Source organism: Campylobacter sp. 2018MI34 (genome assembly GCF_016598975.1).
Classification (GTDB): Bacteria; Campylobacterota; Campylobacteria; order Campylobacterales; family Campylobacteraceae; genus Campylobacter_D.
Map to the genome: position 1 here is coordinate 1 of NZ_JAENKS010000005.1, position 57,671 is coordinate 57,671.

The 57,671-nt window shown below is 26.0% G+C and carries 57 protein-coding genes and 4 tRNA genes (1 of these 61 running past the window's edge); 31 read left to right on the forward strand and 30 right to left on the reverse strand.

What is annotated here, in order from left to right; genetic code table 11:
* Positions 1-141: 141 nt before the first annotated feature.
* The 3 genes from JG676_RS02355 to JG676_RS02365 are packed head-to-tail and all read right to left on the reverse strand — an operon-like array spanning position 142 to position 2,806.
* Positions 142-699 carry a DedA family protein gene (locus JG676_RS02355; RefSeq protein ID WP_200169528.1) on the reverse strand — a complete coding sequence of 186 codons (558 nt, stop codon included), beginning with the start codon at positions 697-699 and terminating at the stop codon, positions 142-144.
* A 6-nt stretch (positions 700-705) separates the two neighbouring features.
* On the reverse strand, positions 706-2,256 hold the full coding sequence (gene rny, locus JG676_RS02360) for a ribonuclease Y (RefSeq protein ID WP_200169527.1): 1,551 nt from the start codon (positions 2,254-2,256) through the stop codon (positions 706-708).
* Entirely contained in the window at positions 2,192-2,806 is a 615-nt protein-coding gene (locus tag JG676_RS02365) for a 5-formyltetrahydrofolate cyclo-ligase (RefSeq protein ID WP_200217197.1), read from the reverse strand. The genes rny and JG676_RS02365 overlap by 65 nt, the downstream gene beginning before the upstream one ends.
* 72 nt (positions 2,807-2,878) lie before the next feature.
* Here JG676_RS02365 and JG676_RS02370 point away from each other — a divergent pair, with 72 nt between their 5' ends.
* The 10 genes from JG676_RS02370 to JG676_RS02415 all read left to right on the forward strand — a co-directional run bounded on the left by JG676_RS02370 (position 2,879) and on the right by JG676_RS02415 (position 12,103).
* A complete protein-coding gene (locus JG676_RS02370) occupies positions 2,879-3,445 on the forward strand; it encodes a TlpA disulfide reductase family protein (protein ID WP_200217198.1) in 567 nt (188 codons plus the stop codon).
* Positions 3,445-4,311 carry a signal recognition particle-docking protein FtsY gene (ftsY, locus tag JG676_RS02375; RefSeq protein WP_200217199.1) on the forward strand — a complete coding sequence of 289 codons (867 nt, stop codon included), beginning with the start codon at positions 3,445-3,447 and terminating at the stop codon, positions 4,309-4,311. Before JG676_RS02370 ends, ftsY begins: the two co-directional genes overlap by 1 nt.
* Positions 4,312-4,601: 290 nt before the next feature.
* On the forward strand, positions 4,602-6,011 hold the full coding sequence (locus JG676_RS02380) for a motility associated factor glycosyltransferase family protein (protein WP_200217200.1): 1,410 nt from the start codon (positions 4,602-4,604) through the stop codon (positions 6,009-6,011).
* Positions 6,011-6,160 (forward strand): hypothetical protein, encoded by a 150-nt coding sequence (locus JG676_RS02385; protein ID WP_200217201.1) that lies wholly within the window; start codon positions 6,011-6,013, stop codon positions 6,158-6,160. The genes JG676_RS02380 and JG676_RS02385 overlap by 1 nt, the downstream gene beginning before the upstream one ends.
* 104 nt (positions 6,161-6,264) lie before the next feature.
* Entirely contained in the window at positions 6,265-7,605 is a 1,341-nt protein-coding gene (gene radA / locus JG676_RS02390; protein WP_200217202.1) for a DNA repair protein RadA, read from the forward strand.
* A 63-nt stretch (positions 7,606-7,668) separates the two neighbouring features.
* Entirely contained in the window at positions 7,669-8,349 is a 681-nt protein-coding gene (locus tag JG676_RS02395; protein WP_200169520.1) for a F0F1 ATP synthase subunit A, read from the forward strand.
* Positions 8,346-8,525 (forward strand): hypothetical protein, encoded by a 180-nt coding sequence (locus JG676_RS02400; protein ID WP_200217203.1) that lies wholly within the window; start codon positions 8,346-8,348, stop codon positions 8,523-8,525. Before JG676_RS02395 ends, JG676_RS02400 begins: the two co-directional genes overlap by 4 nt.
* Positions 8,526-8,604: 79 nt before the next feature.
* Positions 8,605-10,023, forward strand: coding sequence for an Asp-tRNA(Asn)/Glu-tRNA(Gln) amidotransferase subunit GatB (gatB, locus tag JG676_RS02405; protein ID WP_200217204.1), 1,419 nt, complete (start codon positions 8,605-8,607; stop codon positions 10,021-10,023).
* On the forward strand, positions 10,023-10,931 hold the full coding sequence (locus JG676_RS02410; protein ID WP_200217205.1) for an NAD(P)H-dependent glycerol-3-phosphate dehydrogenase: 909 nt from the start codon (positions 10,023-10,025) through the stop codon (positions 10,929-10,931). Before gatB ends, JG676_RS02410 begins: the two co-directional genes overlap by 1 nt.
* Complete coding sequence (locus JG676_RS02415; protein WP_200217206.1) at positions 10,931-12,103, forward strand: amidohydrolase family protein; 1,173 nt, start codon at positions 10,931-10,933, stop codon at positions 12,101-12,103. Before JG676_RS02410 ends, JG676_RS02415 begins: the two co-directional genes overlap by 1 nt.
* On the opposite strand, the gene JG676_RS02420 is transcribed toward JG676_RS02415, so the two are convergent.
* The 10 genes from JG676_RS02420 to JG676_RS02465 all read right to left on the reverse strand — a co-directional run bounded on the left by JG676_RS02420 (position 12,100) and on the right by JG676_RS02465 (position 20,064).
* Entirely contained in the window at positions 12,100-12,537 is a 438-nt protein-coding gene (locus tag JG676_RS02420) for a hypothetical protein (RefSeq protein ID WP_200217207.1), read from the reverse strand. The two genes, JG676_RS02415 and JG676_RS02420, sit on opposite strands and share 4 nt — an antisense overlap.
* 1 nt (position 12,538) lies before the next feature.
* A complete protein-coding gene (locus tag JG676_RS02425; protein WP_200217208.1) occupies positions 12,539-12,847 on the reverse strand; it encodes a rhodanese-like domain-containing protein in 309 nt (102 codons plus the stop codon).
* Positions 12,844-14,673, reverse strand: coding sequence for a molecular chaperone HtpG (gene htpG, locus JG676_RS02430; RefSeq protein WP_200217209.1), 1,830 nt, complete (start codon positions 14,671-14,673; stop codon positions 12,844-12,846). The genes JG676_RS02425 and htpG overlap by 4 nt, the downstream gene beginning before the upstream one ends.
* Before the next feature lie 244 nt (positions 14,674-14,917).
* Positions 14,918-15,286: a fluoride efflux transporter CrcB gene (gene crcB / locus JG676_RS02435; RefSeq protein WP_200217210.1), complete on the reverse strand. Its 369-nt coding sequence runs from the start codon at positions 15,284-15,286 to the stop codon at positions 14,918-14,920.
* The gene (locus JG676_RS02440; protein WP_200217211.1) at positions 15,280-15,981 is read right to left on the reverse strand and encodes a lysophospholipid acyltransferase family protein; all 702 of its coding nucleotides are present in this window, start codon (positions 15,979-15,981) and stop codon (positions 15,280-15,282) included. Before JG676_RS02440 ends, crcB begins: the two co-directional genes overlap by 7 nt.
* Complete coding sequence (locus JG676_RS02445; RefSeq protein WP_325099505.1) at positions 15,959-17,119, reverse strand: SH3 domain-containing protein; 1,161 nt, start codon at positions 17,117-17,119, stop codon at positions 15,959-15,961. Before JG676_RS02445 ends, JG676_RS02440 begins: the two co-directional genes overlap by 23 nt.
* Before the next feature lie 26 nt (positions 17,120-17,145).
* A complete protein-coding gene (purQ, locus tag JG676_RS02450) occupies positions 17,146-17,793 on the reverse strand; it encodes a phosphoribosylformylglycinamidine synthase subunit PurQ (RefSeq protein WP_200217212.1) in 648 nt (215 codons plus the stop codon).
* The gene (gene purS / locus JG676_RS02455) at positions 17,790-18,026 is read right to left on the reverse strand and encodes a phosphoribosylformylglycinamidine synthase subunit PurS (protein ID WP_200217213.1); all 237 of its coding nucleotides are present in this window, start codon (positions 18,024-18,026) and stop codon (positions 17,790-17,792) included. Before purS ends, purQ begins: the two co-directional genes overlap by 4 nt.
* Positions 18,027-18,028: 2 nt before the next feature.
* The gene (gene purC / locus JG676_RS02460) at positions 18,029-18,736 is read right to left on the reverse strand and encodes a phosphoribosylaminoimidazolesuccinocarboxamide synthase (protein WP_200169508.1); all 708 of its coding nucleotides are present in this window, start codon (positions 18,734-18,736) and stop codon (positions 18,029-18,031) included.
* The gene (locus JG676_RS02465) at positions 18,733-20,064 is read right to left on the reverse strand and encodes a S41 family peptidase (protein WP_200217246.1); all 1,332 of its coding nucleotides are present in this window, start codon (positions 20,062-20,064) and stop codon (positions 18,733-18,735) included. Before JG676_RS02465 ends, purC begins: the two co-directional genes overlap by 4 nt.
* A 204-nt stretch (positions 20,065-20,268) precedes the next feature.
* Between JG676_RS02465 and JG676_RS02470 the strand changes: the two genes are divergently transcribed.
* Entirely contained in the window at positions 20,269-22,842 is a 2,574-nt protein-coding gene (locus tag JG676_RS02470; RefSeq protein WP_200217214.1) for an ATP-dependent Clp protease ATP-binding subunit, read from the forward strand.
* A gap of 99 nt (positions 22,843-22,941) precedes the next feature.
* Here the strand turns inward: JG676_RS02470 and JG676_RS02475 are convergent, their stop codons facing one another.
* The gene (locus JG676_RS02475) at positions 22,942-23,469 is read right to left on the reverse strand and encodes an adenylyl-sulfate kinase (RefSeq protein ID WP_200217215.1); all 528 of its coding nucleotides are present in this window, start codon (positions 23,467-23,469) and stop codon (positions 22,942-22,944) included.
* 106 nt (positions 23,470-23,575) lie between these two features.
* On the opposite strand from JG676_RS02475, the gene ispG reads away from it, so the two are divergent.
* Entirely contained in the window at positions 23,576-24,640 is a 1,065-nt protein-coding gene (gene ispG / locus JG676_RS02480; protein ID WP_200217247.1) for a flavodoxin-dependent (E)-4-hydroxy-3-methylbut-2-enyl-diphosphate synthase, read from the forward strand.
* A 918-nt stretch (positions 24,641-25,558) separates the two neighbouring features.
* Here the strand turns inward: ispG and JG676_RS02485 are convergent.
* The 6 genes from JG676_RS02485 to JG676_RS02510 form a co-directional block, all read right to left on the reverse strand.
* Positions 25,559-26,188 (reverse strand): hypothetical protein, encoded by a 630-nt coding sequence (locus JG676_RS02485; RefSeq protein ID WP_200217216.1) that lies wholly within the window; start codon positions 26,186-26,188, stop codon positions 25,559-25,561.
* A 68-nt stretch (positions 26,189-26,256) separates the two neighbouring features.
* Positions 26,257-26,787, reverse strand: a complete 531-nt coding sequence (locus JG676_RS02490) for a GNAT family N-acetyltransferase (protein ID WP_200217217.1) — start codon at positions 26,785-26,787, stop codon at positions 26,257-26,259.
* 361 nt (positions 26,788-27,148) lie between these two features.
* Positions 27,149-27,224 (reverse strand) — tRNA-Val (locus tag JG676_RS02495).
* 3 nt (positions 27,225-27,227) lie between these two features.
* Positions 27,228-27,303, reverse strand: a tRNA-Ala gene (locus JG676_RS02500).
* 421 nt (positions 27,304-27,724) lie between these two features.
* Positions 27,725-28,456 carry a lipopolysaccharide biosynthesis protein gene (locus JG676_RS02505; protein ID WP_246801787.1) on the reverse strand — a complete coding sequence of 244 codons (732 nt, stop codon included), beginning with the start codon at positions 28,454-28,456 and terminating at the stop codon, positions 27,725-27,727.
* A gap of 103 nt (positions 28,457-28,559) precedes the next feature.
* A tRNA-Ser gene (locus tag JG676_RS02510) sits at positions 28,560-28,648 on the reverse strand.
* 104 nt (positions 28,649-28,752) lie between these two features.
* Here JG676_RS02510 and JG676_RS02515 point away from each other — a divergent pair.
* Both JG676_RS02515 and JG676_RS02520 read left to right on the forward strand, forming a co-directional pair.
* Positions 28,753-28,829 (forward strand) — tRNA-Met (locus tag JG676_RS02515).
* A 297-nt stretch (positions 28,830-29,126) separates the two neighbouring features.
* On the forward strand, positions 29,127-30,407 hold the full coding sequence (locus JG676_RS02520; protein WP_200217218.1) for an adenosylmethionine--8-amino-7-oxononanoate transaminase: 1,281 nt from the start codon (positions 29,127-29,129) through the stop codon (positions 30,405-30,407).
* Here JG676_RS02520 and JG676_RS02525 read toward each other — a convergent pair.
* From JG676_RS02525 to carB, 7 genes are read right to left on the reverse strand one after another with little or no spacing between them, the layout of a single operon-like run.
* Positions 30,394-30,993, reverse strand: a complete 600-nt coding sequence (locus JG676_RS02525) for a dethiobiotin synthase (protein WP_200217219.1) — start codon at positions 30,991-30,993, stop codon at positions 30,394-30,396. The genes JG676_RS02520 and JG676_RS02525 overlap by 14 nt on opposite strands.
* Positions 30,993-31,310, reverse strand: coding sequence for a multidrug efflux SMR transporter (locus JG676_RS02530; protein ID WP_200217220.1), 318 nt, complete (start codon positions 31,308-31,310; stop codon positions 30,993-30,995). Before JG676_RS02530 ends, JG676_RS02525 begins: the two co-directional genes overlap by 1 nt.
* 8 nt (positions 31,311-31,318) lie before the next feature.
* Entirely contained in the window at positions 31,319-31,663 is a 345-nt protein-coding gene (locus tag JG676_RS02535) for a multidrug efflux SMR transporter (protein WP_200217221.1), read from the reverse strand.
* A gap of 50 nt (positions 31,664-31,713) precedes the next feature.
* Positions 31,714-32,136, reverse strand: a complete 423-nt coding sequence (locus tag JG676_RS02540) for a Sua5 YciO YrdC YwlC family protein (protein ID WP_200217222.1) — start codon at positions 32,134-32,136, stop codon at positions 31,714-31,716.
* A 2-nt stretch (positions 32,137-32,138) separates the two neighbouring features.
* On the reverse strand, positions 32,139-32,660 hold the full coding sequence (locus tag JG676_RS02545; protein ID WP_200217223.1) for a PD-(D/E)XK nuclease superfamily protein: 522 nt from the start codon (positions 32,658-32,660) through the stop codon (positions 32,139-32,141).
* Positions 32,661-32,669: 9 nt separating this feature from the next.
* Positions 32,670-33,500, reverse strand: a complete 831-nt coding sequence (locus JG676_RS02550) for a site-specific DNA-methyltransferase (protein ID WP_200217224.1) — start codon at positions 33,498-33,500, stop codon at positions 32,670-32,672.
* Complete coding sequence (carB, locus tag JG676_RS02555; protein WP_200217225.1) at positions 33,490-36,759, reverse strand: carbamoyl-phosphate synthase large subunit; 3,270 nt, start codon at positions 36,757-36,759, stop codon at positions 33,490-33,492. The genes JG676_RS02550 and carB overlap by 11 nt, the downstream gene beginning before the upstream one ends.
* A 141-nt stretch (positions 36,760-36,900) precedes the next feature.
* Between carB and JG676_RS02560 the strand changes: the two genes are divergently transcribed.
* From JG676_RS02560 to JG676_RS02580, 5 genes are all read left to right on the forward strand, one after another.
* Positions 36,901-38,112, forward strand: a complete 1,212-nt coding sequence (locus JG676_RS02560) for an alpha-2,3-sialyltransferase (RefSeq protein WP_200217226.1) — start codon at positions 36,901-36,903, stop codon at positions 38,110-38,112.
* Positions 38,112-39,149, forward strand: coding sequence for an N-acetylneuraminate synthase family protein (locus JG676_RS02565; protein ID WP_200169493.1), 1,038 nt, complete (start codon positions 38,112-38,114; stop codon positions 39,147-39,149). The genes JG676_RS02560 and JG676_RS02565 overlap by 1 nt, the downstream gene beginning before the upstream one ends.
* Positions 39,146-40,264, forward strand: coding sequence for a UDP-N-acetylglucosamine 2-epimerase (neuC, locus tag JG676_RS02570; protein ID WP_200217227.1), 1,119 nt, complete (start codon positions 39,146-39,148; stop codon positions 40,262-40,264). The genes JG676_RS02565 and neuC overlap by 4 nt, the downstream gene beginning before the upstream one ends.
* Positions 40,265-40,340: 76 nt before the next feature.
* Positions 40,341-41,027, forward strand: a complete 687-nt coding sequence (locus JG676_RS02575; protein ID WP_200217228.1) for a cytidylyltransferase domain-containing protein — start codon at positions 40,341-40,343, stop codon at positions 41,025-41,027.
* Between the two features lie 51 nt (positions 41,028-41,078).
* Positions 41,079-41,891 carry a glycosyltransferase family 2 protein gene (locus JG676_RS02580; RefSeq protein WP_200169490.1) on the forward strand — a complete coding sequence of 271 codons (813 nt, stop codon included), beginning with the start codon at positions 41,079-41,081 and terminating at the stop codon, positions 41,889-41,891.
* On the opposite strand, the gene waaF is transcribed toward JG676_RS02580, so the two are convergent.
* Genes waaF through waaC form a run of 3 tightly spaced genes read right to left on the reverse strand, consistent with a single transcriptional unit; the run spans position 41,874 to position 44,728 of the window.
* Entirely contained in the window at positions 41,874-42,827 is a 954-nt protein-coding gene (gene waaF / locus JG676_RS02585; protein WP_200217229.1) for a lipopolysaccharide heptosyltransferase II, read from the reverse strand. The two genes, JG676_RS02580 and waaF, sit on opposite strands and share 18 nt — an antisense overlap.
* Before the next feature lies 1 nt (position 42,828).
* Positions 42,829-43,716: a lipid A biosynthesis lauroyl acyltransferase gene (locus tag JG676_RS02590; RefSeq protein WP_200169488.1), complete on the reverse strand. Its 888-nt coding sequence runs from the start codon at positions 43,714-43,716 to the stop codon at positions 42,829-42,831.
* Complete coding sequence (gene waaC, locus JG676_RS02595; protein ID WP_200217230.1) at positions 43,706-44,728, reverse strand: lipopolysaccharide heptosyltransferase I; 1,023 nt, start codon at positions 44,726-44,728, stop codon at positions 43,706-43,708. Before waaC ends, JG676_RS02590 begins: the two co-directional genes overlap by 11 nt.
* Positions 44,729-44,791: 63 nt before the next feature.
* On the opposite strand from waaC, the gene JG676_RS02600 reads away from it, so the two are divergent.
* The 12 genes in view from JG676_RS02600 to pglF are tightly spaced (at most 46 nt apart) and all read left to right on the forward strand, a layout consistent with a single transcriptional unit that may run on beyond the window.
* The gene (locus tag JG676_RS02600) at positions 44,792-45,586 is read left to right on the forward strand and encodes a 3'-5' exonuclease (protein ID WP_200217231.1); all 795 of its coding nucleotides are present in this window, start codon (positions 44,792-44,794) and stop codon (positions 45,584-45,586) included.
* Positions 45,587-45,632: 46 nt separating this feature from the next.
* On the forward strand, positions 45,633-46,619 hold the full coding sequence (gene galE, locus JG676_RS02605) for a UDP-glucose 4-epimerase GalE (protein ID WP_200217232.1): 987 nt from the start codon (positions 45,633-45,635) through the stop codon (positions 46,617-46,619).
* Positions 46,613-48,313 carry an ATP-binding cassette domain-containing protein gene (locus tag JG676_RS02610; protein WP_200217233.1) on the forward strand — a complete coding sequence of 567 codons (1,701 nt, stop codon included), beginning with the start codon at positions 46,613-46,615 and terminating at the stop codon, positions 48,311-48,313. The genes galE and JG676_RS02610 overlap by 7 nt, the downstream gene beginning before the upstream one ends.
* Positions 48,310-49,377, forward strand: a complete 1,068-nt coding sequence (locus JG676_RS02615; protein ID WP_200217234.1) for a glycosyltransferase — start codon at positions 48,310-48,312, stop codon at positions 49,375-49,377. Before JG676_RS02610 ends, JG676_RS02615 begins: the two co-directional genes overlap by 4 nt.
* Complete coding sequence (locus JG676_RS02620; protein WP_200169482.1) at positions 49,358-50,299, forward strand: glycosyltransferase family 2 protein; 942 nt, start codon at positions 49,358-49,360, stop codon at positions 50,297-50,299. Before JG676_RS02615 ends, JG676_RS02620 begins: the two co-directional genes overlap by 20 nt.
* A complete protein-coding gene (locus tag JG676_RS02625) occupies positions 50,287-51,384 on the forward strand; it encodes a glycosyltransferase (RefSeq protein WP_200217235.1) in 1,098 nt (365 codons plus the stop codon). Before JG676_RS02620 ends, JG676_RS02625 begins: the two co-directional genes overlap by 13 nt.
* 3 nt (positions 51,385-51,387) lie before the next feature.
* Entirely contained in the window at positions 51,388-53,706 is a 2,319-nt protein-coding gene (locus JG676_RS02630; protein WP_200217236.1) for an STT3 domain-containing protein, read from the forward strand.
* Positions 53,703-54,833, forward strand: coding sequence for a glycosyltransferase family 4 protein (locus tag JG676_RS02635; protein ID WP_200217237.1), 1,131 nt, complete (start codon positions 53,703-53,705; stop codon positions 54,831-54,833). The genes JG676_RS02630 and JG676_RS02635 overlap by 4 nt, the downstream gene beginning before the upstream one ends.
* Positions 54,826-55,428: an undecaprenyl phosphate N,N'-diacetylbacillosamine 1-phosphate transferase gene (gene pglC, locus JG676_RS02640; RefSeq protein ID WP_200169478.1), complete on the forward strand. Its 603-nt coding sequence runs from the start codon at positions 54,826-54,828 to the stop codon at positions 55,426-55,428. The genes JG676_RS02635 and pglC overlap by 8 nt, the downstream gene beginning before the upstream one ends.
* A complete protein-coding gene (locus JG676_RS02645; protein WP_200217238.1) occupies positions 55,415-56,011 on the forward strand; it encodes an acetyltransferase in 597 nt (198 codons plus the stop codon). Before pglC ends, JG676_RS02645 begins: the two co-directional genes overlap by 14 nt.
* Positions 56,008-57,168: a UDP-N-acetylbacillosamine transaminase gene (gene pglE / locus JG676_RS02650; protein WP_200217239.1), complete on the forward strand. Its 1,161-nt coding sequence runs from the start codon at positions 56,008-56,010 to the stop codon at positions 57,166-57,168. Before JG676_RS02645 ends, pglE begins: the two co-directional genes overlap by 4 nt.
* A 1-nt stretch (position 57,169) precedes the next feature.
* Positions 57,170-57,671, forward strand: partial view of a UDP-N-acetylglucosamine 4,6-dehydratase (configuration-retaining) gene (gene pglF / locus JG676_RS02655; protein ID WP_200217240.1) — the beginning only. It continues 1,274 nt past the right edge of the window; only the first 502 of its 1,776 coding nucleotides appear in the window; its start codon is at positions 57,170-57,172; the stop codon falls past the right edge of the window.

Genomic DNA, 57,671 nt, shown 5'->3' on the forward strand with positions numbered 1-57,671 from the left:
GAATTAAAGGATGTTTATTTTCTTTAAAATTTAAATAATTTTTATATTCTAATAAAATATTAAATAAAAAAATACTAAGAAAAATTAAAAATATGATAAATAATTCTTTATTTTTTTGTAATAAAGAATTATAAAAAAGCATTATTTTTTGGAAAAATTATGAAGATAAAGCCAAATTACTCCAACTAAACAAAGCAAAAATAAAGGTGCTAAATAAGGATAATTGCTAAGATTATTAAAAATAAAAGTAATGCTTTGTCCAAAAATATAAGCTAAATATCCAAGCAATAATGCCCAAATAAAACTTGAAATTGTATTGATTATGAGAAATTTAAGAAAACCATATCTAGCTATACCTGCTGCTATAGGAATGAAGGTTTTGATCCCATAAATATATTTTTGTATAAAAAGTAAAAATATCCCATATTGTTTTACTTTAATCATAGCTAAAGCCAGTTTTCGTTTATGATTTTTAAAATAAGGCAAAATATCTTTTTTGTAATATTTTCCTAAAATAAAAAGCAAAGTAGAGCCTAGTGTATTGCCAATAAAAGCAATACTTATGCACAAATATAAATCAAGCTTGCCTTGAGAACACAAAACTCCAGCAGCAAGAATTCCAACCATCCCTCCACCTAAAGAATAAAAGAATAAAACAATATAACCATAACGAAGTAAAGTATCAATCATATCTTGCATAAAATCTTACCTTGCATATTCAATTGCTCTTAATTCGCGTATTACATTAACCTTAACCTCGCCAGGGTATTGAAGCTTATCTTCAATTTCATTAGCAATTTCTTTGGCTAAAAGTACAGCTTGATCATCATTGATTAGCTTTGCATTGGCTATTACTCTAATTTCTCTTCCTGCATTAATCGCATAAGCATTTTTAATCCCTTCTTTATTTTTGGCTATTTCTTCAAGTTCGTTTACTCTTTTTAGAAAAGCTTCTAGGACTTCTCTTCTTGCACCAGGTCTTGCAGCACTTAAAGTATCAGCAGTACAAACTGCTGCTGCTTCTATACTTGTAGCTTCTTCGTGACCGTGGTGTGCATAAATGGCATTAATTACAACAGGATGCTCTTTATAGCGTTTGCAAAGTTCAGCTCCTAAATCAACGTGAGAACCTTCAAAGTCGTGTGTGAGTGCTTTTCCTATATCGTGTAAAATTCCAGCACGTTTGGCTAGTTTTTCATCCCCGCCACATTCAGCTGCGATAATTCCTGCAAGATGTGCAACTTCTAAAGAATGGGCTAATGCATTTTGACCATAACTAGCACGATATTTTAATTTTCCAATAAGTTTTAAAATTTCAGGATGTAGTTTATCAAGACCTAAATCCATGGCTATAATTTGTCCTTCTTCTAAAATGGAATTTTCAAATTCTTTACAAACTTTTTCATAGATTTCTTCAATACGTGCAGGCTGAATTCTCCCATCTTCAACTAAAAGTTCTATTACTTTTGTAGCAATGGCACGGCGATAAAGATTAAAACAGCTAATTATAATAGCACCTGGTGTATCATCTATAATAATATCAACTCCTAAAACCATTTCTAAACTTTTAACATTGCGTCCTTCTTTGCCTATGATGCGTCCTTTGAGTTCATCATTTTTAATATTTACTACATTAATAAGTCTCTCTGCAGCAAATTCTCCAGCAAAACGTGAAGTGGCTTGAGCTATGATATAGTTTGCTTTTCTTTTAGCCTCATTTTTAGCTTCTTCTTCATATTTTCTTACTATATGAGCTATTTCATTGCGAGATTTTTCTTCAACTTTTTCTAGAATAATTTTTTTAGCCTCATCTTTTGTAAGACCTGATGAGTGTTCTAAAATGTTGATTACTTCATCAATTTTATTTTGGTATTGATTTTTTAATTTTAAATTATCACAATGAAGATCTTCTATGATTTTTTGATTTTTATTCAATTCTTCTTCGTCCTTTTTTATTTTTTCCATTTCGATTTTAATTTGTTGTTCTTTTTTATGAATTTCTTCAAATTTGCATTGTAGTTCTTGTTGTAATTTATGAGCTTTATCATCATATTTTTTCTTAATTTCTAATTCAGCATTAAGTATAGAATTTTTAGCATCTTTTAGTATAAGTTCAGCTTCATATTCAATAGCTTTTGCCTTTGCCTTTGCTTGTTCGATAAAAATTTCGTGTTTGGCTTCATTGATTTTTTTAGCAACTAAATATCCTAATCCAAGTCCTATTAAGGTTGTAAAAACTGCAATTATTGTTATCATTTATTATTTCTTTCCTATAGTATTTTTTATAAGGATTTATATAAAAATCTCCTTGTATGTCATAGAAATCAGTAATGTTTTTATTATTAAACATATTAACACTTTGAACAAAAATAGTTAAAGGTTTATAGTTTAAATCATAAAAAAATCTATCATAAAAACCTTTTCCATGACCAATTCTTTTTAAATTTTTATCCACAGCTATAACAGGAATGATAGCTAGATCAATTTTTTTTACTTTAAAAAAGGAATCATTTGGTTCAAAAACTTCATATTTTTTCTTTTTTAAAGGTAGTCTAAATTTTACTATTTTCAAGCTTTTATCTTGCATAAATGGGACAAAAAGTTCGCAATTTTTACTCAATAATCTCCTAAATTTGAATAAATTGGGTTCATATTTTAAAGGGATAAAGAGCAAAATTTTTTTTGCTTTATTTTTTTTAATTATTTTTAAACATTCTTTAAAGACTTGAAAATCTCTTTTAAATTTAAATTTTATGTGTTCTTTTAAAAGTTTTTTTGATTTTTCTCTAAAATTATTTTTCAACATAAAACTTACCTTGAGATATTAATTTATGTTATAATTTTATCTTTTATTTTTAATTTAACAAGGAAAAATTGAATGGTTTTTAAAAAATTTTTTTTTCTTTTTTTAATTTTTTCTTTATTTTTTACAGCTTGTGATAAAAATTCAAAAAAAGAAGGCGAGCAAGAATCAACACAAAAAAATATATCATCAAATAAGTCCGAAAGTAAAGTAAATTCTTTTAATCTAAAAATGATCAATGGAAATTTATTATCAGTTAAAACTCAAGATGATAAAATTATCTTTAATAATGGCGATAAAATTAGTTTGTTTATATTTTTTACAACTTGGTGTCAGCCTTGTATTGCTCAAATTGTAGATCTTAATAGATTTGAAGAAAAATACAAACAAAATTTGCAAATTGTAGGTGTTTTACTTGAAGAGCAAGATAAGCAAAGCGTAGAAACTTTTATACGTAAAAATAAAATAAAATTTGATATTGCTATGGGGGATAGCAACTATCTTTTAGCTAAGAGTTTAGGAGGTATTAATGGAATGCCAACTTTATTTTTGTTTGATAAAGATAACAATCTTATAAGACAATATTTAGGCTTAATTCCTGCAGAAATGTTAGAAATTGATATACAAAAGGCTATAGATTAATGTTTGATTTTTTAAAAAAGGGATTAAAAAAGACTCTTGAAAATATCGTTCAAATTAAATCAGGGCATAAAAAAATTACCAAGGATCTTTTAGAGGAAATTTTATTAGAAGCAGATGTAAGTTATGAAATAGTAGAGGAAATCATTTATTATCTACCTCCTTCTGATGAAGTTAGAAAAGAAGATTTAAAACGTGTAATGAAAACATATTTTTTATACGATCAAAAAGAATTATTTCATCATAAACCTTTTGTTGAACTTGTTTTAGGTGTTAATGGTGCAGGAAAAACAACAAGTATTGCAAAATTGGCATATTTATATAAACAGCAAAATAAAAAAACTATTTTAGGAGCTTGCGATACTTTCAGAGCTGGAGCCATAGAACAACTTAAACTTTGGGCACAAAAATTGGATATTGAGATTGTGGCAAGCTCGCAAGGACATGATCCTTCAGCTGTTGCTTTTGATACTATTTCTAAAGCTAGAGCTAAAGATTTTGATCAAGTGATTATTGATACAGCAGGAAGGCTTCAAAATCAAAAAAATTTAGCATTAGAGCTTGAAAAGATTATACGTATTTGTAATAAAGCATATGATGGAGCTCCACATAGGAAAATTTTAGTTTTAGATGGGACTCAAGGAAATGCTGGTATTTTGCAAGCAAAAGCATTTAACGAATTTGTGAAGCTTGATGGAGTTATTATAACAAAACTAGATGGCACAGCTAAAGGTGGAGGATTATTTAGTATAGCAAGAGAGCTTGAACTTCCTATATTATATATTGGTGTAGGAGAAAGTATGCAAGATTTATATGAATTTGATATTGATAAATATCTTGATACGCTTTTAGATCCTATTTATGATTAAAACAATGTATAGTAAAGAACAAAAAGATCTTTTTTTAAAAATATATCTTCTTTAAAAAACATTTCTCTTTATGAAAAACTAAATAATAATATTTTGCATAATTTTAGAATTTTAGCAACGGGCGGGGGGATCTACTTTCTCTAAATCTAATCAATACTTGTAACAAATTACAAATTTATCAAGATGCAAAAAAAGAATTAGAAGAAAAATTAAAACTTTTTCAAACAAAGTATTTATTTTATCCTGTTCTTTATTTTTATGGTTTTGGAAATGGTATTTTATATAAAGTTTTGCTTAAAAATATCCATTTAAAACATATTGTTGTATTTGAGGATGATATTTCTTTGCTTTATGAAATTTTTCATCTGATTGATTTTAGCGAAGAGTTAAAAAATAACAAGCTTATTGTTTTGCGAAGTGATATTTTGACAAAAGATTTAGAAAATATTTTTACCACCCCACCTTTTTTTAATTTTTTAAGAGTTTATTCTTTGTATTTGCATAGTACTTATTATGAAAGTTTTCAGAATGATATTATAAAACTTAATCAAAGAATTTCTCAAATTATTAAATCAACAATACTTTATCAAGGCAATGATATTGAAGATACTTTGCAAGGTTTTACTCAATTTATTTTTAATAGTCCTAAAATGATTTTAAACCCTTCGCTTAGTTTTTTATATGAAATTCGTAAAGAAAAATTAAAAACAGCCATTATTGTTTCTACTGGGCCTTCTTTAGATAAACAACTTCCTTTACTTAAAGAATATCAAAACAAAGCTACCATATTTTGTGCTGATAGTGCTTATTCAATTCTTGCAAAATATAATATAAAACCTGATTATGTTTTAATGTCTGAAAGAACAGAAAAGACTGCAGAGCTTTTTAAGAATTCTTATGAAAGTATTGATAAGGATATTATTTTTGTATTGTTAGCTTTAGTACATCCAAAAGCTATAAAATATCTTGAAAGCTCTAAAAGAAATTATATTTTAATCCCTTATCCTTCTTTATTTACTAAACAATGTATGCTTGAAGATTTTGGTAATTTTCCTTCAGGATCCACGGTTGCCTTAAATGCTTTAAAACTTGCTTACACTTTAGAGCATAAAAATATTATTTTTATAGGCCAAGATTTAGCTTATTCTCAAGATGGGACTTCCCATTCTAAAGATTATATGTATGGATCAAATTATGAAAGCAATATAAAACAAGAAAATACTTTAGCTTATGGAGGAAAAGGAGAGGTTAAAACTCATTGTATGTGGAATGCTTTTAGGCTTTCTATAGAAAATTTTATACATAAAAATATAAAAAATTGTAATTTTTATAATGCCACAGAAGGTGGAGCAAGGATAGAAGGAGCTATAGAAAAACCTTTTTTAGAATGTTGCGTTAGCTTATTAAATGATGATGATAAAAAATTTAAACAATTAAAAAAATTAGATATAGATAAGCAAAATAGACTTTTATTAGATATAGATAAAAATATTTATAAACTTTATCTAGATTGTGATGAATTTTTAAAAGAATTAAATGAATGTTTAAAAAATCTCGAACAAGATAGCAAAAGAATACTAAATAAAGATTTTATTGACAAAATGATTATCCAAGAAGCTATTAAAAAAATTGATTGTTTTAAGTTAAGGATAGATGATTATACTAAATCGGTACTTTATGAATTTATACGACCTTTTTAATGCAATTTGAATTTAATTTAGCAAGGATTTATGTTTTAAATCCTAAAAATGAACAAGAATGGCTAGATAAGAATTTAACATGGATTAAGGATCATATTTTTTTAATTCAAGTTTTAATTGCCAACATTAAACTTGTAAAAAAGGAATAAAAGAGAATATCGCTCCTTTAAAACAAACACTTTTATTAAGAAATTTAAAAAGTCTTTTTTAACTTCAAAATATTATAATATTAAAAATTTTTTTAGGTTTTAAAATGGCTAAAAGTAAAATTTTATTTGAGTGTCAATCTTGTGGAAATCAACAAAGAAAATGGCTTGGTAAATGTCCAGAATGTGGTTCTTGGGATAGTTTTATAGAGCTTAAAGCTGAGCAAATTAAGATTTTAAAAGAATTAGAACATATAAATTCTAAAGCAAGTGAAGCTATATGTATTGATGAGGTAGAAATAGAAAAATTTAGCAGAATTAGCACGCAAGATGATGAACTTGATCTTGTTTTAGGCGGAGGTTTGGTTGAGGGTTCTTTAGTTTTAATTGGTGGTAGTCCTGGTGTTGGAAAATCAACTCTTTTGCTTAAAATTGCCTCTAATTTAGCAAATAATGGAAAAAAAGTGCTTTATGTAAGTGCAGAAGAGAGTAAATCACAAATTAAATTACGCGCCAATAGACTTGATGCCAATGGATTAAATTTATTTTTACTTACAGAATTATGTTTAGAAAATATCATAGAGGAATTGCGTAAAAAAGATTATTCTATCTTAATTATAGATTCTATTCAAACTTTATATTCTGATAAAATTTCTTCAGCCGCAGGAAGTATTACTCAAGTAAGAGAAATTACTTTTGAACTTATGCGTTTAAGCAAAGCTTACAATATAAGTATTTTTATTATAGGTCATATTACTAAAGATGGGGCAATTGCTGGTCCTAGAGTGCTTGAACATATGGTTGATGTAGTGCTTTATTTTGAGGGTGATACTACAAAAGAAATAAGATTGCTAAGAGGTTTTAAAAATCGTTTTGGCAATATTAGCGAAGTAGGGATTTTTGAAATGAGTCCTAAGGGTCTAATCAGTGCTAAAAATTTAGCCAATCGTTTTTTTACTAGAGGCAAGGCTACTTCAGGAAGTGCTTTAGCTGTTGTGATGGAGGGAAGTAGAGCGCTGGTTTTAGAAATTCAAGCCCTTGTTTGCGAAAGTTCTTATCCTAAAAGAAGTGCAACAGGTTATGAGAGAAATCGTTTAGATATGCTTTTAGCCTTATTAGAGAGAAAATTAGAAATTCCTCTAGGACATTATGATGTTTTCATTAATGTAAGTGGTGGTGTGAAAATCAATGAAACAGCTGCAGATTTGGCTGTGGTTGCTGCTATAATTTCAAGTTTTAAAAATCGTCCTTTAAGCAAAGATAGTGTTTTTATAGGAGAACTTAGTTTAAATGGGGAAATTCGAGATGTATTTCATCTCGATGTTAGATTAAAAGAAGCTAAAATGCAAAAATTTAAAAATGCTATTATCCCTTCTAAACCTTTAGAAGATATAGGTTTAAAATATTTTGTTACCAAAGAGCTTTCTCAAGTTTTAGAATGGATGTAATTTCATTAAAATATAAGTAAGTTTTAGATAAGATAATCCATTAAAATATTATTTGAGGAAAATATGAAAGATTTATTTTTATTTAGCTCTTTTTTTGATTCAAGCCATACTTTTGCTTATTTTTTTCATCTAGGCATAGTTATTGTTATTGCAATAGTTATTACAAAATTAGCTACTTCTTCTATGCAACTTGTTCCAAGAGGAATGCAAAATTTAGTTGAAGCTTATTTAGAAGGTGTTCTGACTATGGGTAAAGATACTTTAGGAGATGAAAAAGCTGCAAGAAAATATCTTCCTTTAGTTGCTACTTTAGGGATAATTATTTTTTTAAGTAATATTATAGGAGTAATTCCAGGTTTTGAAGCTCCAACGGCAAGTTTAAATTTAACTCTTTCTTTAGCCTTGATTGTTTTTGTATATTATCATTTTGAAGGCATAAAAACTCAAGGTTTTATAAAATATTTTTCTCATTTTATGGGTCCTATTAAAATTCTGGCTCCTTTAATGTTTCCTATAGAAATTATCTCTCATCTTTCTCGTGTAATTTCTTTATCATTTCGTTTATTTGGCAATGTTAAGGGTGATGATTTATTTTTGGCAGTTATTTTAGCTTTGGTTCCTTATGTTGCTCCTCTTCCAGCCTATGTGCTTTTAACTTTTATGGCATTTTTGCAAACTTTTATTTTTATGATTTTAACTTATGTTTATTTAGCTGGTGCTACGATAATCGAGGAAGGCCATTGATTTATTTGTTTGATTTTTTAAAGGGTGCTTCTTTAGGTTTTATTCTTTTTGGAGTGCTTTTTTTATTTTCAAATAATTTTGTTTGGAAAATTGTTATATTAGGAATTTTATTTTATCTTATATTTGATCTTTTAGTAAAAAATTATGAATTAAAGCAAAAAATTAAAAATAATTAATTTTTATATTTTATTCTTTTAAAGTCTTTTTGAAATAAAAAATGATAAAATCTTATTATAAAATTTTTAAGGAAAATAAATGTTTGAGGTAGTTATAGGACTTGAAGTTCATGCTCAATTAAATACTAAGACTAAAATTTTTTGTTCTTGTGCCACTTCTTTTGGAGAAGAACCGAATACTAATGTTTGCCCTACATGTTTAGCTTTACCTGGAGCATTGCCTACTTTAAACGAAGAGGCGGTTAAAAAAGCTATTTCTTTTGGAAAAGCTGTTAATGCTACGATTAATAAAAAAAGTATTTTTAATAGAAAAAATTATTTTTATCCTGATTTGCCCAAAGGTTATCAAATTTCTCAATTTGATATTCCTATAGTTGAAAATGGAGAAATTTTTATTAATATTAATGGAGAAAATAAACGCATAGGTATCACAAGAGCACATTTAGAAGAAGATGCAGGAAAAAATATTCATGAGAGTTCTTTTTCTAAAATAGACTTAAATCGTGCGGGAACACCTCTTTTAGAAATTGTTAGTGAGCCTGAATTAAGAAGCAGTGATGAGGCAGTAGCTTATCTTAAAAAACTTCATTCTATTATAAGATTTTTAGATATTTCTGATGCTAATATGCAAGAGGGAAGTTTTCGTTGTGATGCTAATGTAAGCATACGTCCAAAAGGCGACACTAAACTTTATACTAGAGTAGAAATTAAAAACCTTAATTCTTTCCGTTTTATACAAAAGGCTATTGAATATGAAATTAAGCGTCAAAGTATAGCTTGGGAAGATGGGGTATATGAAAAAGAAGTAGTACAAGAAACAAGATTGTTTGACACAACAAATTTAATCACAAAAAGTATGAGAAATAAAGAAGTAGCAGCAGAATATCGTTATTTTCCAGATCCTGATTTATTACCAGTTGTTTTAAAAGATGAATTTTTAGATGTTAAAATTCCAGAATTACCTGATGAGAAAAAAATACGTTATATTAATGAATTTGGAATTAAAGAAAGTGATGCTGAGATTTTAATTTCTTCTTTGGAACTTAGTCATTTTTTTGAGGAGCTTCTTTCTTATAAATTAAATCCAAAACTTTGTGTTACTTGGCTTAATACTGAACTTATGGGACTTTTAAAAGGTGATTATACCATAGAAAATTCTCCAGTAAATGCAAAAAAACTTGGCGAGCTTATTGCAAAAATAGAAGAAGGTGTTATTAGTGCAAAAGCAGCTAAAGATATTTTAGCTTTTATTTTTGAAAATCCTAAAATGCAAATTGATGAAAGTATAGAAAAACTAGGACTTAAACAAGTTAGTGATGATGGAGTTATTGAAAAAGTAATTGATCAAATTTTAAATGCTAATGAAGATAAAGTTCAAGAATATAAAAGTGGAAAAGATAAATTATTTGGTTTTTTTGTTGGACAGGTTATGAAAGAAGGCAAAGGCGCTTTTAATCCATCAAAAGTTAATGAAATCTTAAAATCAAAGCTTGGATAATGAGTATTGCTGTAATTGGAGCAGGTAAATGGGGAAGTGCTTTATATAGTGCTTTAAGCATAAATAATAAGTGTTATATAACTTCCTTGACTCCTAGAAATATACCAAATTTTATATCCATTAAAGAAGCTTTGAAATGCGAATATCTTATTTTTGCTCTTAGCGCTCAAGGAATTTCTTCTTGGCTTAAAGAAAATTTTATCAATCAAGGTCAAAAAATTTTAATTGCATCTAAAGGTATAGAAAATTCTACTTGTAAATTTCTAGATGATATTTTTTTAGAATTTGTTAATAAAGATCAACTTTGTGTTTTAAGTGGACCTTCTTTTGCTGCCGAAGTTATACAAAAACTTCCTTGTGCTTTAATGATTAATGGTTCTAATGAAAAAACTTGTAAAGAATTTGTTCAGTTTTTTCCTGATTTTATAAAAACTTACATTGACAATGATGTTAAGGGTGCTGAAATTTGTGGTGCTTATAAAAATGTTTTAGCTATTGCAAGTGGAATATGCGATGGTTTAAAACTTGGCAATAATGCTAGAGCTTCTTTAATTGCTAGGGGATTAATTGAAATGCATCGTTTTGGTAAATTTTTTAAGGCTAAGGAAGAAACTTTTTTAGGGCTTAGTGGAGCAGGAGATTTATTTTTAAGTGCTTCAAGCAATCTTTCAAGAAATTATCGCGTAGGATTAATGTTAGCACAAAATAAAAATATAGAAGAAATTCAAATGGAACTTAAAGAAGTAGCAGAAGGAATAGCTACTTCATATGCTATAAAAAAAATAGCTCAAAAAAATGAGATTTATATCCCTATAGTAAATGAACTTGTTAGTATTTTAGAGGGCAATACATTAAGCGAATCTGTGCAAAAATTACTTAAACAAAATAATTTCAATAAGGAAGGGTAATGATTATTAAAAATGCTAAACTTTATGGAGAAGTTTTTAAGGATATTAGAATTGAAAAAGGTAAAATAGCGCAAATTGCAGACAATATAAAAGATGATGATAAAATTATAGATGCACAAAATCTCACATTACTACCTTCTTTTATTGATCTTTGTATTACTTTAAAAGATAATGTATTTTCCTTAAAACATTTAGATATATTAGAAGAACAATGCTTGAAAAATGGGATTTGTGCTATTGTATTGCGCGATAGTACAAATTTTGATGAACAAGGGTTTGAATTATATTTACAGAATTTATCTCAAAGAAAAATACATATTTTTCCTAGTGTTAAAGTGTTAGATTCTCAAAATAAATTAAGAAATCTTTCTATGTTTATAGATAGAGGTACTTGTGCTTTAGAACTTAATAGTGCAATCGATGCTAATGTTTTAAAAATCAGTATACAATATGCCTTAATGAAAAATTTACCAATTTTTATGCAATGTTATGAAAAAAATTATGATAATGGTGTAATGAATGAAAGCTTAACAAGTTCTGAATTAGGATTAAGCGGCATTAGCGAAGTAGCAGAAACAAGTGAAGTGGCCAAGATAAAAGAACTTGAAAACTTTTATCAGGTTAAAATTCTTTATGATATTTTAAGCCTTGAAAAGTCTTTGTCTTTATTAGATGAAAAAAAATTAACTCTTTTTAGTATTCATCATTTAATTAAAGATGATACAAGTTGTAAAGATTTTAATACCTTGGCTAAACTTATGCCTCCTTTGCGCTCAAAAGAGAATTTAAACTCTTTAAAAAATGCCCTAAAAGAAGAAAAAATTAGTTTTTTAAGTAGCATGCATAGCCCTTATACAAAATGCTTAAAAGATACAACTTTTGATGAAGCTGTTTTTGGTATAGATAGTATTGATGAATTTATTAGTCTTTGTTATACTTTTTTTATCAAAGATAAGCTTTTATCTTGGAAGGAACTTTGCAAGCTTACAAGTTTAAATCCTGCAAAATTCTTAGGTTTAAATACCGGGGAAATCGAAGTTGGAAAAGAAGCTAATTTTATTATTTTTGATGAGAGTGCTTCTTTTGAAACTTCTTCTAATTCTTTGTATGCTAAAGATAAACTATATGGGAAAATAAAACATCATTTTATTCAAGGGGAAATGATTTTTTAATTTCCCTCTTTTAATGTTTCAAAATTTTGCATTAAGTCGTTTCTTAGTTTTTCATTGATTGAGTGAGATTCTTTTAAAAAATCTTCAATAATTTGCTCTAATTTTTTTAAAAAATTAAAAAGTTCATTTTGCCATAATTCATCACTTTTTTTACTCAAATTCATAGTTTGTATAAAAGTAAGCTCACGGCTTAAATCTCCAAGATACTCTAAAAAATTATCTTTTTTATCTAAGTCTAAAAGTTTTAATTCATTATTTTGTACTTTGCATTTTAATTCTCGAATTTTTTCATCAATATAATCACAAAATTTAGGATAAATATCAGTTTTAATAGGTTCTAGTAAAGTTTTTTCATCAATTTTTAAAGTATATTTTTTAATAGCAAAATAAAGCATTAAAAAAGATAAAGCAGCAATGAGTAAATAAAAAGCCATTTTATTTTTCCTTGTAGTATGCCATCATACCACCTTCAAGATTTGTACTAGAAAGTTTAAGTTCATCTTGGATGATCTGAGCTGCTATTTGACTTCTATTTCCACTACGACAAACAAAAGCCAATGGCTTATTATTGAGTTTTTCTTTAATTTCTTGTGTAAAATTTGGATTGATAAAACCTTTATTATCATAAAGATAAACAAGTTCAACATTTTTTAGAACTCCTTCTTCCCATTCCAAAGGAGTTCTAACATCAAAAATTTGATATTCATCTAAATTAGCTTTTGTAATAGCTATATTTACAATCAAGATAAAGCCTTTATGATAATTTTATTAAGAGCTTTATTAAATTCATCGGGTTTATTTACTCCCATTCCTTCACTTAATTTTGCCATATTTAAGATTAAGGTAGCAATATCTGGAGCAAAGGTTTCATTTTCTTTTAGCTTGTTAAATATTTGATGTTTAGGGTTTAGTTCTAAAATAGGTTTGATATTTTGTTCTTGTCCCATTTGTTTAAGAATTTGCTGCATAGCAAAATCAGGTTTATTTTTATCATAAACTATACAACTTGGGCTATCGCTAAGTCTTGAAGTAAGGCGCACATCATCTACTTCTTCTTTAAGTAATTCTTTAAATTTAGCAAGTAAAGAAGCAAAATTTTGTTTATCTTCATCGCTAATTTCTTCTTTGTTTTCCACTTGATTAATTGCTACAAATTTAAGACCTTCATATTCATCAAGCATTGGCATAACTAAAGAGTCAATTTCATCATCCATTAGCAAAACTTCAACATCTTTTTTTCTATACTCTTCTAATAGTGGAGAATTTTTAAGTAAGCTTTCATTATTCCCTGTAATATAATAAATTTCTTTTTGCTCTGCTTTAATATTTTCTTTATATTCATCAAGAGTTCTTAAACCTTCGCTTTTGGTGCTCTTATACATCATAAGTTTTAATAAACTTTGTTTATTGTCGCCAAAGCCATATAAACCTTCTTTTAAAACTTTTCCAAAGGTTTTAAAAAAGTTTATATATTTTTCTTTATCTTTCTCTTTTAATTTTGTTAATTCGCTAAGAATTTTTTTAACACTAGCTTCTTTAACTGCTTTTAAAATTTGGTTTTCTTGTAAGATTTCACGACTTACATTTAAAGGAAGATCTTCAACATCAATAATACCTCTTATAAATCTTAAATAAGTTGGCAAAAGCTCTTTATCATTATCGCTAATAAATACTCTTTTTACATAAAGTTTTAAGCCACTTTGATAATCAACGCGAAAAAGATCAAAAGGTGCGTTTTTTGGGATGAAGAATAAAGAATTATATTCAAATTTTCCTTCGCTTTTTGTATGAAGATAAAGCAAGGGTTTTTCATTGTCATGGAAATTTTGTTCATAAAATTTTTCATAATCTTCTTGTTTTAAAGAAGCTTTTGATAATCTCCATAAAGCATTAGCTTTATTGATTTGAGAAATTTTTAATTCTGTTTTTCCTTCTTCTTCGCCTTCTTTAGCAGGGATATATTCTTCTTTTTCCATAAAGATTGGAAATTGAATATGATTAGAATATTTTTCAACTATATTTTCAATTTTGTAAGAATTTAAAAATTCATCATCTTTTAAATAAAGCGTTATGATAGTACCTTGCTCTTGTTTGTCTGCTTCTTCTATTTCATAGCCTTTTGCATCAGAACTCCAAAGATAAGCTTTATCATCTAAGGCTTTTTTAGTCAAAACTTCGATTTTTTCTGCCACCATAAAAGCTGAATAAAATCCAACACCAAATTGCCCTATAAGCTGAGAATCTTTTTTCGCATCTCCACTTAAATTTTCTAAAAAATTTTTTGTTCCGCTCTTTGCTATGGTTCCTAAATGATTGATTAAATCATCTTTATTCATACCAATACCATTATCGCTAATGCTTAAAGTTTTTTTATCTTTATCAAGTTTAATTTCTATTTTTGGTTTAAATTGAAGGTTTTTATATGCATCATCACTAACGCTTAAAAAATTTAGTTTATCAAGAGCGTCACTTGCATTTGAAATCAACTCTCTTAAAAAAATTTCTTTATTAGAATATAAAGAATGTATCATAAGTTGCAAAAGTTGATTGACTTCAGTTTGAAATTGCATATCTTTTCTCCTTAATTAATTTTTAAGGAGATATTTTAGCAAAAAAATTAAAATTAAGAGTAAATTTTAAGTCTAGATATTTTTTAAAAGATAGAGAATTTGGCTTTTAAAAGAAATTTTTATCATTATTTTTTAATCAAATAAGATTTTATAAAGTATTTTTGAGATTTATGGACAATAACTTTTTTAATTAAGATATTTTATAGTGATTACTAAAATTTAGTTTTTATTTTATAATTTTAAATTATTTAAAAATTAAAAGACCAATCCATACAGCAAATAGGCAAAAACTTATATTAAGGAATATATTAAGAATTAAATTTAAATAGCACCCATTTTGTAAAAATAGTAAATTTTGATATGAAAAACTAGAAAAAGTAGTAAAAGCACCTAAAAATCCTATGTTAATAAAAGAATTTAAATAAGGTGAAAAATATCTATTTTGTAAATAAGAATATAACATTCCCAAAAAAAATGATCCTAAAATATTAACAAAAAGTGTTCCAAGATTAATAGAATAGGGTAAAAATTTATTTATTAATTCGATAAAAAGCATTCTAAAAATAGCACCTAAAAATCCTCCAAGCCCTACAATTAAAAGTGTATTTAACATAATTTAAGGTTATTTCTTTCTTTATCAAGAAGCTCTTGCATTTTTTTACGTGTATTTTCAAGCCATAATTCATCACTAGTATCAACTAAATCCATACAAATAATTTTAAGAATTCCCTCATTCGCATTAAAACTTTTGGTATCTAAAATTTTTGCAGAATCTACAATAAGAATAGGTTGAATTTTTAAATTTAATTTTTGTGCTAAAATTTTGGCTCCACTTTGGAATTTAAGCAATTTCTGGGTTCTTGATCTTGTTCCTTCTGGAAATATAGCCAATACTCTATTTTCATTTAGTCTTTGTTCTGCTTCTTTTAATATTTTTATTAACTCCCTTGGGTTTTTTCTATCAATACAAAGGAATTTAGGCTTTTTCATTGCTAATTTAAATACAGGAATTTGGGCTAATTCTTTTTTTGCAATCCAAGCTAAATTTTTAGGATAAATATCTTCTAAAGCGATAATATCTAAAGTACTTTGATGATTCATAAGTATCATAGTAGCTTGTTGATTGAATACACCTTTAAGTTCTATTTTATAGGGAATAATATATTTTTGAGTTTTTGCCCAAAATTTACGAATTTTCCAAAGTTTTTTTTGAGATGATATAAAACAAAAGCAAAGCAAAACTAAGCTTACGCTTAAAATAAAAAAGATCCAAAAATATAAAGCCCTAATTTTTTGCAAGATCTTCATTTTCTACCCATCCTATTTTTCCATCTTTAAATAAAACCTTTATATATGGCTTTCTTTCTCCTAAAATTTCAACTTTTTCATTGTTATTAGTTGTGTAAAAATAAGTTGACAATTCAGTCGGCAAAATTCTAGCTTTGGCATTAGCTTTTAAAATTCCAATTTTTGTTGAAGTGTCTATTAAAAATCCAGAGATAAAACAAATTAGCGCAAAAACTAAAATAATGTAATTTTTTTTAAAAACAAAGCAAATTCCTAGTAAAAAAGCAATAATCCAAAGTCCATATTGTTTATAGATATTAAAATCTTTATTAGTAGGATTTAAATCACTTTGTGTACTTATACTATCTTCGCTAACTTTTATTTTTAAATTATAGTTTTGAAGTTTTTTTTCATCTTTATTAAAATAAGAAAAAGAAAAAATATTTTTATTTACAGGAAATACTGCATAATAATAAGCATTAGAAGAATTAAAATCTCCTTTTAAATTTTCAATACCTTGTTTTTCTATTCCTTTTAAGTAAAAACTTTTAAGATTGGTATTAGTAGCATTTAATTCCATAATCATAATTACATTTTTATCATCAAAATAATTTGTTTTAATCTTTTTAATTTCAAGTGAGCTTGCAACTAAATGAGAAAAATTATTACTACTTGGCGTATTTTCAAATTTTATAGGATTTATAGCAATATTAGCTTTTTGGAAAAAAACATTATTGCGACTTAGCTTGATAATGATTTGTTCTAAATTAGCATTAGAGGTTTTTGCCTCAAACCATAATGTTGCTTCATAAACATCATTTTTTCTTTCCCATTTAACATCAGGATTTAAAAACAAGAGATCATTATTTTTGATAAATTCAATATGAAAATTAAAATTGGTATTTTCTGTAGTTTTAGCATAGATTGTTATAGGAAAAACTTCTCCAACATAAGCTTTATTTATATAATTGCCAGTAATTAAAACAAGTGAGCTTTGCGGGATGAAAGGATCTTCAATATTTTTTTGATAATCTTCGCTTTCATCGCTAGGAGCAATATTTTTATAAATTTTTTGCTCTTCTTCTGGAAGATTTTTAAGTTCTATTTGTAAATTATTTATATTATCTTGCGCTAGGACTTTGATGATTAAAAAAGAAATGAAAAAGAAAAATCTTAAAAAAGCAATCAAGAAATAAATCCTTTTAAGATTTTAAGCCCTATGTCGCTTCCTAAGATATTTTCGCAAAATCTTTCAGGATGAGGCATAAGACCAAAAATTTTTTTATTTTCATCACATATTCCTGCTATATCACATAATGAACCATTAGGATTATTTATATATTTTAAAAGAATTAAATCTTTATCTTCAAGTTCTTTTAAATCATCATCAGTGGCAAAGTAATTTCCTTCTCCGTGTGCAATAGGTAATGTAATAATCTCTTCTTTGTTAAAATATCTCAATAAGGCATTTTGATTTGAAATTATTTTTAATTTTTGATTTTTTGAAATAAAACTAAGACTATTGTTTGCTTTTAAAGCCCCTTTTAAAAGTTTTAATTCTAAAAGAATTTGAAAACCATTACAGATTCCTAAAATGTAACCACCTTTTTTTGCGTGTTCTAATATAGCCGGTATAATAGGAGCAAATTTTGCAATTGCGCCACATCTTAGATAATCTCCATAAGAAAATCCACCGGGTAATACAACCAAATCAGCTTGAAATTCTTTTTCTTCATGCCAAATGATTTGTGTTTTTAAATTTAGTTTTTCAAAAGCATATTGAGTATCTAATTCACAATTAGTTCCAGGAAATCTTATAATAGCTACTTTCATATAATAATCTCATAATCTTCTATAACGTCATTAACTAAAAGTTCTTCACACATTTTTTTTACTTCTTTATTTGCTTTCGTTTTATCATTTTCATTAAGTTCAAGAATGATTTGTTTTGCCATTTTGACATTGTTTACATTATTAAAATTTAGAGAATGTAAAGCTTTTTGTATAGTTTTTCCTTGAGGATCTAAAACACCTTCTTTTAAAAAAATATTAACAACAATTTTCATAGTTATCCTACAATTCTTCTAAGTATTTCTTCATAGCCTATTTTAACATTTCCTAGATCTTGTCTAAATCTATCTTTATCAAGTTTTTCATTGGTATTTTTATCCCAAAGTCTGCAACTATCAGGACTAATTTCATCAGCTAAAATAATTTCTTGATTTTTAGAAAGACCAAATTCTATTTTAAAATCTATTAGTTTTAAATTTCTTTGATCGAAAAAATCTAATAAAATCGTATTAATTTTTCTTGCCAATTCTTTTATAGTTATAATTTGATTTTGGTCTTTAACTAAATTTAAAAGTAAGCAATGCTCATCATTGATAAAAGGATCTCCAAGTTTGTCATCTTTTAAACAAAATTCTACTAGAGTAAAGGGGAGAACCTTTCCTTCTTTTATACCAAGTCTTTTACTTAAAGATCCTGCTGCAATATTGCGAATTAAAACTTCTATAGGAATAATTTGACATTTTTTAATCAGTTGTTCATTATCACTAATAGCTTTTACAAGATGAGTTTTAATACCATTTTTTTCTAATAATTCGAAAATTATAGTACTTATTTTACAATTTAATTTACCCTTACCTTCTTCTTTGCCTTTTTTTTCTGCATTAAATGCAGTTAAATCATCTTTAAATTCCGCAATAAACAAGTCATCATCTTGTGTTTTGTAAATTTTTTTACCTTTACCTTCATAAAATAAATCTTTTTTCATTGACTTACCTTAAGATTTAAAATTTTAATTGTATCAATCGCTGTTTTTAATTGGGCATCTTCATTAATTTGTTTTGATGTAATTAAATTTTTATCATCTTTATTTTGATTTTTTAAATCTTTTTGCTTATCAAGTTTTTCTAATTCATTTTCAAGGTGTTGTTTTAAATCGCTTTCTTTAATAGTAAAACTATTTTTATCTGTATTTACTTTTCCTGGAAAAATTTCAATATCTGGTTTAACTCCTATAGCTTGGATAGTTCTACCGCTTGGCAAATAATATTTTGCTATGGTTAATCTTAAAGCTTCATTTTGATTAATAGGGATAATTTGTTGAACACTTCCTTTACCAAAGGTATTTTCTCCTACAACAATAGCTCTTTTTAAATCTTGCAAAGCCCCGCTGACTATTTCACTCGCACTTGCACTTCCTCCATTGACTAGCACTACTAAAGAGGCATTAGAAATTTTATTTTTAGCATCTGCTTTATATTCTTGATTTTCTTCTTTTATGCGTCCTTTTTGAGAAACTATTATCCCTTTATCAACAAAAAGATTAACAAGACCTACAGCTTGATTTAATAATCCTCCAGGATTATTTCTTAAATCTAAAATAACTCCATTTACTTTTGGATATTTTTTAAGTTCTTTGCTAGTTTTCTCTACAATATTTTTATCAAAATTTGTAACTCTAATATATAATATATTTTCATTTTCTATAAGTTTTGAATAAACACTATCAACCTTTATAATATCTCTTGTTAAGGTCACATTAAAAGGCTCATTTGCCCCTTTTCTAAAAATTGTTAAAGTAATTTTAGTTTTTGGTTTTCCTCTCATTTTATCAACAGCATCGTTAAGCGAAATTCCTAAAGTAGCTTCATTATTGATTTTTAAAATAATATCTCCTGGTTTAATACCTGCTTTATCAGCTGGAGTTCCCTCTAAAGGAGAAATAACAGTCAAAGCTCCATCTTTCATACTAACAGTGATTCCAAGTCCTCCAAATTCACCATTAGTTTGAATTTTCATATCATTGAAGTCTTTTTCATTTAAAAAAGAAGAATGTGCATCAAGATTATTTAAAAGTCCGGAGATTGATTTATCTACTAAATTGGTAATATTTATATCATCGATATAATATTGCTCGATGATTGCTAAAGTTTTAGTTAATTTTTCCAAAGATTGAAGACGTTGCTGTATTTGCTCATTTGTATTGTTTGTTTTAGCTTCTAAAACATTGACTATAAAAAAACAAAAGATTAAAGATCCTATAAAGCCACTTATTAGGGCAAAAATTCTTTTAGCTTTCAATTTTAAACTCCAAATTTTATTTATTATTTTTTAATTTTAATAAACTTAACTTAAAGAATCGTAAATAAATCAAGAATATATCTAGAAAAACATAATTATTATATAATTATATTTATAGTATTTATATAAATAAAATTAATAAAAATATATAAATAAACTTGACATAATATGACTAAAGTTATATAATAATCTAAAAAATGAAATAATTAAGGATGGGTTATGGCAAATATACAAGATTATTTAACAGATTCTATGCTTTCAAATCTTGAAAGTGCAGCATCTTTAGCGATATATTCTAAAAATAATGAAGTAGTTCCTTTGCATCTTTTATGGGCTTTAACTGTAGATAGTGCTAGTATTTTAAATCAAATTTTAAATAAATTAAATATTTCTAAAGAAGCTTTAGAGCTTGAGATTAAAAGCAAAATTTCAAATCTTGCAACAAGTTCAAATGTAACAAAAGAAAATATTAAATTTTCTAATGAAATAGTCAATTCTTTAGAAAATGCTAAAGGTTTAATGAGTGCTAATGGAGATAGTTATTTATCTGTAGATATTTGGCTAATAAGTGAGAGTGAAAAAGAACCTATTAGAGGAATTTTATCTAAATTTTTAGATATAAAAGAATTTCAAAAAGAGTTGCAAAGTTTAAGAGCTGGACGTAAAATAGATAGTAAAACAAGTGATGAAACTTTAGATGCTCTTAATAAATTTGGTATTGATTTAACTCAAAAAGCTATTGAATCAAAGCTTGATCCTGTCATAGGTAGAGAAGAAGAAATAGAAAGATTAATGCAAATTTTAATTCGCAAAACCAAGAATAATCCTATTTTATTAGGAGAACCTGGTGTTGGAAAAACTGCAATTGTAGAAGCTTTAGCACAAAGAATTGTTAAAAAAGATGTTCCAACTTCTTTGCAAAATAAAAAATTAATTGCTCTTGATATGAGTGCATTAATAGCTGGTGCAAAATATCGTGGTGAATTTGAAGATAGATTGAAATCTGTTGTTAATGAAGTAATTAAAAGTGAAAATATTATACTTTTTATTGATGAAATTCATACTATTGTTGGAGCTGGGGCAAGTGAAGGTAGTATGGATGCGGCAAATATTTTAAAACCGGCACTTGCAAGAGGTGAACTTCATACTATAGGAGCAACAACTTTAAAAGAGTATCGTAAATACTTTGAAAAAGATGCTGCTTTACAACGTCGTTTTCAACCTGTAAATGTTGGTGAGCCAAGTATTAATGAAGCTTTGGCAATGTTAAGAGGTATTAAAGAAAGACTTGAAATACACCATAATGTAAGTATTAATGATAGTGCTTTAGTAGCTGCTGCAAAACTTTCTAAACGTTATATTGCAGATAGGTTTTTACCTGATAAAGCTATTGATTTAATTGATGAAGCTGCAGCTGAACTTAAAATGCAAATAGAAAGCGAACCAAGTTCTTTAAGAAAAGTGAGAAAAGATATAGAAACTTTAGAAGTTGAAAATGAAGCTTTAAAAATGGAAAATAATGAAAAAAATCAAAAAAGGCTTGAAGAGATAACTAAAGAATTATCTAATTTAAAAGAAAAACAAAATACTTTAAATTCTCAATTTGAAAACGAAAAGGCTGTTTTTGATGAGATAAGTTCAAAGAAAAAAGAAATTGATCTTTTAAGAAATGAAGCTAATTTGGCTAAAAATAAAGGAGAGTTTCAAAAAGCTGCTGAGCTAGAATATGGTAAAATTCCAAGTTTAGAAAAAGAGCTTTTAAATGCCGAAGAAAAATGGAAGAAAATGAGTGAAAATGGAGTTTTGCTTAAAAATCAAGTAGATGAGGATTTAGTAGCTGGAATTTTAAGCAAATGGACAGGCATAAGTGTGCAAAAAATGCTTACTTCTGAAAAAATTAAATTTTTAGAAGTTGAAAAACATTTAAAAGAAAGTGTCATAGGTCAAGATAAAGCTTTAGCTGCTTTAGCAAGAGCTATAAAGCGCAATAAAGCAGGGCTTAATGCAGACAATAAACCTATAGGAAGTTTTTTATTTTTAGGACCAACTGGAGTAGGAAAAACAGAGTCAGCTAAAGCTTTGGCAAAGTTTTTATTTGATGATGAAAAAGCAATGATTCGTTTTGATATGAGTGAATTTATGGAAAAACATAGTGTATCAAGACTTTTAGGAGCACCTCCAGGATATATTGGACACGAAGAAGGTGGAGAATTAACTGAAGCTGTGCGTCGTAAGCCTTATAGTGTGCTTTTATTTGATGAGGTTGAAAAAGCTCATAAAGATGTTTTTAACATACTTTTAGGCATTTTAGATGATGCTAGAGCAACTGATAGCAAAGGAGTTGTAGTTGATTTTAAAAATACCATTATAATCTTAACTTCAAATATTGCTTCTTTGGCTATTATGAATTTAGATGGCGAAGAAAAAGAAAATGCAATTAAAAACGAATTAAAAAATTTCTTTAAACCAGAATTTTTAAATCGTTTAGATGATATTATTACCTTTAACCCTTTAGGAAAAGATGAGGCTTATGAGATAGTTAAGCTTCTTTTTAAAGATTTGCAAAAAAATTTGGCTAATAAAGGGATTAAAGCAGAGCTTAGTGAAGAAGGAGCACTTTTGATTGCAAAAGAGGGTTTTGATCCTGAATTTGGAGCAAGACCTTTAAAAAGAGCTATTTATGATATGATAGAGGATAAATTAAGCGATATGATTTTATCTGATAAATTGAATGAAAACGATAGTATTTTAATTGATGCTAATAATGATGAAATAGTGATTAAAAAAGTATAAAAGTAAATACTTTTATACTTTTTTATAAAAATAAATTATAAATACTATGTTTAAGTGATAAAATATAATTAGATTTTAATTTATTTTTAGAAAAATATTTTAAATTTTTAAAAAATTTAAAATATTTTCAACTTTTTGTTCTAAATTACCAAATTGATTATTATCTATAATTAAATCTGGTTTTGGTTCATCATATTTTAAGTCAATACCTACAACATTATTAATCTCTTTATTTATTGTTTTGGTATAAAGATTTTTTTTATCACGTTTAATAAGCTCTTCAAGTTCGCATTGGATATAAATTTCACAATAATTTTTTAAAGTTTTTCTATTATAATCGTAAATTTCTTTAAACATTGAAATTGTACTTACTATAACTATCATTTCTTGAGAACTTAAAAAATGGGCAAATTGAGATCTTTTTAACGCCATATTAATGCGTCCTTGTTTATCATAATCGTAATTTCCAAGTAAATCTCTTAATTCATCTCCATCAAGATAAATAATATTTTTATATTTTAAACACAATTTTTTATATAAAGCTTCAGCAATATAACTTTTTCCACTTCCTGCTAAACCTGTTAGCCAAATAACTAAGCCTTTGGAAAAATCCGATTTTTCTTGCATTAAAAATCCTATAATTTTAAATATTTTTATAAAATTTTATCAAAAAAATAATAAAATAAACTTTTATTAAAAAAATATACAAATGAAAATAAATTAAAAGAAGTTTATAATGTATAAAAGATTTAAAACAAGAGAAATTAAAGTAGGTGATGTTACGATCGGAGGAAGTGCTCCAATTTCTGTGCAATCTATGTTATTTACTAAGACAAGAGACATTGATGGCTCATTAGATCAAATTAATCGTTTATATTTTGCAGGAGCCAATATGGTGCGTTTAGCGTGTTTAGATATGATAGATGCTAGATCTTTAAAAGAGATTAAGCAAAAAAGCCCTTTGCCTTTAATTGTTGATATACATTTTAATCATAAATTAGCTGTTTTTTGTGCTGAATTTATTGATGGTATTAGGATAAACCCTGGAAATATAGGTTCTAAAGAAAATGTAAAAGACGTAGTTAAGGCGTGTAAAGAAAGAAGTATTCCTATACGCATAGGCGTAAATCATGGATCAATTGAAAAGCAATTTAGTGATAAATACGGATATAATGTTGATGCTATGCTTGAAAGTGCTCTGTATAATATTAAACTTTTGGAAGATTTAGACTTTTTTGATATTAAAATTTCTATGAAAACTTCAGATGCACAAAAAACTATAGAAGCTTATGAAAGATTAAGACCACTTTGTGATTATCCTTTTCACTTAGGTGTTACTGAAGCCGGAACTAAATTTCATAGTACAATAAAAAGTTCTATTGCTTTGGGGAATTTACTTCTTAAAGGTATAGGTGATACAATAAGAGTTTCAATGACAGGAGAGCTAGAAGAAGAAATTCGCGTAGCAAGAGCAATTTTGCAAGATAGTGGTGTGCAAAAAAGTGGAGTAAATATCATCTCTTGTCCAACTTGCGGGAGAATTCAAAGTGATCTTATAAAAGCTATAAAAATAGTTGAAGAAAAAACTAAACATATCAATAAACCTTTAAATATCAGTGTAATGGGTTGTGTTGTAAATGCTTTAGGTGAAGCAAAAGGGGCTGATGTTGCCATAGCATTTGGTAAAAACCAAGGACTTGTAATAAGACATGGAGAAGTGGTGGCTAAATTAAAAGAAGATCAACTTGTAGAGAGATTTTTACTTGAGGTTGAAGATGAAGTAAAACAAAGGGAATAATATTAAATTTAAAAATAAAATTAAAAGAGAATAAATCAATTTTTAATTTCAAGTATTTTAAATAATTATACAAGATTAAACTATCTTGGTAGGTATATAATTGTATTTTTTTTGCTTTTTAAGAAATATTTAATTATAAATTATATTTAAAAAATGATTATAAAGTATTAAATTTTATATTCTAGACTAGTAAAATTTCTTGCAATTTTAAGAATGTATTTTTTGAGCAGTTTAAAATATTATTTGGTTTTATCTTTGAATTTTAAAGAAAAACATTTAATTTATATTATCTTTTAAATAAGATTTTTAGAAGATTAAAGTAAAATTTATTTTAGCTATTCTTTTAAAATATTTCAAATATTTTGATAGTATTGATTATATTCTTAAAATAAAATGTTGAATCTAACTTTTACACTTTAAATTAGAAAAATAAAAGTTATTTTTATATTTTTAAAATTCTATGATTTGGGTTTTTTACTAAAATTATTTAAAGTAGCTTATAATTCCTAAATTTATGATTGTTTTTAGATATTAAAAACGAAATGATAGAATAAAAACTTTTGAAACAATAAATTTTTAGTCTGGATTCTAAGTCTTAAATATAAAGAAATTTGAACCAAACACAAATAATTATATTAGTTAGGAAATTTTGACGAAGATATTTTTATAGCATTTAGAAATTCTTTTTTTAAATATAAAAATATCTTTTTAATATAATAATATTTTATAGAAAGTAATAATTTTTAAAAATCAATCTTGAAAACTTTTATATTTGTCCAATTTTTAGAAAATTTTGTAATCAAAAAAAAGAAATAAAAAATTAAAACATATAATTTCTTTGGATATTTTTATAATAAAGATATATAAAAGCATCTTTTTTATTTAAAAAATTATAAAAATTAACAAGTCTAAATAATCTCACCCACCACCAATAAAATATTTTTCAACATCATCAAGTAATTTTTCACATACTCTAGAATCTGTATTTTTTTCAACAACTAAATTAATATAAGTCTTTGTATCTCTAAAACTTCCTGCTGATTTTGAATTTTCTCTAGTAAGCTTTTGGTTGTCTTTGGTGTATTCTATAGTGATATTAAATTTTAAAGCTGAGCTAGCTTCGCCTAAATTCGTTTTTACCAAAACATTCATTTGAGAAGCTTTTGCTAAAGTAGCTTGAGTTTTTGAAATAATTTCTTTAAAGCGTTGACATGATTTTATAAGTGTTGAAATAAATTTATTATCAAGTGCTTCATAGGCTACTTTGAGTTTATTTTTTATATCTTTTGTACTTTCTTTTTCTGGGGCAACAAAAACCATATAAAAACCAGTTTTAATTTGCACATTATCTGTTTTGGCATCACGTCCGCTAGACATAACTTTAACATAAATAGCATTATCAAGATAAACACGATCTATCATAGGACCATAAATTTCATATTCTTTTTTACGCACTATAACTTCTCTTGCTAAAACATTTAGTTTTACATTAGCATCGTGGATTACAGGCTCCATTTCTTTTTTTATTTCGAGTAATTCTTTTAACATTAAAATTCCTTAAAATTGTCTGCTACGTAAAGATTTATTATAACAATATTTTTCTTACAAAATTTTTATTAATCAAAGTTAAAGTTTTTTAGAATTTTTTCATAAGCAAAGAATTTATCATTATAATTTTTTATATTAAATTCGCCACAAAATTGATAATTTAATTTTTTAAAAAGCGAATTCATAGGTAAATTTTTACTTAATGTATCTGCTCTTAAGCTTAATTTATTATTTCTTATAGCAAATTCTTCGCAAAAATTTAAAAGCTTAAAACCAACTCCTTGTCTTTTGAAATTTTGATTGACTGCTAAACGATGTAAATATAGAGCTTTATTATTAAATTTAGGATTAAAATGTACATCTTTGTATTCTTCCATAAAAAGTTCATTGATACAAACAAAACCTAGAATTTGTTCTTTTTTGCGACAAATATAAAGATGATTTTTATCGATATCTTGAGTAAAGATTTCAAAATTTGGATAGTTTTCATTCCATTGATGAAAGCCTAATTTTTTCATAGATATTAAAGCGTTTTGAGTTATTTTCAATATAGAGTCTAAATCTTTTAAAGTGGCTAATTCTATAATTAGTTCTTGCATTCATCTCCTTTTAAAATAAAAATATTAATTTTATTATAAAAATTAAATTTGTAGTTTGATTAAATTTTAGCTAATATTTATAAATATCTATTTTAAATAAAGAAAGTTACGCTGCATTATCTATATATAATTGAATTATTGTAGTTTTTTCCTAATAATTAAAAAATATATTTTTTAAATCTTTTAAAAATATATTTAATACTATAATGTTTATGTATTTTTTAGTATCATAAAATATAAAAATATTTAGTATAAAATTTAAATAAATTATTTATAAAAATTAATGATATTTATTTTTTTTATATAAACAAGATAATATTAATTTGCAATTTTAGGTATTTTTGAAAGCTAAGAAGTTAAATGGTGGCTCCGATTGGACTTGAACCAACGGCCACTACCATGTCAAGGTAGTGCTCTACCAGCTGAGCTACGGAACCATATGGTGGAGCATAGCGGGTTCGAACCGCTGACCCCAACGCTGCCAGCGTTGTGCTCTCCCAGCTGAGCTAATGCCCCTTAAAATTTAAAATTCTATCGTAATATTACTTTTTTTTGGCTGAAAATGAAAATCGAATTAATATTTTTTAAATATTTTGATAAATTAAAATGTATATAAAATTTAATAAGTTATAGAATTCAAAAATAATTCATTCTTAAAAATTTAAAATTACTATAATATAAAATTAATTTAAAAAAGACAAATTACTTAATCAATGCTAGAATGTCTTTTTCGTATTCTTTTTTATCAAGAAAGTTGCCCAGAGTAGTAAAAATATTTAGCTAAAACTAAAATTCCTATATGAAATTCTTTTTTCTTATCTAAAAATTGTTTGATGTGTTTATGTGCGTTATGGATAATTTCCAATGCATCTTTGGGATGATTATTAAAATGATCAATCGCTTTAGCTAAATTTTCATTATCAATTAAAGCAAAATGTTAATTTGGTTTTAAAGATCCTTCCATAAACCAAGTTTCACAAGTCATTTTTGGAGCCAAAACTAAAGAATTAGAATTCATCGCCCATTTTAAATTACTTGCTACGTCATTGCCTTCTAATGAAATTATAAATTTATATTTCATCTGTTCTTTTTTACTTAAAAAAGATTTTTTCCATTGATTAGGTTGTTTTGAAGTATCTCCTATATCGCAAAATGTTTTATTAAAATAAGAGTGAAAAAAATTTTTTCTATGTTCTTGATATACAGCACCCCTAAAAATCGCTATATCTTTTTTATTTTCGTAATTTATATCATCCTTTAAAAAACAAAAATGTCTATTTTTATTAAGTTTTAATAAAATATTATTTTTATTATTATCTTCTAGTGGTCGTGATTTACAAATAGTTGGATTTTTGAAAGTATGTCTTATATCATTAAAATCTTTATCCCGTAAAAATCCATCTTTGAAGTATTTGCTAATTTCATAAGCATCAAAAGTATAAGAAGTTTTTTTAAAAGAAAATTTTCCTATTTTTTCTTTTTTTGCTGGTGTGAAAAATTGATTTATTTTATTATAATACTTAACTCTAGTTTGTATATTTTCTAATTCTTTAGTGTTGTATTTTAGAATTTCATTAAAAATTTTATTTAAATTTATTTGGAAAAAATATCTTGGTATAAATGATATCCCTATACCCTTTAAATTCATAAACAATCTTGATTGAAGCATTATAAATCCATTACTTTTTCTGGTATTCTATCAAAAAAAAACAAATTCAAGTGCTGCTTGGCTGATTGAAAAAATTTAATGAGTATTTGAAGTTTTAATTAAATGGCAGACAGGAAGGGATTTGAACCCTCGAAAGCTTTTAACTTTACACGCGTTCCAGGCGTGCTCCTTAAACCGCTCGGACACCTGTCTAAAAAAGCAATTATTATAGCTAAAATTTTATAAATAAACAAAATCAGAAAATTTTTAGAAAAAAAAGCTATAATTCTTTTTTATGTTTTAAATTTGCTTTTTTAGTCAGGGTAGCTCAGCTGGTTAGAGCGCTGGTCTCATAAGCCGGAGGTCGGGAGTTCAAGTCTCCCCCTTGACACCAAATCTTATTTAAATTACTACTCTTAAATATAAAATAAATTTAATTTTTACTTAAGAATTTTTATAATTTATCCATAATAGTTTTAATAAATAATATAAAATAAACAAAAACTTATATTGACGTTTTAATAAAAGCAAGTTTTTAAAATTTTTTAGAATAAATATAAGTATTTATTATATAAAATATCTTAGTAGGTAAAATAAATCTAAAATATTTTTTATAATTAATTCTTTTAAAGAATTAAAAATTAAAGAAAATTATAAGATATTTATTATTTTGAATTTTAAAGGCTAAATGATGTATGGTGATTTGAAAAATTTGGATTTAAAATATATTTGGCATCCTTGCACACAAATGAAAGATCACGAAAATATACCTTTAATTCCTATAAAAAAGGCAAAAGGAATATGGCTTTATGATTTTGATGATAAAGCTTATATGGATTGTATAAGTTCTTGGTGGGTAAATCTTTTTGGTCACTCTAATGCTTATATAAGTAAAGCCATAAAAGATCAACTTGATGTTTTAGAACATATAATTCTAGCGGGTTTTTCGCATAAGCCTATTATAAAATTATCTTCAAGACTTTGCTCACTTTTGGGAGATAAATTTAGTAAATGTTTTTATGCAGATAATGGTTCTTCTGCAGTAGAAATAGCTTTAAAAATGAGTTTTCATTATTTTTTAAATCAAAATAAAAGAAAAAATAAATTTTTATCTTTAAGCAATTCTTATCACGGGGAGACTTTGGGAGCTTTAAGTGTAGGAGATGTATCACTTTATAAGAAAACTTATACTCCTTTATTGTTAGAGTGTTTAAATACTCCTGTGCCTTTGGGTGAAGACTTTGAAAAAGAATTAAATATATTAAAAAATATTTTAGAAAAGCATTCTAACGAGCTTTGTGCTTTTATATTAGAACCTTTAGTGCAATGTGCAGGAAATATGCATATGTATAAGGCTGAATTTATAGATGAGGCTATAAAACTTTGTCGTTATTATGGAGTACAAGTTATTTTCGATGAAATCGCAGTTGGTTTTGGACGCACAGGCACGCTTTTTGCTCTTGAGCAATGCAGACAAAAACCGGATTTTATTTGTCTTTCTAAAGGGATTACTGGAGGTTTTATGCCTTTATCTGTAGTTGTAACAAAAGATGAAATTTATAATGCTTTTTATGCTCCTTATGAAGCGCAAAAAGCTTTTTTGCATTCTCATAGCTATACGGGAAATGCTTTAGCTTGCACAGCTGCTAATGCTGTTCTTGATATCTTTGAAAAAGAAAATATCATAGAAAAAAATAAAGATTTAAGTTTTTTCATTAAAGAAGAATTTGCTAAATTAAAAGAATTTGAGTTTTTGGCTAATTTTAGAACTTGTGGAATGATTAGTGCCTTTGATATCATAAAAAGCAAATATCAAAGAGCAGGGCTTGAAGTATATAAAAGGGCTTTAATTAAAGGTTTGCTTTTAAGACCGCTTGGCAATACTATATATTTTATGCCCCCTTATATTGTCACTAAAGAGCAAGTTTCTTATGTAGTGCAAAGTTTAAAAGAAATTTTTAAAGATTTTTAAGAAGAGTATTCATTTGTTTTTGAAATTCTAAATTAATAAGATTTTTTGCATCTAGAAACTCTAAATTAATGATAGGAATTTGAGAGTAATTTTGTATAAAGTTATCTTGTAAAATATCTTTTTGTCCCATCATTACAAGAGCTATAATATCGATAGATCTTTTTTTTAAGGCTTCTATGCTTAATAAAATATGATTAATGCTACCAAGATAGTATTTTGCCACTAAAATAGTAGGAAATTTAAATGTGCTCATAAAATCTATCATAGTATAATGTTCATCTATAGGAGAAAAAAGTCCTCCAGCGATTTCTATAAGTAAATTTTCACTTTTTGGAATTTGAATTTCAAGAGCTTTAAAGGTGAGATTTTCTTTGATTTTTCCAAGATGAGGAGAAGCTGGAGTTTTTAAGAAAATACCCTCTTTAAAAATTTTAGTTTTTGGACAAAATTTAGCTATTTTTTGGCTATCTGTTGGCGTTCCTGCTTGAATTAATTTAAAATAATCATAATCAAAATTTGCGCAAAAACTTGCACTAAAATGGGTTTTTCCTGCATCTGTATGAATGCCACTGATATAAATTTTCATTAATTTCCTAAAAGTTTTAAGCCTATACTTGAAGCTAATATTAAGCTAAGAAAGAAAAATTTTAAAATATTTTTACTTTCTTTAAAAAGTATAATTCCAACGATAACACCACCTCCAGCACCAATACCTGTCCATATAGCATAGGCTACTCCCATAGAAATTTCACGCATGGCCAAGGAGAGAAAACTAAAACTAAGAGAAAATTGAATCAAAATAGCAAATAAAAAGATTTTTTTACCTGTATTAATTAGTTTTTTCATAGCTATAACGCCTATGATTTCCATACAACCTGCTAAAAATAAAAAAAACCAACTCATTTTATAACTCAATCTTTATTTTCTTTACTTATAAGTTTAAGACCTATAACTCCGCTAAGTAAGGTTAAAATAAGTATAATTTTAAATAAAGAAAAATTTTCCTTAAAATAAAACATTTCAACTAGTACCACTCCAGCTGTTCCAATTCCTACAAATACAGAATAAGCAATGCTAACTTCAATCTTTTTCATGGCAATAACCGCACAAGTAAATGAAATGCAAATTCCTACACCTGTTAAGATATATAAAGGCAAGGTATTAGCGTATTTTAGACCACTTACCCAAAAACATTCAATGATTCCACCTAGAACCACTAAGCCCCAAGCAAGATTTAAACTAATTTGCTTTTTCAAATTTATCCTTTTTGAAAATAAATATTATATACTAAAAATGTCATCTAAAATTAGCGTATTTTTCTTTTTCTTTTTTTGCTTAATTTAAAAATTTTAGAAGCATTATCTTCAAAGAGTTTTTGATCTATAATTTTATCTGCAACGCTTCTTGCCCAAATTTCATCAAATTTTTCTCCGTGTTTATTTGCCGAAGTGGAAAAAAGCCAATCCCATTCTTTTAAAAATTCTTCGTGTGGATGATCTTTTATAATGCGAATAGCTTTTAAATTTGGATAAATAAAAGTAGTTTTTTTACTTTTTCTTATCAAATTTTTAAAATATTTTGGAACCCTTGCGAGTTTTTTAAGTTCATCAAATTTAGCTGTTGTTATAATGCAAAATTGCTTTTGATCTCTATTTTTTAAAGCATTAAGCTTTTCTAAATTTTTACTTAAAAATCCCGCCGTTGTATCAGTTTGTGCTAAGTAGATCATTTTTAAGGAATTGGCAAACCTAATTTTTGCAAGGGGATATACTCAAAATAATATTGACAACGCACACTAATAATATAATCTAAAACATCTTTATATTCTTCTTTTTTAAACCAATTATTTAAAAGATAAATATATTCTACTTCTATATTTACCCTAGAGAATAGTTTTTGATATTGCTTTTTTTTAAAATCACAAGTTTGTAATTTTTCGTCTACAGAACCTGCTACACTTTGAAATTTGCATTCAATAATATATATAGTGTTATTAATGACCACAAAGATGCTATCATCAGGTAAGAGTCTTTTTGAAATAATGTTTTTCCAATCGATTCCAAGCTCTTGTAAAAAATCATACAATCTATATTTTTTAAATATTTTTGCTATTTTTTTATTGTTATAAAAAACTTCTTGTTTTTCATTTATAAAATAACCATTTTGCTGTGATAAAAAAGTTGCTAAATCTACTTTTCCTTCAAATACTAAACCAGTTTGAGTATTAGCTCCTCCATTTCCACCTAAAATCATTATTTCTCCTTAAAATAATTTTGCTTTGTTTATTAATTTTAAATCATTAATTTTATTTTTAATAGTATTAAAATTATTTTCAAGCTCTATTTTTCGTGCTATCGATATCTTAATAAATTCTTCTTCTTTTTCAAAGCCTATAAATTTTCTATTTAATAAATTCGCTGCAATACCTGTTGTTGAACTTCCGCTAAAGGGATCGCAAATTAATGAATTTTCATTACTTGCCATTAGTATAAGTCTAATTAATAAAGCTAAAGGTTTTTGTGTAGGATGTTTTCCATTTATTTTTTCCCAAGGAGATATAGCATTAAAAGTCCAAACATCACGCATTTGTTTGCTATTATTTAGTTTTTTTAAAATTTCATAATTAAAAATATGTTTATGTTTATGACTTTTTCTAGCCCAAATAATTTGTTCTGTTGAGTGTGTAAGATAGCGACAACTAAAATTTGGTGGTGGATTTGTTTTTTGCCAAGTAATAATATTTAAAATTTTAAAATCAAGTTTTTGCAAAATTCTACCAAGAGAAAAAATGTTATGATAAGTTCCACTAATTAAAATACTTCCGCTATCTTTAAGTGCTATTTTTGCATTAGCTAACCATTTTAAATTAAATTTATCTATTATTTCAATATCATTACCTTTATCCCAATTTCCTTTATTGACACTAACGATTTTACCATTTTGAATGCTTAATCCATTATTTGATAAAAAATAAGGAGGATCGGCAAAGATTAAATCAATTTGTTTTTCAAATTTAGGTAATAATTTATTACAATCATTTTGATACAAATTAAATAATTGATCTTTACTTGTGAAAATATTTTTATTTTTCATTAAGCCACTCTTGCAAACTTTTAACTTCTAAATAAGTTTTATCTTGTATAGCTTTTATACTTTTTGCTCCTGCAAAAGCAGCTCTTAAATTTGTAAAATAAGGAGTTTTAAAACGTATAATATTAGCTCTTATTTTTCTTGTATCTTCTTTAAAACTATTTTCATCACTTGTATTAATAACAAGTTCTATTTCTCCATTTTTTAACTTATCTTCAACATTGGGGCGTCCTTCTGATATTTTGTAGATTAACTCGCACTCAAAACCATTTTTAACAATTTCTTTATAAGTTCCACTTGTAGCCATAAGTTTAAAACCGAGTTTTGAGTATTCAGAGGCGATTTTTTTAGTATATTTTTTATCTTCATCTTTTAAAGATATAAAAATACTTCCTTTTTCTGGAAGATTATTAGATGAGGCAATTTGAATTTTAGCATAAGAATTAGCAAAATCTTTACTAATTCCCATTACTTCACCAGTTGATCTCATTTCGGGTCCAAGTTCTAAATCACTTCCGCTTAGCTTAGAAAAAGGAAAAACAACACCTTTTAAATTGATTCTTTGAGATTTTTTAGGTCTTAAAATTCCATTTTTTTCTTTAACAATTCCGAATTTATCATAAAAATTTAAAGCCTCTTTTAAATTTCCTTGCCACATTACACGTGTTGCCACTTTTGCTAAGGCTATACCTGTTGCTTTACTTACAAAAGGAACGGTTCTACTAGCTCTAGGATTTACTTCTATAATGTAAAGCTCATTTTGATAAAGAGCAAATTGTATGTTTAAAAGTCCTATCACTCCTAAATTTAAAGCTATATCAGCTGTTTTTTGTATGATTAATTCTTGTATTTTTTCATCGATATTGCAAGGTGGTAATGAACAAGCACTATCGCCTGAGTGAATTCCAGCTTCTTCGATATGCTCCATAATTCCTGCTACATAAACATTTTTACCATCGCAAATTGCATCAACATCAAATTCGCTTGCATTATCTAAGAACTGATCAATCAAAATAGGGCTTTTATTGCTTAATTTAACAGCTTCTTTAACATAAAGTTTTAATTCTTCTTCATTATGGACAATACGCATAGCACGCCCACCTAAAACATAGCTTGGGCGCACTAAAACAGGATAACCTATTTCATTTGCTTTTAAAATAGCTTCTTCTATGCTATAGGCTGTACCATTTTTAGGCTGATTGATTCCAAGTTTTACAATAAATTCTGAAAATTTTTTTCTATCTTCAGCAAGATCAATGACTCTAGCATTTGTCCCTATAATCTTAGCTCCAAAAGCACTGAGCTGTTTAGCAAATTTTAAAGGAGTTTGCCCTCCAAAATGAATAATAATACCATCTGGTTTTTCTTTTTCTATTACGGCTCTTAAATGTTCAAAATCAATAGGTTCAAAATAAAGCACATCGCTAATATCATAATCAGTTGAAACAGTTTCTGGATTGCAATTATACATTATAGTTTTTATACCCATATCCTTTAAAGCAAAAGAAGCTTGAACACAAGCATAATCAAATTCAATCCCTTGTCCTATCCTATTTGGTCCCCCGCCTATAATCATTACCTTTTTTTCTTTTTTTTCTTTTTTGTTTATGCTTTGAGTGAGTTCTAAAACATTAAAACTAGAATAATAATAAGGCGTAATAGCATTAAATTCACCTGAGCAAGTATCTACTTCGTGAAATTCGGTTATGATATTTTGATTGACTCTTGCGTAATAAATATCATTTTGACTTAATTCTAAATTATCTTTTGTATTTATTAAATGTGCAATTCTTTTATCAGAAAAACCCATAGTTTTAGCTTTTCTTAGTAAATTTTTATTGTTTAAAATATCCATATCTATTTTTTTCTCAAAATCAATAATTTCTTTGATTTGATTTAAAAACCAAGTATCTATTTTAGAATACTCATAAATTTCATTGATATTTAGACCTTCTCTAAAAGCCTCAGCTATATAAAGAAGTCTTTTTTCGTTAGCATTTCTTATATTAAAGACAAGTTCATTTTTATCTTTGATATTGATTTCATTAAATCCATCATAATTTTTTTCAAGTGAACAAAGAGCTTTTTGTATGCTTTCTTTAAAGGTGCGTCCTATGGCCATAACTTCGCCAACGCTTTTCATAGAAGTCCCTAAAATTTTATCTGCTTTAGGAAATTTTTCAAAAGCAAAACGCGGAATTTTAGTTACTATATAATCAATTACAGGTTCAAAAGAAGCAGGGGTTCCCGTAATATCATTTTTAATTTCATCTAAACTAAACCCTACTGCTAAAAGTGTAGCTACTTTTGCTATGGGATAGCCTGTTGCTTTACTTGCTAAAGCACTTGATCTTGAAACTCTAGGGTTCATTTCTATTACTATCATTCTACCATTTTCAGGATTTATGGCAAATTGAACATTTGATCCTCCAGTATCTACTCCAATTTCACGTAAAATTTCAAAAGAAGCATTACGCATAGCCTGATATTCTTTATCAGTTAAGGTAAGAGCAGGTGCTATAGTGATACTATCTCCAGTATGAACTCCCATAGGATCTAAATTTTCTATTGAGCAAACTATAATGCAGTTATCGAATTTATCACGAATAACTTCCATTTCATATTCTTTCCAACCTAGTAAGCTTTCTTCTATTAAGATTTCACCTATAGGACTTAAAGATAGTGCTTGTTGGGCAAGTTCTTGAAATTCTTCTAGATTATAAACAACCCCACTTCCAGCTCCGCCTAAAGTAAAAGAAGAGCGTATCATTAAAGGAAAACCTATTTCATCTATAGCTTTTAAGGCTTCATTGTAATTATAAGCATACATAGATTTTGGAAGATCCATACCAATTTTTTTCATACTTTCTTTAAAAATTTGACGATCTTCTCCTTTTTTGATTGCCTCAGGATTAGCTCCTAAAAATTTTACTTTTCCTAAAAGTCCGCTTTCATAAATTTGCATTGCAGCATTTAAGGCAACTTGACCACCCATAGTAGGTAAAATAGCATCAACTTTTTCTTTTTTGATAATGCTTAAAATATTTTCTTTAGTTATAGGTTCTATATAAGTTGCATCAGCAAAATCAGGATCTGTCATAATGGTTGCTGGATTTGAGTTTATAAGTACGACACGATAGCCTAGTTCTTTTAAGGTTTTAATAGCTTGAGTACCAGAATAATCAAATTCACAAGCCTGTCCTATAATAATAGGGCCACTTCCTATAAGTAAAATGGTATTAATATCGTTTCGTTTTGGCATAAATTTTCCTATATTATTTTTTATAAATTATAGCAAATCTTAGTTTTTTAAAACTTGAAATTTAAATTATTTTTATTTTAAGCTTAAATTCACAGGGGGGGGGTATAATCATTTTTTCAAAATAAAATAGCAAGAGAAAGAATGAAGAATTTAATTGTAGCGGGTAATGGTCCTAGTTTAAAAAATATTGATTATAAAAGACTACCAAAAGATTATGAAGTTTTTAGGTGTAATCAATTTTATCTTGAAGATAAATATTACCTAGGTAAAGATATTAAGATGACTTTTTTTAATCAAAGTTTTTTCTTAGAGCAAATTTATACTGCTAAAACTCTTATAAAAAATAAAGAATATAAAATTGATAATTTTATTTGTTCTAATTTTAAACTTCATGGTATTTGTGAAAATCATTTAAATTTTATAAAGTATTTTGATTATTTTTTTCCAGATGCTAATTTAGGCAGTGGTTATCTTGAGAAATTAAAAGAATTTAATGCTTATATTTGTTATAATGAACTTTATAAGGATAAACGTATAACTAGTGGAATTTACATGTGTGCCGTTGCAGTAGCTTTGGGTTATAAAAGGATTTATTTAAGTGGAATTGATTTTTATGAGGGTAATATAGATTTTTCAACAGGAAAAAATGTTTATGCCTATAATGCCAATAAACAAAATTATAATAAATTAATAGGAGAAAATAAAGTTCCATCTTATTTTCATAGTAAGGATACTGATTTAAAGGCTTTAGAATTTCTTGCTAAAACTTATAATGTTTCATTTTTTTCTTTAAACCCAGAATCAATTTTAGCTAAAAATTTTAGTTTAGCTCCATTAACTAATAATTCTTTTATACTTTTAAAAAAGACACAAAATGCCTTAGATGATATTCTTATCCCTAAAGAAACTCCTTTTATAAAGCTTTATTATGATAAAGTTCTTCAGACTAAAAATCCTAATCAATTAGAAATTAAAAAGAAAAATAAAATTAATATATTTTCAAATGTTAAAAATAATTTTAACCAACGTTCAGCTAAAGAAAGAATTCAAAATCATCTCTCATATAAATTAGGTAATGTTTTAATTGATTTAAGAAATTTAAGTGATTATATTAGGTTACCTTTTATATTATCTTATATTATTTATAGACATTTAAAAGATCAAAGACGCTATAAAAAAAGAATCAAACAAAGTCCATCATTAAAATTACCGCCTTTGGAGTCTTATCGTGACTATAAGGAAGCTTTAAAAATAAAACGAACTTTAGCTTATAATTTAGGCAGTATTTTAATTAAACATCCTTTTACTTTTTTATTTAGAATTAAAAAAATTAAAAAAGAATGGAAAGAATAATGCAAATAAAAATCGAAAATTTAACTATATCTGAACAAAATTCTCCTTTAGTTATCCCAGAAATTGGTATTAATCATAATGGTAGTTTAGAGTTGGCAAAACTTATGGTAGATAGTGCCAAAAGAGCGGGTGCTAAGATTATTAAACATCAAACTCATATTGTTGAAGATGAAATGTGTGTTGCAGCTAAAAATGTAATCCCAGGAAATGCGAATGTGAGTATATATGAGATTATGCAAAAGTGTGCTTTAAATTATAAAGACGAGTTGGCTCTTAAGGAATATACTCAAAAGCAAGGACTTGTTTATCTTAGTACTCCTTTTTCAAGGGCGGCTGCAAATAGACTAGAAGATATGGGAGTTAACGCTTTTAAAATAGGGTCTGGAGAATGTAATAATTATCCACTGATAAAACATATTGCAAATTTTAAAAAGCCTATGATTGTAAGCACAGGAATGAACAGCATTGAAAGTATAAAACCAACTATAGAAATTTTAAGGGCTAGTGAAATTCCTTTTGTATTGCTTCATACAACCAATCTTTATCCAACTCCTATGAATCTTGTAAGATTAAATGCTATGCTTGAACTTAAAAAAGAGTTTTCTTGTTTGGTGGGGCTTAGTGATCATACTACTAGCAATCTTGCCTGTTTAGGAGCTGTTGCTTTGGGTGCTTGTATGCTTGAGAGACACTTTGTAGATACTATGGATAGAAGTGGTCCTGATATAATTTGCTCTATGGATGAAAGTGCTTTAAAAGAGCTTATAATTCAAAGTGAACAAATGGCAATAATGCGTGGTTTAAATGCTAAAAAGAACGCAGTTAAAGAGGAGCAAGTTACTATTGATTTTGCTTTTGCAAGTGTTGTTAGTATAAAAGAAATTAAAAAAGGTGATATTTTTTCTTTGGAAAATATTTGGGTGAAAAGACCAGGGGTTGGTGGGATTAGAGCTAGTGAATTTGAGAGTATTTTAGGCAAAGTTGCTTTAAGAGATATTGCAAAAGATGTGCAGTTAAAATATGAGGATTTTCAATGAAAAAAATTGTTTTTATTACGGGAACTAGGGCTGATTTTTCTAAAATTAAATCTTTAATGATAGAGATTGAAAAATCAAATGAATTTGAACTTTTCGTCTTTGTTACAGGGATGCACATGAGTAAGAATTTTGGATATACTGCAAAAGAAATCTATAAAAGTGGATTTACAAATATTTATGAATTTATTAACCATGACAAATACTATCAAATGCCAGCAGCTTTAGCTTCAACTATAGACGGTTTTTCTAAATTTGTTAATGAAATAGAACCTGATTTAATTGTAGTGCATGGAGATAGAATAGAGCCTTTGGCTGGAGCTTTAGTCGGAGTATTAAATAATATTTTAGTTGCCCATATTGAAGGGGGCGAGTTATCTGGAACTATAGATGATAGTATAAGACATTCTATCTCAAAGTTAGCTCAAATTCATTTAGTCAATGATGAATTAGCTAAAAAACGTTTAATACAACTTGGAGAAGATGAGAATTCAATTTTTATTATAGGCTCTCCTGATTTGGATATTTTATCTGATAATTCTATTAGCATTGAAGAAGCTAAGGCTTATTATGATATTACTTTTAAAAACTATGCTATAGCTACTTTTCATCCTGTGGTAACAGAGCTTGAATTTATTAAAGAGCAAAGTGAAAAATTTGTAAATGCTTTAATTAAAAGCAAGAAAAATTATATAGTGATTTATCCTAATAATGATTTAGGCTTTGAGTTTATTTTAAAAAGTTATGAAAAACTTAAGAATTTATCTTGTTTTAAAATTTTTCCATCTTTAAGATTTGAATATTTTATTACTTTATTAAAAAATGCAGATTTTATTATAGGAAATTCAAGTTGTATTTTAAAAGAAGCTGTTTTTTTGGGAGTTGATGGAATAAATATAGGCTCAAGACAACAAAAAAGAAATGGTTTAAAGAAAGTTATACAAAGCTCTTATGAAAGTGACGAGATATTAAAAGCTATACAAAAAGTAAAGAAAAAAGAAAAAACTATTTATAAAAAAATAAAAGAAAAAAGTAGTGCTAAATTTATAAAACTTTTAAAAAGTGGGATGTTTTTTAAAATTTCTAAACAAAAAATATTTAAAGATTTAAAAATATAAATATAGAATTAGATCATAATTGAAATTAAAAAAAATGTAAAATAAACTAGTAATTTTTTAAAATTAAAGGATAAAAATGTCAAATAAAACTTTGGCTTTAATTCCTGCAAGAGCTGGATCAAAAGGTATTAAAAATAAAAATTTAGTTCTTTTGGCTAACAAACCATTAGTTTATCATACTATTAAAGCTGCTAAAGAAGCAACTTGCATTGATAAAATTGTTTTAAGTAGTGATGGAGACGAAATTTTAACTTATGCAAGGAGTCAAGGAATTGATACCATTGAGCGTCCTAAAGAATTGGCGCTTGATGATACTACAAGTGATAAAGTGATTTTGCATGCTTTAGAAATATATAAAACTTATGAAAATATAATTTTGCTTCAACCTACATCACCTTTTAGAACAAGTAAACATATAGATGAATCTTTTTATCATTTTATGCAAAAAAATGCTAATGCACTTATCAGTGTTTATAAAGAGGATAATAAAATTTTAAAAGCTTTTACTATAGATGAAAATAAAAATTTAAAAGGAATTTGTAATGATTTTTATCCTTTTATGCCAAGACAAAAACTTCCAAATGTTTATATGGGTAATGGGGCTATTTATATTTTAAAAATTAAAGAATTTTTAAAAAATCCTAGTTTTTTACTTAAAAATACTACTTATTTCGAAATGGATAAACAAAGTAGTTTTGATATAGATACTTTAGAAGATTTGAAAAAGGCTAATGAATTTTTTAAAAATTTTGATTTTTATTAAAGCCATTTTTTAAGACAATTAGTCTTTTTAATTTGTAAAAAAAGGTTAAATATGCCTCAAATCTCTATCATACTTCCAACCTTTAATGTAGAAAAATATATAAAAAAAGCTTTAGATAGTTGTATAAATCAAAGTCTTAAAGATATAGAGATTATTGTAGTAGATGATTTAGGAAGTGATAATAGTATAAATATAGCTAAAGAAGAAGCTTTAAAAGATAAAAGAATTAAAATTATTCACAATGAGAAGAATTTAGGAACCTTTGCAAGTAGAAATGTAGGAGTATTAAACTCAAGCTCAGCTTATATAATGTTTTTAGACCCTGATGATACTTTAGCTTTAAATGCTTGTGAGTTAGCTTTAAAAGAGATTAAAGATTTTGATTTGATTTGTTTTGATGCTTTAGTACATAGAGTAAATACCAAACAATTTTATCGTTTTAAACAAAATGAAAATTTTAATCAATCTGAGTTTTTGAATTTTTTACTCCAGCAAAGACATTTTTGCTGGAGCGTTTGGGCTAAACTTTTTAAAAAAGATATGATATTTAAAGTTTTTCAAAAAATAAATCCTTATGAAAAATTAAGCTATAGCGAAGATATGTTTTTTTGTTATATGTATTTTATGCAGTGTGAGAAAATAAGAATCTGCAAAGAGCTTGTTTATTATTATGAATTTAATGAAAATGGACGCTATGAAAGTAAAAAATTTTTATATCAAAATTATTTAGATAAGCAAAAAAGTTTTAAATTTATAAAAGAATTTTCTTTGGAATTTAAAAATGATATATTTCATAAGAATTTATTTGAAATTTTAGAAAAAGAGCTTAATGATTTGAAAAATAGATTAGATAGAATAGTTTAGCAATTTTTTAGCTTCTTTGATTACGATATCAGGAGTTAAGTCTTTCATACATTTATGGTGTTTTAAGAGGCAAGTTTTTTGCATACAAGGCATACAAGCTAAATTTAAATGAACGATTTTAGCATTTTCATTTTGCCAAGGCGAAGTTTGATTAAAATTTGTAGATCCAAAAATAGCTATAGTTTTTACTTTATATACAGCTGCTATATGCATACTACCGCTATCATTGCTAATAAATAAATCACAAAATGCTATATTTTTACAAAGGCTATTTATACTTGTTTTAGAACATAAATTTTTTACTTTAATACCATCTTTTTTTAAAATATTTTCTATGCTATTGCAAATTTCTTCTTCGCTTTTTACTCCAAAAATAACAATTTTATGCGTTTTAGCAAATTCTTTTGCCACTTTAGCAAAATAATTAGCTTCCCATCTTTTTGCACTTCCATAATGAGCACCTGGATTTAAAGCTAGAATTTTTTTATCATCTTTTAAAGTAATATTGCATTTATATTTTGGCAAAATAGGAAGTCTTAATTGTGTTGAATTGGTTTTAAAATTAAAACTTTTTTCTATGAAATATAAATATTTTAAAACCTGATGTTCATCTTTATTTTGTTTTTTATTAAAATAAAATCTTTTTTTACTTTTAATTAAATTTAAAATAATTTTACTTGAGAATGCTGATCTAAATGAGATGGCAATATCGCATTCTCCTATAAGAGATCTTTGTTTTAAAATATTTAAATATCTATGTTTTTTATCTTCTATGATTGTTTTAGAATTTTTTATATTTTTAAAAAGTTCTATACTTACAAAGGAACCATAAAAAATAATTTGAGCTTTAGGAAATTTTTCAAGTAAAGCATAAATAGCTACACTAGACATTACAGCATCTCCTAGCCAAGTAGGAAGATTTATAAAAATTTTCATTTTACGCCTTAAGATACAAATCTTTATTAAAACTTCTAAATCTTTTATGGAAGAAAAAATACTCATCAGGTTTAAATTTGATCATTTCTTCGCAACATTTTGCCTGATAAGAGGTTAATTCTTCTAAACTTTTAACATCTCCATCAAGGGCTTTAAAGCATTTTATATGATATTTATTGTCATTGCCTTGATAAATAAAAGCAGGTAATAATAGAGCTTTAGTTTTTTTTGCAATTAAACTCGCCCCAATTAAAAAATTGACTTTTTTATTGAAAAAATCTATTTTTATCCCTTCATTATCAGAGCAATCTTGATCTGTTAAAATTCCTAATGTTCTTTTTTCTTTAAGAGCTTGAAACATTTTTTTAATCCCACCTTTTTTATCAATTAATTCTATATCAAATTGAGTGCGATTTTGGGCTAAAATTTTATCCATTTTTTTGCTATCTAATTTTCTTCCTACTATGGACATGGCTCCAAATTTAGCAGAAAATGCCAAAGAACAAAGTTCCCAATTTCCATAGTGAGCTGTTGTTAAAATTAAAGCTTTATTTGAATTTAAGGCATTACATAAAAGTTCTTCATTATCAAATACAACTTTTTTAAGAATTTTTTCTTTATTAGTATTTTGATTTTTAATGCAATCAAGTCCAAATTTGGCGAAATTTTGATAAATTTTTAAAGCAATTTTCTTTCTTTCTTTTGAACTTTTTTGTGGAAAACAAATTTTTAAGTTAATATCAATAATTTTTCTATGTTTTTTATTAAGACAAAAAACAATAAATGCTATATTTTTAGCAAAAAAATCTAAAATAAAATTTGGAAAAATAAAAACAATAAATTTTAAAATATAATAAATCATAAGATAAAGATTATCTTTATTTTTCATTTAATAATTCCTTAGTAATTTCAAAAATATCTTGTGCATCAATATTTTCAATACAAAAATCATTTTTATCAATATGCTTAGCATCTAAAATTTTCTTTTTTGCATCAATAATTTTATTAACTTCTGTTACAAAAGCATTTCTTTGACTTGGTGTTGCTCCAAAAATAGTTATAGAAGCTTTATTGAGAGCAAAAGCTAAATGAGTAGGTCCGCTATCATTTCCTATAACTAAATCTACGGCTTTTGTAAGTGCAATTAATTCTTGTAAATTTAAATTTCTAAGTAGAACAATATGATCGTTTGGATAAAAATTTTGAATTTCTTTTGCAATTTCATATTCTTTTAAATTTCCCCAAGCAAGAAAAATTTTTGAATTTGCTATATTATCGTTAATTTTTTTGCAAAGTAATGCAAAATTTTTAGCTGGATAAATTTTATTTTTTGCGCTTGATCCAACGTGTATAAGTATATTATGTTTGTTTTCTTTTAGTTTAAATTCTTGTATAAGTTTCTCTTTGATAATATCATCAGCATATAAAAAATCTTTTTTAAAAAAAAGATTTTTTATATCAAAATCCTCATTAAATACAAAAGAAATTAAAGCCAAATAACGCACAAAGACGTTTTCATTATAATTAATATTTAATTTTTGATTATAAAAATTATGAGCAAAACTTTCTTTAAGGCTATTTTTACTAAAACCAAAGTTATTTTGATTTAAAATTCGACTTATGATAGCTGATTTAATAAGCCCTTGTAAGTCTATTACTACATTATAATTATTTTTTCTTGCTTTAAAAAGTATTTTTAGTGTTTTTGAAATTTTTTTATTTTTTAAAGGTAAAGGATATATTTTATCAATTAAAGGATGATCTTTTAAAATATCTTTAAATCTTTCATCAACAAACCAATGAATTTCTATATCTTTTTTAAATTTTTTAATAAATTGTAATACTATAGCACTTTGGATAATATCCCCAAGTGCTGATAACCTAACAATTGCTATTTTCATTAAAAACCTAAAATACTAAAATTTTGTTATGATTTTATCAAATTTATTTAAAAAAGGGTTAAAATGAATCAAGAAGGTTATATTTGTATTTTTGATTGTGAAAGTATCCCAGATACTGAACTTATAAGAAAAACTTTAAATTTAAAAGGAAATGATTTAGAAATTTCTAAAAAAGCTTTAGAACTCCAAAAAGAACAAACTTCTAGCGAATTTTTACCCTTGCCTTATCATAAGATTGTAAGTATTTGTGCAGTTATAACAAATAGTTTTGGAAAATTTATTAAAGTCAATAAAATTGATGGCGATGATGAGCAAAGTATGATTGCTAATTTTTTTAAATTTATTGATAAGTATGAGCCAAAATTGGTTAGTTTTAATGGTAAAAATTATGATATGCCTTTACTTGTTTTAAGAGCATTAAAATATAATATCAAGGCTAATACTTATTTAGATACCATTACAGATAAATGGAATAATTACAAAACGCGTTTTTCTGAAAATAAACATTGCGATTTGTTTGAATCTTTTGGATCTTATCGTGGTTTAAAACTTGATCTTATTTGTGCTATGGCGAATTTACCTGGAAAATATGAAATTCACGGCAATAAAGTTCTTGATTTATTTTATGAAAACAAATTAGAAAAAATTCATGAATATTGCGAAAGCGATACTTTAAATACTTTTATGTTATTTTTAAAATACGAATTTATTAAAGGTAATATCAATGAAAATGATTTTATTGACTCTTTAAATACAATGAAAGAATTTCTTATACAAAAAAAACAAGATCGTTCTTATGTTGATATTTTTATTAAAGCAAGTGAAGATGAAATTTCTAAAATAAAACTTAGCATTTAATCAAATATACTAGAATATTATTTTAAGTAAAAAAAAGGAATAAATGATGAAAATTTTAATTACTGGTGGAGCAGGTTATATCGGATCGCACACTTTAAGACAATTTTTAAATACAAATTATGAAATTTGTGTGTTAGATAATTTATCTAAAGGAAGTGAAATTGCAATTAAAGATTTAAAAAGTATTAGAGACTTTAAATTTTTTAAACAAGATTTGAGTGATTTTAAGGCTATTAAAGAACTTTTTAAACAAGAAAAATTTGATGCAGTAGTTCATTTTGCTGCGAGCATTGAAGTATTTGAAAGTATGCAAAATCCTTTGAAATATTATTTAAATAATACGGCTAATACAAGCAATCTTATACAGACTTGTTTAGAAAATAATGTTAAAAATTTTATTTTTTCTTCTACTGCAGCAACTTATGGAGAACCTCAAACTTCTGTAGTAAGTGAAAAAAGTCCTTTAAATCCTATTAACCCTTATGGAAGAAGTAAGCTTATGAGCGAAGAGGTTTTAAAAGATGCTAATATGGCTAATCCTTCTTTTAAATATTGTATTTTAAGATATTTTAATGTTGCGGGTGCTTGTATGGATTTTAAATTAGGACAACGTTATCCAAAAGCAACTTTACTTATAAAAGTAGCAGCAGAATGTGCTGCCAATAAACGTGATAAAATATATATTTTTGGAGATAATTATAATACCAAAGATGGAACTTGTATAAGAGATTATATTCATGTAGATGATATTTCAAGTGCTCATTTATCGGCTTTAGAATACTTGCAAAATAATGAAAGTAATATTTTTAATGTAGGTTATGGTCACGGTTTTAGTGTAAAAGAAGTGATTCAAACTATGAAAAAAGTAAGCGGTGTAGATTTTAAAGTAGAACTTGCTCCACCACGTGCAGGAGATCCTAGTGTTTTAATTTCAAATGCAGATAAAATTCGTTCTTTAACATCTTGGAAACCAAGATTTGATAACTTAGAAATAATTTGCAAAAGTGCTTTTGATTGGGAAAAACAGTGTTAAAAAAACTTTTTTTTATTTTAAATAAAAAAGATAAGAATTTTTTATTTTCTTTGTTGGTTTTTTCTATTTTTATTTCATTTATGGAAACTTTTGCTATATCTTTAATAATGCCTTTTGTTACTTTAGCCAGTGATTTTTCTTATTTTGATAAAAATGAATTTCTAATTATTATTAAAGAGTACTTAGCTTTGCCTACTTATAAAATCATTGTTTATTTTGGATTAATTTTAGTTTGTTTTTATATAATACGTGCTTTATTAAATTCTTATTATTTCCATCTTTTAGCAAAATTTTCCAAAGGAAGGTATCATAGTATATCTTATAAAATTTTCTCAAAATATCTTCATATTAATTATGAGAATTTCACACAAAAAAGTCATTCTGAGTTACTAAAAAATGTCACAGGAGAAGTTTATAATCTTAGCACAATGATCTCTTCTTTTTTGCTTATGATGAGTGAAATTTTTGTTGTTTTATTGCTTTATATTTTGCTACTTTTAATTGATTATAAGATTACTTTAGCTTTAAGTATTTTTTTGTTTTTAAATGCCTTTATTTTAATGCGTATTCTTTCTCCTCTTGTTAAAAAAGCTGGATTAAGGCGTGAAGAGGCAATGAAAAATTTTTTTGAAATTATTAATACAAGTTTAAATAATTTTAAATTTATTAAATTAAAAATTAAAGAAAGAGCGATTTTGAAACTTTTTGAACAGCAAAGTAAGAATTTTAGTAAAGCAAATATAAGCAATGAAAGTATTGCCGCTTTGCCAAGAATATATCTTGAAGCCATTGGATTTTGTGTTTTGATTTTTATCGTTGTTTTTTTGGTTTTTAAAAATGAAGGAGATATTTCTAATATTTTAGCCACTATTTCTGTTTTTGTTTTAGCGCTTTATCGATTGATGCCTAGTGCAAATCGTATTATCACAAGTTATCATGATTTACTTTATTATAGGTCTTCTTTAGATATTATTTATAATATTTTAAATCAAAAAGAAGAACAACTAGAAGATGGGAATATTACTTTTCAAAAAGAGATTCGTTTAGAAAATATAAGTTTTGCCTATCAGAATAAAAATAATTTATTTACTCGTTTAAATTTAAGTATAAAAAAAGGTGAAAAAATAGCATTTATTGGTGAGAGTGGATGCGGAAAAAGCACTTTAGTTGATATTATTATGGGCTTATTAAAGATAAAAGAAGGAAAAATTTACATTGATGATAAAATATTAAATGAAAACAATATGAAAAGTTTAAGATCTAAAATAGGCTATATTCCACAGCAAATTTATCTTTTTAATGATAGCATTGCTAAAAATATCGCTTTTGGTGATGAAATTGATTTTGATTTATTAAAAGAAGTTATCAAACAGGCTAATCTTGAAAAATTTATTAAAAGTTTGCCTAATGGAATTCATACAAAAGTAGGAGATGGTGGAAATAATTTAAGTGGAGGACAAAAACAAAGAATTGCTATTGCAAGAGCTTTATATTTAAAACCTGAAATTTTAATTCTTGATGAAGCAACTTCTGCTTTAGATAATGAAAGTGAAATGAAGATTATGGAAGAGCTTTTTAAAATTTCTAAAGATAAAACTATGATTATTATTGCTCATAGGCTTTTAGGTATAGCAAAGTGTGATAAAGTTTATAAATTAGAGAATTCAAAGCTTATTTTAGAGAGACAAAAATGAAAATTACTTTTATTATAGCTACTTTAAATTCTGGTGGAGCTGAGAGGGTTTTAGTGACTTTGGCAAATGAGTTTTGCAAAGAGCATGAGATAAAAATTATAAAATTTCATTCTGGAGAATCTTTTTATCCTTTGAATGCAAAGATAAAAGTTAAAACCTTGCAACAATTTAGATTTGATAATATTTATCATAAAATTGCCAGTCGTTTTAAAAAATATTTTGCATTAAGAAAGGCTTTAAAGGAAGAAAAAAGTGATATTTTTATCTCTTTTTTAGATACAACTAATATTGCTTGTATATTTGCAAAAATAGGCATAAAAACCCCTTTAATAATTTGCGAGCATAGTAATGAGGCTTATTTAAAATCAAAAATTTGGCGCTTTTTAAGAAGAATTGCTTATCCTTTTTGTGATGTTTTAAGTGTATTAGGATATAAGGATAAAGAATTTTATGAAAAATTTGTTAAAAAAGTTATTGTGCTTGCAAATCCAACTCATTTTTATTTGCAAAAAGAAAATTTTGAAAAAGAAAATCTTATACTTTTTATAGGACGTTTAGATTACAATAAAAATGCTTTGATGTATTTAAAAGCTATTGCAAATTTAGATGAGAATTTAAGAGAAAATTATAGATTTTTAATTTTAGGAGATGGAGAATTAAAACAAGAATTAGAATATAAAGCTAAAAGTTTAAACATTAAGGTGGAATTTTTAGGTCGCGTGAAGGATGTAAAAACTTATTATTCTAAAGCTAAAATTTTATGTCTTTGTTCTTTTATGGAAGGTTTGCCAACGGTTTTAATTGAATCTTTATATTTTGATGTAGCTCGTATAGCAACTCGTTATTATAATGGAGCAAATGATTTAATTGATGATAGTAAAGATGGGTTTTTAATCAATTGTGATGATGAAAAAGCTTTAGCTGAAAAAATGTCTTTGTTAATGCAGAATGAATCTTTAAGAAAAGAATTAGTTTTAAATGCAAGAAAAAGATGTAAAGATTATGATATTTTGCATATAAAAGAAAAATGGATGAAGGTGATTAATGAGCTTGGAATTTCCTAAAATTTCTGTTATTATCCCTACTTTTAAGCGTCCTTTATTACTTAAAAAGGCATTAAAAAGTGTGCAAGATCAAGATTTTAAAGACTTAGAAATTATTGTTAGTGATGATGAATTAAATTCTCAAAGCGAAAAAATTGTGCAAGAATTTATGCTTAATGATGAGCGTATAAAATACGTTAAAAATACTAAATATAAACACGGCCCTAATGGCAATAAAAATAATGGCTTAGATTATGCTAAAGGAGAATTTATTACTTTTTTAGATGATGATGATGAGCTTTTGCCTAATGCACTTAGCGTTTTAATAGAAAAAAGTAAGCAAGGTTATTCTCATATTTTTGGAAATTGTTTAATTGAAGAAAATGGCATTTTAAAAGAAGAGTTAAGCGGTAAAGGCTTTACTAAAGATAGTGAAGTAACAAAAAAAGACTTTTTAATGGCACGATTTTATGGAGAGTTTTTATCAATTTTTAAGAAATCTTTGCTTAAAAATCATCGTTTTAATGAAGAATTTTATGGAAATGAGGCAACTCTTTGGGTGCATTTATATGATGAAAAAAGTTTTTATATTCATAAAGCATTAAGAATATATAAGATTAATAGAGAAGATAGTGTAACTTTAGGAGCTATTAAAAATTCAAAAAGAGTTTATCTTGGTTATTTAGAGCTTGCTAGGATAGTTGAAGATGAGCTTTTAAAAAGTAAAGATAAAGATTATAAAAAACAATGTGCAAATTATTATAAAATGGCGGCTTATTATGCTAAGTTAGCCCATCTTTATAAACAAATGTATTTTTGTCTTTATAAAAGCTTATGGATTAAATTTAATACACCTGCCTTAATCTTACTAAGTTTAAGTATAATTCCAAATAAGATTATTATTTTTTTATCAAAAGTTAGAGTGAGTTTATGCAAAAATTAGCTATTTTTATTTATTCTTTAGGCAGTGGTGGAGCAGAAAGAGTTGTTGCAACCTTATTGCCTATTTTAAATATGAAATTTGAAGTACATCTTATTTTAATGAATGATAAAATTTCTTATGAAATTCCAGAATGTAAAATACATTTTTTAGAAAAATCATATCCTAATGAAAATTCTTTGATGAAATTTTTAAAACTTCCTTTTTTAGCCTTAAAATATAAAAAACTTTGTAAAGAATTAAATATTGATATACAATTTGTTTTTCTTAATCGTCCTAATTATATTGCTTTATTAGCAAGAATGTTTGGATTAAAAGCAAGATTGGTGATTAATGAATGCACAACTCCTAGCGTGATGTATGCTAAAAAAAATTTTAATTCTCTTATTAATAAAGCTTTAATTTATTTTTTATATCCTAAGGCCGATTTAATCTTACCTAATTCTATGGGAAATTTAGAAGATTTAGTGCAAAATTTTAATATTAAAAAAGAAAAATGTAATATTTTATATAATGCTATTGATTTAGAAAATATAGAAAAAAAATCTTTAGAACCTATTAAATTAAAAGATAAGTTTATATTAAGCGTAGGAAGATTAGATAAAGGAAAAAATCATACTTTATTAATTAGAGCTTATGCGAGATTAAAAACAGATTTAAAGCTTGTTATTTTAGGAGAAGGAATTTTAAAAAATGAACTTGAAAAATTAATTTTTCAATTAAATTTAAAAGAAAAGGTTTTGCTTTTAGGTTTTGATAATAATCCTTATAAATATATGTCTAAATGCGAATTTTTTGCTTTTGCTTCAGTGTTTGAAGGTTTTTCTAATGTTTTAATTGAAAGTTTAGCCTGTTCTTGTGCGGTAGTTTGTACAGATCATCAAAGCGGAGCAAAAGAGTTGTTTGGCAATAATGAATTTGGTCTTTTGGTGGAAGTAAATAATGAAGAGAGTATGTATGAGGGTTTAAAATTAATGCTAGAAGATGAAAATTTAAAAAATATTTATAAAAATAAAGCAAAACAAAGGGCATCAGAGTTTGATAAAGTTAAAATCGCAAGAGATGCTTTAAAATATTTATTAGGGTAGAAAATGCAAAAGATGAATGATATTTTTAAAAATTACAACTTACTCGCTTTTATTTTAATTGCTTTTATTTTTAGTATTATATGTCGTTTTTATTGGATTTTTTGGGCAAGTGAATTTAATGAGTATTTTTTCAATAATGAATTAATGATTATTTCAAATGATGGCTATGCTTTTGCAGAAGGTGCAAGAGATATGATAGCAGGTTTTCATCAGCCTAATGATTTAAGTTATTATGGCTCATCGCTTTCTACTCTTACTTATTGGATTTATAAAATTACTCCTTTTTCTTTTGAAAGTATTATTTTATATATGAGTATATTTTTATCTTCTTTAGTTGTTGTACCAATTATATTGATTGCTAATGAATATAAAAATCCTTTAACGGGTTTTATAGCTGCTCTTTTAGCAAGTATAGCAAATAGCTATTATAATCGCACTATGGCAGGGTATTATGATACAGATATGCTTGTAATAGTTCTTCCTATGTTTATTTTATTTTTTATGATAAGACTTATTTTAAAAAAAGATTTATTATCTTTTATCCTTTTGCCTTTTTGTGTAATGATTTATCTTTGGTGGTATCCATCAAGTTACACTTTAAATGTTGCATTAATAGGACTTTTTTTTATTTATACTCTTATTTTTCATAGAAAAGAAACAATATTATATATGAGCATTATTTTAATGCTTATCACTCTTTCAAATATTGCTTGGTTTTATCAAAGTGCTATTATAGTGATACTTTTTTCTCTTTTTGTTTTAAAAAATTATTATTTTAATCTAAAACTACTTCTTGTTTTAGGTTTTATCACTTTTATTTTTTTAATTTTAAGTGGTGGTATTGACCCTATACTTTATCAGCTTAAATTTTATATATTTCGCACTGATTTAAGCACCAGCTTGACTCGAGGTTTTGTTTATTTTAATGTCAATAAAACAATACAAGAAGTTGAAAGTATAGATTTAAGTGTTTTTATGCAAAGAATAAGCTCTAATGAAATTATCTTTTTGCTTTCTTTTATAGGTTTTATTTTATTTGCCAAACAGCATAAAAGTATGATTTTAACTTTACCTATGCTTTTGCTTGGTTTTTTAGCGCTTAAAGGTGGGCTTCGTTTTACTATCTATGCTGTGCCTATTATGGCTTTGGGATTTGGCTTTTTGAGTATTAAAATTTTAGAATATATAGAAAAAATTAAAATACAAAATGCTAAAGATATAAGATTTTTTAGATTTTTTTTAATAGTAGCTTTTGTTTTTATTTCGGTATTGTTTATATTTTTTTATTTAATGCAAAATGAAAATCTTAATTTATATGATTTTTTAGAATATTTTGTATTTTTAATAGCATTTTTTTGTATTTTTATGATTTTAGAATGTTTGCATAAAAAAGATCTAAAATTAATGCGTGTTTTTTTTATGATAGCTATTTTAATAATGAGTTTATCTTTTGCTTTAAAACATATTTATAATTATAAAGCTCCAACTGTTTTTACTCAAAATGAAGCGACTCTTTTAACAAAACTTAAAGCATTGGCCTCAAGAGAAGATTATGTTGTAACTTGGTGGGATTATGGATATCCTATTAGATATTATAGTGATGTCAAAACTTTAGTGGATGGTGGAAAACATTTAGGAAAAGATAATTTTTTCCCTTCTTTTGTTCTAAGCAAAGATCAAAGATCAGCTGCAAATATGGCAAGGTTGAGTGTAGAATATACTGAAAAAAGTTTTTATAAACCATATAATGATTTGCTTGATGCTATGATGAAAGATTATAATCAAAGCAATATTGAATTATTTTTAAATTCTTTAAGTAAAGAAGATTTTAAAATTAATACCCCAAAGACAAGAGATATTTATCTTTATCTTCCATCACGAATGGTTTCAATTTTTTCAACTGTTGCAAGTTTTTCTTTTATAGATCTTGAAACAGGAGAGATTAATAAACCTTTTACTTTTAGTACTTCTTATGTTTTAGGTGAAGATAATGGGGAAATTATTTTAAGTAATGGAATTATTTTAAGTAATGATTTTAGAAATTTTAAATTAAACGGAGATGTTTTTGCAATTAATAGTTTTATAGAGTTTGATTCTGTTGAAAAAAATGAATATAAAATTATCAATGTAGATCCTAATGCAAATTTTTATATTTTTTATATCAAAGATTCCTCTATGCCTTTTACTCAATTTATTTTAATGGATAAAAATATGTATCAAAGTGCTTTTGTTCAAATGTTTTTTTTAGGCAATTATGATAAAAATTTATTTGATTTGGTTTTAAACACTAAAGAAGCAAAGGTATTTAAATTAAAAATATGAAAATAGGATTTTTAAGCCATTCTGGTATGAGTATTTATCATTTTAGAGCCCCAATTATTAAAGCTTTATTAACAAGAGGAGATGAGGTATTTATTATAGTTCCAAAAGATAATTATGCTAATAAGCTTCAAGAATTAAAAGCTAATATTATTTTTTATGAACTAAATCGTTCAAGCCTTAATCCTTTGATTGTCTTTAGAAATTTTTTACACCTTGTAAAAACTTTAAAAACTTTAAATTTAGATTTGCTTCAAACAAGTGCTCATAAAAGCAATACTTTTGGAGTAGTGGCAGCAAAAGTAGCAAAAATTAAATTTATTTTTGCTCTTGTAGAAGGACTTGGATCATTTTATATTGATGAAGACTTTAAAAGTAAATTAGTAAGAACAATGATTAATTCATTATATAAAATATCTTTTAAATTGGCTACCAAATTTATTTTTGTCAATGAAAGCAATGCTAAATTTATGAAAAATTTGGGCTTAAAAGAGGATAAAATTTGTATTATAAAATCTGTAGGAGTTAATCTTAAAAAATTTTTTCCTATGCAAATACAAAATGATATTAAAATGAATTTTTTAAAAAAATACAATATGCCTGATAAACCTTTGGTTTTAATGATAGCTAGGGCTTTGTGGCATAAGGGAATTAAAGAATTTTATGAAGCGGCTAAGCTTTTAAATGATAGAGCTAATTTTATTTTAGTAGGCGGAAGAGATGATAATAAATCTTGTGCTCCTTTGGAGTTTTTACAAAAAGGTGAAGTTTTTTATCTTGGATCAAGAGATGATATAGCTTTTTTGTTAAATTTATGTGATATTTTTGTTTTGCCAAGCTATAAAGAAGGTTTTCCTGCTACTATTTTAGAGGCAAAAGCTTGCGCAAAAGCTTGTATAGTAAGTGATTGTGAAGGTTGTGTAGAAGCGATTTCAAATGGTTATGATGGTCTTTTATTTCAAAGTAAAAATACAAATGATTTTGTTGAAAAAATTATTTTATTAATAGAAGATATAAAATTAAGAGAAAATTTAGCTCATAATGCATTCAAGGAAGCTTTAAAATTGGATGAAAATTTAATTGCAAAAAGTTATTTAAAAATTTATGATGAAAGTATAAAAAATGTATAAAAAATATATTAAAAGGATTTTAGATTTTATTTTAGCTTTGATTTTATTAAGTTTTTTTTCGCCTCTAATTTTAATTATTGCTATACTTTTAAAAATTACTCAAAAAAGCGTAATTTTTACACAAATTAGACCTGGGCTTTATGAAAAAGAGTTTAAAATTTATAAATTTAAAACAATGAGTGATGAAAGAGATGCGCAAGGAAATTTACTTCCTGATGAAATGCGTTTAAAATCTTTAGGGAAAATTATTAGAAGTTTAAGCTTAGATGAATTATTGCAACTTTTTAATGTTTTAAAAGGTGATATGAGCTTTGTAGGACCGCGTCCTTTATTGCCCGAATATTTAAAACTTTATGACTTAAGACAAAAAATGCGTCATAATGTAAAGCCAGGTATTACAGGATGGGCTCAAGTTAATGGACGTAATGATATTTCTTGGAAACAAAAATTTGAACTTGATGTATATTATGTAGAACATATTTCTTTTGCTCTTGATTTAAAAATTCTTTTTTTGACCTTTTTCAAAGTTTTAAAACGAAGTGGAATTAATAAAACAGGTCAAGCTACAACGGAAAAATTTAATGGAAAGAACTAAAAAAATCTATATTTATGGAGCAGGGGGCCACGGTTTAGTTTGTGCAGATGTGGCAAAGTCTTTAGGCTATGAAGAATGTATTTTTTTAGATGATAATAAGGGTATGAAATTTAGCAAAGATTTGCCAAAATGGGATATATTTGTTGCTATAGGTGATAATAATATTAGAGAGAAAGTTTTTAATATTATTAAAGAAAATGGTTTTAAAATAGTTAATTTAATCCATCCAAGTGCTATTATAAGTCCTAGTGCTTTTTTGGAAGAAGGTGGAGTTTTAATTATGCCTTGTGTGGTAGTTAATGCTAAGGCTTTTATTGCTAAAGGAGTTATTTTAAATACCTCTTGTGTTGTAGAACACGAATGCAAAATAGGTGCATTTTCTCATATAAGTGTAGGTGCCAAAATGGCTGGAAATGTTAAAATAGGTGAAAAATGTTTTATGGGAATTAATTCTTGTATTTTGCCTAATTTAATAATGATAGATAATAGTATTTTGGGTGCAGGTGCTGTTTTAACGCGTGATATAACCAAAAAAGGAACTTATATTGGTGTTCCTGCAAAAAATATAAAGGATAAATTATGAAATTTTTTCTTTCAGCTCCACATATGGGTGAAAACGAATTAAAATACATACAAGAAGTTTTTAAAAGTAATTATATAGCTCCTTTAGGAGAATTTGTTAATCGTTTTGAACAAAGTATTAAAGATTATACAAAAAGTGATTACGCCTTAGCTTTAAATTCTGCAACAGCAGCATTGCACCTTGCTTTAAGAGTAGCTGGGATAAAAGAAAATGATATAGTTTTAGCTTCTTCTTTTACCTTTATTGCCTCAGTTGCGCCTATTTACTATCTTAAGGCTAAGCCTATTTTTATTGATTGTGATGAAACCTTTAATTTAGATGTAGCTTTATTAAAACAAGCTATTTATGAGAGTGAAAAAAAACCAAAAGCTTTAATTTTGACTCATCTTTATGGCAATGCACCAAAAATGGATGAGATTATTGCAATTTGTAAAGAAAATAATATTGTTTTAATTGAAGATGCCGCAGAAGCTTTAGGAAGTTTTTATAAGGGTAAAGCTTTAGGAACTTTTGGAGAATTTGGGGTTTATTCTTTTAATGGCAATAAAATTATCACAACTTCAGGTGGAGGAATGCTTATAGGAAAAGATAAGCAAAAAATAGAAAAAGCAAGATTTTATAGCACACAAGCAAGAGAAAATTGTTTGCATTATGAACATATAGATTATGGATATAATTATAGACTCAGCAATGTTTTGGGTGCTATTGGGGTTGCGCAAATGGAAGTTCTAGAACAAAGAGTGCTTAAAAAAAGAGAAATTTATGAGTGGTATAAAGAATTTTTAGGAGATAGTTTTAGTTTTTTAGATGAACTTGAAAATTCAAGAAGTAATCGTTGGTTAAGCACAGCTTTGATAGATTTTAAGCTAGATGAACTTTTTAAAGAGAAAAAAAGTATTTATATTACACAAAAAGATTTTTATTTGCATCCTAAAATTTCAAAATTAATTAAAGATTTAAAAGAAGAGCAAATTGAAACAAGACCTCTTTGGAAAGCTATGCACGCTCAAGCAGTTTTTAAAGGAGAGAAAGCTTATATAAATGGTAATAGTGAATTATTTTTTTATAAAGGAATTTGTTTGCCAAGTAGTACTACTATGAACAAAGATGATGTGAAAGAAATTTCTAATCTCATTTTAAAGAGTATTCGAGGTTAAGATGGATTTTACTTTTTATAAAAGCAAAAGACTGATATTTTTTGTTTGTTTTGATATTTTTTTATTTTTACTTTCTATTTTTTTAGCTTTTTCTTTAAGATTTAGTGGAGATATTCCTGATGAATTTTATCATTCTATGTTTAAATCAGGTTTTATACTTATTATTTTAAAGATTTTATTTTTGTTTATTTTTAAGATTTATAAAGTAGCTTGGAGATTTTTTTCTTTAAATGAAGCAAGAAAAATTTTTATAGCTCTTATTTTATCTGAAATTATTTTTTTGATAATTTTTTCTTTTTATAGTGATTTTTTTAATCCTTTTCCAAGAAGTGTTATAGGGATAGATTTTGTTTTATCTTATATGTTTATAGGTTCTTTAAGAATTAGTAAAAGAATGTTTGTTGATTTTAAATCTAATAAAGTTTTTGAAGAAAATCCTTGTATAGTTATAGGAGCAACTTCTAAAGCGCTTCATTTGTTAAAAGGTGCCAAAGAGGGACATT

What these genes read in the sequence shown, in the direction of transcription:
- JG676_RS02565 (WP_200169493.1), top strand. Translation starts at nt 38,112, where the DNA reads ATGCAAATAAAAATCGAAAATTTAACTATATCTGAACAAAATTCTCCT.
- JG676_RS02635 (WP_200217237.1), top strand. Translation starts at nt 53,703, where the DNA reads ATGAAAATAGGATTTTTAAGCCATTCTGGTATGAGTATTTATCATTTT.
- JG676_RS02470 (WP_200217214.1), top strand. Translation starts at nt 20,269, where the DNA reads ATGGCAAATATACAAGATTATTTAACAGATTCTATGCTTTCAAATCTT.
- JG676_RS02415 (WP_200217206.1), top strand. Translation starts at nt 10,931, where the DNA reads ATGATTATTAAAAATGCTAAACTTTATGGAGAAGTTTTTAAGGATATT.
- carB (WP_200217225.1), bottom strand. Translation starts at nt 36,759, where the DNA reads ATGCCAAAACGAAACGATATTAATACCATTTTACTTATAGGAAGTGGC.
- JG676_RS02600 (WP_200217231.1), top strand. Translation starts at nt 44,792, where the DNA reads ATGAATCAAGAAGGTTATATTTGTATTTTTGATTGTGAAAGTATCCCA.
- waaC (WP_200217230.1), bottom strand. Translation starts at nt 44,728, where the DNA reads ATGAAAATAGCAATTGTTAGGTTATCAGCACTTGGGGATATTATCCAA.
- JG676_RS02645 (WP_200217238.1), top strand. Translation starts at nt 55,415, where the DNA reads ATGGAAAGAACTAAAAAAATCTATATTTATGGAGCAGGGGGCCACGGT.
- JG676_RS02420 (WP_200217207.1), bottom strand. Translation starts at nt 12,537, where the DNA reads ATGGCTTTTTATTTACTCATTGCTGCTTTATCTTTTTTAATGCTTTAT.
- JG676_RS02630 (WP_200217236.1), top strand. Translation starts at nt 51,388, where the DNA reads ATGCAAAAGATGAATGATATTTTTAAAAATTACAACTTACTCGCTTTT.
- purC (WP_200169508.1), bottom strand. Translation starts at nt 18,736, where the DNA reads ATGAAAAAAGATTTATTTTATGAAGGTAAAGGTAAAAAAATTTACAAA.
- pglE (WP_200217239.1), top strand. Translation starts at nt 56,008, where the DNA reads ATGAAATTTTTTCTTTCAGCTCCACATATGGGTGAAAACGAATTAAAA.
- JG676_RS02365 (WP_200217197.1), bottom strand. Translation starts at nt 2,806, where the DNA reads ATGTTGAAAAATAATTTTAGAGAAAAATCAAAAAAACTTTTAAAAGAA.
- JG676_RS02355 (WP_200169528.1), bottom strand. Translation starts at nt 699, where the DNA reads ATGCAAGATATGATTGATACTTTACTTCGTTATGGTTATATTGTTTTA.
- JG676_RS02440 (WP_200217211.1), bottom strand. Translation starts at nt 15,981, where the DNA reads ATGAAGATCTTGCAAAAAATTAGGGCTTTATATTTTTGGATCTTTTTT.
- JG676_RS02550 (WP_200217224.1), bottom strand. Translation starts at nt 33,500, where the DNA reads ATGAAAAATAAAAATATTTTCACAAGTAAAGATCAATTATTTAATTTG.
- purS (WP_200217213.1), bottom strand. Translation starts at nt 18,026, where the DNA reads ATGAAAATTGTTGTTAATATTTTTTTAAAAGAAGGTGTTTTAGATCCT.
- JG676_RS02575 (WP_200217228.1), top strand. Translation starts at nt 40,341, where the DNA reads ATGTCAAATAAAACTTTGGCTTTAATTCCTGCAAGAGCTGGATCAAAA.
- JG676_RS02385 (WP_200217201.1), top strand. Translation starts at nt 6,011, where the DNA reads ATGCAATTTGAATTTAATTTAGCAAGGATTTATGTTTTAAATCCTAAA.
- JG676_RS02395 (WP_200169520.1), top strand. Translation starts at nt 7,669, where the DNA reads ATGAAAGATTTATTTTTATTTAGCTCTTTTTTTGATTCAAGCCATACT.
- gatB (WP_200217204.1), top strand. Translation starts at nt 8,605, where the DNA reads ATGTTTGAGGTAGTTATAGGACTTGAAGTTCATGCTCAATTAAATACT.
- JG676_RS02615 (WP_200217234.1), top strand. Translation starts at nt 48,310, where the DNA reads ATGAAAATTACTTTTATTATAGCTACTTTAAATTCTGGTGGAGCTGAG.
- waaF (WP_200217229.1), bottom strand. Translation starts at nt 42,827, where the DNA reads ATGAAAATTTTTATAAATCTTCCTACTTGGCTAGGAGATGCTGTAATG.
- JG676_RS02540 (WP_200217222.1), bottom strand. Translation starts at nt 32,136, where the DNA reads ATGATCTACTTAGCACAAACTGATACAACGGCGGGATTTTTAAGTAAA.
- JG676_RS02490 (WP_200217217.1), bottom strand. Translation starts at nt 26,787, where the DNA reads ATGCAAGAACTAATTATAGAATTAGCCACTTTAAAAGATTTAGACTCT.
- rny (WP_200169527.1), bottom strand. Translation starts at nt 2,256, where the DNA reads ATGATAACAATAATTGCAGTTTTTACAACCTTAATAGGACTTGGATTA.
- JG676_RS02530 (WP_200217220.1), bottom strand. Translation starts at nt 31,310, where the DNA reads ATGAGTTGGTTTTTTTTATTTTTAGCAGGTTGTATGGAAATCATAGGC.
- ftsY (WP_200217199.1), top strand. Translation starts at nt 3,445, where the DNA reads ATGTTTGATTTTTTAAAAAAGGGATTAAAAAAGACTCTTGAAAATATC.
- crcB (WP_200217210.1), bottom strand. Translation starts at nt 15,286, where the DNA reads ATGTTAAATACACTTTTAATTGTAGGGCTTGGAGGATTTTTAGGTGCT.
- htpG (WP_200217209.1), bottom strand. Translation starts at nt 14,673, where the DNA reads ATGCAATTTCAAACTGAAGTCAATCAACTTTTGCAACTTATGATACAT.
- JG676_RS02370 (WP_200217198.1), top strand. Translation starts at nt 2,879, where the DNA reads ATGGTTTTTAAAAAATTTTTTTTTCTTTTTTTAATTTTTTCTTTATTT.
- JG676_RS02590 (WP_200169488.1), bottom strand. Translation starts at nt 43,716, where the DNA reads ATGAAAAATAAAGATAATCTTTATCTTATGATTTATTATATTTTAAAA.
- JG676_RS02505 (WP_246801787.1), bottom strand. Translation starts at nt 28,456, where the DNA reads ATGCTTCAATCAAGATTGTTTATGAATTTAAAGGGTATAGGGATATCA.
- neuC (WP_200217227.1), top strand. Translation starts at nt 39,146, where the DNA reads ATGAAAAAAATTGTTTTTATTACGGGAACTAGGGCTGATTTTTCTAAA.
- JG676_RS02545 (WP_200217223.1), bottom strand. Translation starts at nt 32,660, where the DNA reads ATGATTTTAGGTGGAAATGGAGGAGCTAATACTCAAACTGGTTTAGTA.
- JG676_RS02620 (WP_200169482.1), top strand. Translation starts at nt 49,358, where the DNA reads ATGAGCTTGGAATTTCCTAAAATTTCTGTTATTATCCCTACTTTTAAG.
- JG676_RS02580 (WP_200169490.1), top strand. Translation starts at nt 41,079, where the DNA reads ATGCCTCAAATCTCTATCATACTTCCAACCTTTAATGTAGAAAAATAT.
- pglC (WP_200169478.1), top strand. Translation starts at nt 54,826, where the DNA reads ATGTATAAAAAATATATTAAAAGGATTTTAGATTTTATTTTAGCTTTG.
- JG676_RS02560 (WP_200217226.1), top strand. Translation starts at nt 36,901, where the DNA reads ATGAAGAATTTAATTGTAGCGGGTAATGGTCCTAGTTTAAAAAATATT.
- galE (WP_200217232.1), top strand. Translation starts at nt 45,633, where the DNA reads ATGAAAATTTTAATTACTGGTGGAGCAGGTTATATCGGATCGCACACT.
- JG676_RS02625 (WP_200217235.1), top strand. Translation starts at nt 50,287, where the DNA reads ATGCAAAAATTAGCTATTTTTATTTATTCTTTAGGCAGTGGTGGAGCA.
- JG676_RS02525 (WP_200217219.1), bottom strand. Translation starts at nt 30,993, where the DNA reads ATGAAAATTTATATCAGTGGCATTCATACAGATGCAGGAAAAACCCAT.
- JG676_RS02485 (WP_200217216.1), bottom strand. Translation starts at nt 26,188, where the DNA reads ATGTTAAAAGAATTACTCGAAATAAAAAAAGAAATGGAGCCTGTAATC.
- JG676_RS02410 (WP_200217205.1), top strand. Translation starts at nt 10,023, where the DNA reads ATGAGTATTGCTGTAATTGGAGCAGGTAAATGGGGAAGTGCTTTATAT.
- JG676_RS02520 (WP_200217218.1), top strand. Translation starts at nt 29,127, where the DNA reads ATGTATGGTGATTTGAAAAATTTGGATTTAAAATATATTTGGCATCCT.
- JG676_RS02475 (WP_200217215.1), bottom strand. Translation starts at nt 23,469, where the DNA reads ATGCAAGAAAAATCGGATTTTTCCAAAGGCTTAGTTATTTGGCTAACA.
- purQ (WP_200217212.1), bottom strand. Translation starts at nt 17,793, where the DNA reads ATGAAAGTAGCTATTATAAGATTTCCTGGAACTAATTGTGAATTAGAT.
- radA (WP_200217202.1), top strand. Translation starts at nt 6,265, where the DNA reads ATGGCTAAAAGTAAAATTTTATTTGAGTGTCAATCTTGTGGAAATCAA.